The 55,257-nt window shown below is 73.2% G+C and carries 53 protein-coding genes and 1 tRNA gene; 27 read left to right on the forward strand and 27 right to left on the reverse strand.

Annotated elements, in window-relative coordinates:
* Nucleotides 1–125: 125 nt before the first annotated feature.
* Nucleotides 126–620, forward strand: a complete 495-nt coding sequence (locus ACWEEU_RS06165) for a phosphatase domain-containing protein (protein WP_451729081.1) — start codon at nt 126–128, stop codon at nt 618–620.
* A 41-nt stretch (nt 621–661) separates the two neighbouring features.
* Here the strand turns inward: ACWEEU_RS06165 and ACWEEU_RS06170 are convergent, their stop codons facing one another.
* From ACWEEU_RS06170 to egtA, 5 genes are all read right to left on the reverse strand, one after another.
* On the reverse strand, nt 662–877 hold the full coding sequence (locus ACWEEU_RS06170; protein WP_385740975.1) for a dodecin: 216 nt from the start codon (nt 875–877) through the stop codon (nt 662–664).
* Between the two features lie 149 nt (nt 878–1,026).
* Nucleotides 1,027–1,986 (reverse strand): L-histidine N(alpha)-methyltransferase, encoded by a 960-nt coding sequence (egtD, locus tag ACWEEU_RS06175; protein ID WP_385740978.1) that lies wholly within the window; start codon nt 1,984–1,986, stop codon nt 1,027–1,029.
* Nucleotides 1,983–2,771: an ergothioneine biosynthesis protein EgtC gene (gene egtC, locus ACWEEU_RS06180; protein ID WP_451729086.1), complete on the reverse strand. Its 789-nt coding sequence runs from the start codon at nt 2,769–2,771 to the stop codon at nt 1,983–1,985. Before egtC ends, egtD begins: the two co-directional genes overlap by 4 nt.
* Nucleotides 2,771–4,102: an ergothioneine biosynthesis protein EgtB gene (gene egtB / locus ACWEEU_RS06185; protein ID WP_385740984.1), complete on the reverse strand. Its 1,332-nt coding sequence runs from the start codon at nt 4,100–4,102 to the stop codon at nt 2,771–2,773. Before egtB ends, egtC begins: the two co-directional genes overlap by 1 nt.
* Nucleotides 4,099–5,412: an ergothioneine biosynthesis glutamate--cysteine ligase EgtA gene (gene egtA / locus ACWEEU_RS06190; RefSeq protein ID WP_451729090.1), complete on the reverse strand. Its 1,314-nt coding sequence runs from the start codon at nt 5,410–5,412 to the stop codon at nt 4,099–4,101. The genes egtB and egtA overlap by 4 nt, the downstream gene beginning before the upstream one ends.
* 290 nt (nt 5,413–5,702) lie before the next feature.
* Between egtA and ACWEEU_RS06195 the strand changes: the two genes are divergently transcribed.
* Entirely contained in the window at nt 5,703–6,569 is an 867-nt protein-coding gene (locus ACWEEU_RS06195; RefSeq protein ID WP_451729093.1) for a TIGR02452 family protein, read from the forward strand.
* Here ACWEEU_RS06195 and ACWEEU_RS06200 read toward each other — a convergent pair.
* The 5 genes from ACWEEU_RS06200 to ACWEEU_RS06220 form a co-directional block, all read right to left on the reverse strand.
* A complete protein-coding gene (locus ACWEEU_RS06200) occupies nt 6,554–7,000 on the reverse strand; it encodes a type II toxin-antitoxin system PemK/MazF family toxin (protein ID WP_385740993.1) in 447 nt (148 codons plus the stop codon). The two genes, ACWEEU_RS06195 and ACWEEU_RS06200, sit on opposite strands and share 16 nt — an antisense overlap.
* Nucleotides 7,001–7,083: 83 nt before the next feature.
* On the reverse strand, nt 7,084–8,565 hold the full coding sequence (locus ACWEEU_RS06205) for a flotillin family protein (protein WP_451729097.1): 1,482 nt from the start codon (nt 8,563–8,565) through the stop codon (nt 7,084–7,086).
* 140 nt (nt 8,566–8,705) lie between these two features.
* Entirely contained in the window at nt 8,706–8,924 is a 219-nt protein-coding gene (locus tag ACWEEU_RS06210; protein ID WP_018548531.1) for a hypothetical protein, read from the reverse strand.
* A 41-nt stretch (nt 8,925–8,965) separates the two neighbouring features.
* A complete protein-coding gene (locus ACWEEU_RS06215) occupies nt 8,966–9,937 on the reverse strand; it encodes an alpha/beta hydrolase (RefSeq protein WP_385741000.1) in 972 nt (323 codons plus the stop codon).
* 232 nt (nt 9,938–10,169) lie between these two features.
* Nucleotides 10,170–10,733, reverse strand: coding sequence for an NAD(P)H-dependent oxidoreductase (locus ACWEEU_RS06220; RefSeq protein ID WP_385741002.1), 564 nt, complete (start codon nt 10,731–10,733; stop codon nt 10,170–10,172).
* Nucleotides 10,734–10,838: 105 nt separating this feature from the next.
* Between ACWEEU_RS06220 and ACWEEU_RS06225 the strand changes: the two genes are divergently transcribed.
* Entirely contained in the window at nt 10,839–11,525 is a 687-nt protein-coding gene (locus tag ACWEEU_RS06225) for a TetR/AcrR family transcriptional regulator (RefSeq protein ID WP_385741005.1), read from the forward strand.
* 89 nt (nt 11,526–11,614) lie between these two features.
* Here ACWEEU_RS06225 and ACWEEU_RS06230 read toward each other — a convergent pair whose 3' ends face one another.
* Together ACWEEU_RS06230 and ACWEEU_RS06235 are read right to left on the reverse strand one after the other, a co-directional pair.
* Entirely contained in the window at nt 11,615–12,766 is a 1,152-nt protein-coding gene (locus ACWEEU_RS06230) for an FAD-dependent oxidoreductase (RefSeq protein WP_385741008.1), read from the reverse strand.
* 17 nt (nt 12,767–12,783) lie between these two features.
* The gene (locus ACWEEU_RS06235; RefSeq protein ID WP_451729103.1) at nt 12,784–13,461 is read right to left on the reverse strand and encodes a TetR/AcrR family transcriptional regulator; all 678 of its coding nucleotides are present in this window, start codon (nt 13,459–13,461) and stop codon (nt 12,784–12,786) included.
* Nucleotides 13,462–13,635: 174 nt separating this feature from the next.
* Here ACWEEU_RS06235 and ACWEEU_RS06240 point away from each other — a divergent pair, with 174 nt between their 5' ends.
* Nucleotides 13,636–14,631, forward strand: a complete 996-nt coding sequence (locus tag ACWEEU_RS06240; RefSeq protein ID WP_451729106.1) for a LacI family DNA-binding transcriptional regulator — start codon at nt 13,636–13,638, stop codon at nt 14,629–14,631.
* A gap of 55 nt (nt 14,632–14,686) precedes the next feature.
* Here the strand turns inward: ACWEEU_RS06240 and trxA are convergent, their stop codons facing one another.
* Nucleotides 14,687–15,067: a thioredoxin gene (trxA, locus tag ACWEEU_RS06245; RefSeq protein ID WP_385741017.1), complete on the reverse strand. Its 381-nt coding sequence runs from the start codon at nt 15,065–15,067 to the stop codon at nt 14,687–14,689.
* A 193-nt stretch (nt 15,068–15,260) separates the two neighbouring features.
* On the opposite strand from trxA, the gene ACWEEU_RS06250 reads away from it, so the two are divergent.
* Entirely contained in the window at nt 15,261–16,691 is a 1,431-nt protein-coding gene (locus ACWEEU_RS06250; protein WP_385741020.1) for a dihydrolipoyl dehydrogenase family protein, read from the forward strand.
* A gap of 9 nt (nt 16,692–16,700) precedes the next feature.
* On the opposite strand, the gene ACWEEU_RS06255 is transcribed toward ACWEEU_RS06250, so the two are convergent.
* The 7 genes from ACWEEU_RS06255 to ACWEEU_RS06285 form a co-directional block, all read right to left on the reverse strand.
* Entirely contained in the window at nt 16,701–17,345 is a 645-nt protein-coding gene (locus tag ACWEEU_RS06255; RefSeq protein WP_385741023.1) for a peptide deformylase, read from the reverse strand.
* A 111-nt stretch (nt 17,346–17,456) separates the two neighbouring features.
* Nucleotides 17,457–17,804 (reverse strand): tetratricopeptide repeat protein, encoded by a 348-nt coding sequence (locus tag ACWEEU_RS06260; RefSeq protein ID WP_385741026.1) that lies wholly within the window; start codon nt 17,802–17,804, stop codon nt 17,457–17,459.
* 80 nt (nt 17,805–17,884) lie between these two features.
* Complete coding sequence (locus tag ACWEEU_RS06265; RefSeq protein ID WP_385741029.1) at nt 17,885–18,904, reverse strand: CDP-alcohol phosphatidyltransferase family protein; 1,020 nt, start codon at nt 18,902–18,904, stop codon at nt 17,885–17,887.
* Between the two features lie 422 nt (nt 18,905–19,326).
* Nucleotides 19,327–20,724 carry an FAD-dependent oxidoreductase gene (locus ACWEEU_RS06270; protein ID WP_451729113.1) on the reverse strand — a complete coding sequence of 466 codons (1,398 nt, stop codon included), beginning with the start codon at nt 20,722–20,724 and terminating at the stop codon, nt 19,327–19,329.
* Nucleotides 20,717–21,973 (reverse strand): MAB_1171c family putative transporter, encoded by a 1,257-nt coding sequence (locus ACWEEU_RS06275; protein WP_451729115.1) that lies wholly within the window; start codon nt 21,971–21,973, stop codon nt 20,717–20,719. The genes ACWEEU_RS06270 and ACWEEU_RS06275 overlap by 8 nt, the downstream gene beginning before the upstream one ends.
* Nucleotides 21,970–22,560, reverse strand: coding sequence for a toxin (locus tag ACWEEU_RS06280; protein ID WP_451729119.1), 591 nt, complete (start codon nt 22,558–22,560; stop codon nt 21,970–21,972). Before ACWEEU_RS06280 ends, ACWEEU_RS06275 begins: the two co-directional genes overlap by 4 nt.
* A 216-nt stretch (nt 22,561–22,776) precedes the next feature.
* Nucleotides 22,777–23,388: a YqjF family protein gene (locus ACWEEU_RS06285; protein WP_451729749.1), complete on the reverse strand. Its 612-nt coding sequence runs from the start codon at nt 23,386–23,388 to the stop codon at nt 22,777–22,779.
* Nucleotides 23,389–23,487: 99 nt separating this feature from the next.
* On the opposite strand from ACWEEU_RS06285, the gene ACWEEU_RS06290 reads away from it, so the two are divergent.
* From ACWEEU_RS06290 to selB, 12 genes are all read left to right on the forward strand, one after another.
* Nucleotides 23,488–24,504: a permease gene (locus ACWEEU_RS06290; protein ID WP_385741043.1), complete on the forward strand. Its 1,017-nt coding sequence runs from the start codon at nt 23,488–23,490 to the stop codon at nt 24,502–24,504.
* Nucleotides 24,501–25,214 carry a TIGR03943 family putative permease subunit gene (locus tag ACWEEU_RS06295; protein ID WP_385741046.1) on the forward strand — a complete coding sequence of 238 codons (714 nt, stop codon included), beginning with the start codon at nt 24,501–24,503 and terminating at the stop codon, nt 25,212–25,214. The genes ACWEEU_RS06290 and ACWEEU_RS06295 overlap by 4 nt, the downstream gene beginning before the upstream one ends.
* 45 nt (nt 25,215–25,259) lie before the next feature.
* The gene (locus ACWEEU_RS06300) at nt 25,260–25,988 is read left to right on the forward strand and encodes a DUF6193 family natural product biosynthesis protein (protein WP_451729122.1); all 729 of its coding nucleotides are present in this window, start codon (nt 25,260–25,262) and stop codon (nt 25,986–25,988) included.
* Between the two features lie 146 nt (nt 25,989–26,134).
* The gene (locus ACWEEU_RS06305) at nt 26,135–27,283 is read left to right on the forward strand and encodes an acyl-CoA dehydrogenase family protein (protein ID WP_451729125.1); all 1,149 of its coding nucleotides are present in this window, start codon (nt 26,135–26,137) and stop codon (nt 27,281–27,283) included.
* Entirely contained in the window at nt 27,283–28,137 is an 855-nt protein-coding gene (locus ACWEEU_RS06310) for a phosphate/phosphite/phosphonate ABC transporter substrate-binding protein (RefSeq protein WP_451729128.1), read from the forward strand. Before ACWEEU_RS06305 ends, ACWEEU_RS06310 begins: the two co-directional genes overlap by 1 nt.
* A complete protein-coding gene (locus ACWEEU_RS06315; protein WP_451729131.1) occupies nt 28,134–29,339 on the forward strand; it encodes a ferritin-like domain-containing protein in 1,206 nt (401 codons plus the stop codon). The genes ACWEEU_RS06310 and ACWEEU_RS06315 overlap by 4 nt, the downstream gene beginning before the upstream one ends.
* A 10-nt stretch (nt 29,340–29,349) precedes the next feature.
* Nucleotides 29,350–30,552 (forward strand): cysteine desulfurase family protein, encoded by a 1,203-nt coding sequence (locus ACWEEU_RS06320; RefSeq protein WP_451729134.1) that lies wholly within the window; start codon nt 29,350–29,352, stop codon nt 30,550–30,552.
* 87 nt (nt 30,553–30,639) lie between these two features.
* Nucleotides 30,640–33,981, forward strand: coding sequence for a formate dehydrogenase (gene fdh, locus ACWEEU_RS06325; RefSeq protein WP_451729137.1), 3,342 nt, complete (start codon nt 30,640–30,642; stop codon nt 33,979–33,981).
* Nucleotides 33,978–35,063, forward strand: a complete 1,086-nt coding sequence (locus ACWEEU_RS06330) for a 4Fe-4S dicluster domain-containing protein (protein ID WP_451729140.1) — start codon at nt 33,978–33,980, stop codon at nt 35,061–35,063. Before fdh ends, ACWEEU_RS06330 begins: the two co-directional genes overlap by 4 nt.
* Nucleotides 35,060–36,157, forward strand: coding sequence for an NrfD/PsrC family molybdoenzyme membrane anchor subunit (gene nrfD, locus ACWEEU_RS06335; protein ID WP_385741069.1), 1,098 nt, complete (start codon nt 35,060–35,062; stop codon nt 36,155–36,157). Before ACWEEU_RS06330 ends, nrfD begins: the two co-directional genes overlap by 4 nt.
* A gap of 156 nt (nt 36,158–36,313) precedes the next feature.
* Nucleotides 36,314–37,678 carry an L-seryl-tRNA(Sec) selenium transferase gene (gene selA / locus ACWEEU_RS06340; RefSeq protein WP_451729144.1) on the forward strand — a complete coding sequence of 455 codons (1,365 nt, stop codon included), beginning with the start codon at nt 36,314–36,316 and terminating at the stop codon, nt 37,676–37,678.
* A gap of 2 nt (nt 37,679–37,680) precedes the next feature.
* A complete protein-coding gene (gene selB, locus ACWEEU_RS06345; RefSeq protein ID WP_451729147.1) occupies nt 37,681–39,450 on the forward strand; it encodes a selenocysteine-specific translation elongation factor in 1,770 nt (589 codons plus the stop codon).
* Nucleotides 39,451–39,513: 63 nt separating this feature from the next.
* On the opposite strand, the gene ACWEEU_RS06350 is transcribed toward selB, so the two are convergent.
* Nucleotides 39,514–39,609: transfer RNA gene (locus ACWEEU_RS06350), tRNA-Sec, on the reverse strand.
* 154 nt (nt 39,610–39,763) lie between these two features.
* Between ACWEEU_RS06350 and selD the strand changes: the two genes are divergently transcribed.
* The 3 genes from selD to ACWEEU_RS06365 all read left to right on the forward strand — a co-directional run bounded on the left by selD (nt 39,764) and on the right by ACWEEU_RS06365 (nt 42,952).
* Nucleotides 39,764–40,780, forward strand: a complete 1,017-nt coding sequence (selD, locus tag ACWEEU_RS06355; protein ID WP_385741078.1) for a selenide, water dikinase SelD — start codon at nt 39,764–39,766, stop codon at nt 40,778–40,780.
* A gap of 327 nt (nt 40,781–41,107) precedes the next feature.
* On the forward strand, nt 41,108–41,740 hold the full coding sequence (locus ACWEEU_RS06360; protein WP_451729151.1) for a molybdopterin-dependent oxidoreductase: 633 nt from the start codon (nt 41,108–41,110) through the stop codon (nt 41,738–41,740).
* A 144-nt stretch (nt 41,741–41,884) separates the two neighbouring features.
* The gene (locus ACWEEU_RS06365; RefSeq protein ID WP_451729154.1) at nt 41,885–42,952 is read left to right on the forward strand and encodes an enoyl-CoA hydratase/isomerase family protein; all 1,068 of its coding nucleotides are present in this window, start codon (nt 41,885–41,887) and stop codon (nt 42,950–42,952) included.
* A gap of 162 nt (nt 42,953–43,114) precedes the next feature.
* On the opposite strand, the gene ACWEEU_RS06370 is transcribed toward ACWEEU_RS06365, so the two are convergent.
* Entirely contained in the window at nt 43,115–43,384 is a 270-nt protein-coding gene (locus ACWEEU_RS06370) for a hypothetical protein (RefSeq protein ID WP_451729157.1), read from the reverse strand.
* A gap of 372 nt (nt 43,385–43,756) precedes the next feature.
* Here ACWEEU_RS06370 and ACWEEU_RS06375 point away from each other — a divergent pair, with 372 nt between their 5' ends.
* Nucleotides 43,757–44,518 (forward strand): YcnI family copper-binding membrane protein, encoded by a 762-nt coding sequence (locus ACWEEU_RS06375; RefSeq protein ID WP_451729160.1) that lies wholly within the window; start codon nt 43,757–43,759, stop codon nt 44,516–44,518.
* 243 nt (nt 44,519–44,761) lie between these two features.
* Here ACWEEU_RS06375 and ACWEEU_RS06380 read toward each other — a convergent pair whose 3' ends face one another.
* The gene (locus tag ACWEEU_RS06380; RefSeq protein ID WP_385741091.1) at nt 44,762–45,112 is read right to left on the reverse strand and encodes a DoxX family protein; all 351 of its coding nucleotides are present in this window, start codon (nt 45,110–45,112) and stop codon (nt 44,762–44,764) included.
* A gap of 93 nt (nt 45,113–45,205) precedes the next feature.
* Here ACWEEU_RS06380 and ACWEEU_RS06385 point away from each other — a divergent pair, with 93 nt between their 5' ends.
* Nucleotides 45,206–45,622: a winged helix-turn-helix transcriptional regulator gene (locus ACWEEU_RS06385; protein ID WP_451729164.1), complete on the forward strand. Its 417-nt coding sequence runs from the start codon at nt 45,206–45,208 to the stop codon at nt 45,620–45,622.
* A 236-nt stretch (nt 45,623–45,858) separates the two neighbouring features.
* On the opposite strand, the gene ACWEEU_RS06390 is transcribed toward ACWEEU_RS06385, so the two are convergent.
* Entirely contained in the window at nt 45,859–46,164 is a 306-nt protein-coding gene (locus tag ACWEEU_RS06390) for a putative quinol monooxygenase (RefSeq protein ID WP_385741097.1), read from the reverse strand.
* A 304-nt stretch (nt 46,165–46,468) separates the two neighbouring features.
* Between ACWEEU_RS06390 and ACWEEU_RS06395 the strand changes: the two genes are divergently transcribed.
* The 3 genes from ACWEEU_RS06395 (at nt 46,469) to ACWEEU_RS06405 (ending at nt 48,770) form a co-directional block, all read left to right on the forward strand.
* The gene (locus ACWEEU_RS06395; RefSeq protein ID WP_451729167.1) at nt 46,469–47,212 is read left to right on the forward strand and encodes a hypothetical protein; all 744 of its coding nucleotides are present in this window, start codon (nt 46,469–46,471) and stop codon (nt 47,210–47,212) included.
* Nucleotides 47,213–47,464: 252 nt separating this feature from the next.
* Nucleotides 47,465–48,067 carry a sigma-70 family RNA polymerase sigma factor gene (locus tag ACWEEU_RS06400; protein ID WP_451729752.1) on the forward strand — a complete coding sequence of 201 codons (603 nt, stop codon included), beginning with the start codon at nt 47,465–47,467 and terminating at the stop codon, nt 48,065–48,067.
* 133 nt (nt 48,068–48,200) lie between these two features.
* A complete protein-coding gene (locus ACWEEU_RS06405; RefSeq protein WP_385741258.1) occupies nt 48,201–48,770 on the forward strand; it encodes a universal stress protein in 570 nt (189 codons plus the stop codon).
* Nucleotides 48,771–48,784: 14 nt separating this feature from the next.
* Here ACWEEU_RS06405 and ACWEEU_RS06410 read toward each other — a convergent pair whose 3' ends face one another.
* Nucleotides 48,785–51,184 carry a glycoside hydrolase family 65 protein gene (locus tag ACWEEU_RS06410; protein WP_451729170.1) on the reverse strand — a complete coding sequence of 800 codons (2,400 nt, stop codon included), beginning with the start codon at nt 51,182–51,184 and terminating at the stop codon, nt 48,785–48,787.
* Nucleotides 51,185–51,348: 164 nt separating this feature from the next.
* Here ACWEEU_RS06410 and ACWEEU_RS06415 point away from each other — a divergent pair, with 164 nt between their 5' ends.
* Nucleotides 51,349–52,023 (forward strand): CBS domain-containing protein, encoded by a 675-nt coding sequence (locus ACWEEU_RS06415; protein ID WP_385741106.1) that lies wholly within the window; start codon nt 51,349–51,351, stop codon nt 52,021–52,023.
* A 124-nt stretch (nt 52,024–52,147) separates the two neighbouring features.
* Nucleotides 52,148–53,005 carry a universal stress protein gene (locus tag ACWEEU_RS06420; protein WP_451729756.1) on the forward strand — a complete coding sequence of 286 codons (858 nt, stop codon included), beginning with the start codon at nt 52,148–52,150 and terminating at the stop codon, nt 53,003–53,005.
* A gap of 60 nt (nt 53,006–53,065) precedes the next feature.
* On the opposite strand, the gene ACWEEU_RS06425 is transcribed toward ACWEEU_RS06420, so the two are convergent.
* Together ACWEEU_RS06425 and ACWEEU_RS06430 are read right to left on the reverse strand one after the other, a co-directional pair.
* Nucleotides 53,066–54,046, reverse strand: a complete 981-nt coding sequence (locus tag ACWEEU_RS06425; protein ID WP_451729173.1) for an Acg family FMN-binding oxidoreductase — start codon at nt 54,044–54,046, stop codon at nt 53,066–53,068.
* Between the two features lie 64 nt (nt 54,047–54,110).
* Nucleotides 54,111–54,992, reverse strand: coding sequence for a universal stress protein (locus ACWEEU_RS06430; protein WP_385741114.1), 882 nt, complete (start codon nt 54,990–54,992; stop codon nt 54,111–54,113).
* Between the last annotated feature and the right edge of the window lie 265 nt (nt 54,993–55,257).

Raw genomic sequence — 55,257 nt, forward strand, 5'->3', positions numbered from 1 at the left:
CGCGGTCCGCTCACCGACGTCATCGCCGCCGACCCCGAGGGCGAACTCGGCGCCTCGCGGCGAGAGTGCGTGCATGGCGTCGCGCGGCAGACGAGAATCGTCAGACAGGCCCTAGGGTTGACGGCGTGGCAGAGACCAGCAACAAGCGGCCCGTGGCCGTCTTCGATCTCGACAACACCCTCGCCGCGACGGCGCACCGCCAGCACTTCCTGGAGCGGCGCCCACGCGACTGGGACGGCTTCTTCGCCGCCGCTCCCGCCGACCCCCCGCTCGCCGAGGGCGTCGCGCTCGTGCACCGGTCGGCCCGCGACTGCGAGATCGTCTACCTGACCGGCCGGCCCGAGCGCTGCCGGGCCGACACGGCCGACTGGCTCGCCACGCACGGACTGCCCGAGGGCGCCGTGCACATGCGCCGCGACGGCGACCGCCGGCCCGCCCGGGTCGCCAAGCTGGAGATCCTGCGCCGTCTCGCCCGGAAGGGGACCGTACGCGTCCTCGTGGACGACGACGAACTCGTCTGCGACGACGCCGAGCGCGCCGGATTCACCGTCCTGCGGGCCCGCTGGGCCGAGCACTCGGCCGCCCTGGAGGCGGCACAGGAGCGCGAGGGACGTACCTGAGGGACGTGGCCCGATGCCGGCGGGACGGGCAGGGCGTCGGCTCAGCTCGTCTCCTCCAGGCGGAAGCCGACCTTCATGCACACCTGGTAGTCCTCGATCCGCCCGTTCTCCAGCCGGCCGCGTACCTGGGTGACCTCGAACCAGTCCAGGTTGCGCAGCGTCTGGTCGGCGCGGGCGACGCCGTTGCGGATGGCCTGGTCGACGCTCTCGTGGGAGGTGCCGACGATCTCGGTGACCCGGTAGGTGTGGTTCGACATGCGGGGGTGCTCCTCTCCGCCGTGAGGCCGTGGGGGCGTGCCTCACGTCCGGCGCGACCGGTCCGTCACGCCGTTTCCACCGTGCCGTATCCGTGCCCGGCGCGCGAGGCGTCGCCCGCCGGGCACGGGAGGGCGAGGGACCGGGCCCGTCAGCGGGCCACGCTGAGTGACAGTGCGAAGCGGTCCTTGGCGTCCGTCCACCAGTGGGTCAGCTCCAGCCCCGCGGCGGCCAGCTCCGCGGTGACGCCCTCGGGGCGGAACTTGGCCGACACCTCGGTGCGCAGGTCCTCACCGGCCGCGAAGTCCACGACCATGTTGACCCCGGGCAGCTTGACAGTCTGCGCGGTGCGCGAGCGCAGCCGCATCTCGATCCACTCGTGCTGCGCGTCCCACACGGCCACGTGGTCGAAGGCGTCGAGGTCGAAGTCGGCGCCCAGTTCACGGTCGAGCACGGCCAGCACGTTCTTGTTGAACGCAGCCGTGATCCCGGCGACGTCGTCGTAGGCGAGCCGCAGCACACGCTCGTCCTTGACCAGGTCGGTGCCGAGCAGCAGCGCGTCGCCGGGCGCGAGCAGCGCGCGCACGGCGGCCAGGAACTCGGCGCGTTCCTCGGGCAGCAGATTGCCGATGGTTCCGCCGAGGAAGGCGACCAGGCGCGGCCCGGGGGTGTCCGGCAGCTCCAGCGGGGCGGTGAAGTCCGCGATCAGCGCGTGGACCGCGAGATCCGGGCGCTCCGCGGTGAGCGCCTGCCCGGCCCCGAGGAGCGCGGACTCGCTCACGTCGACCGGCACGTACGCCTCCAGGGAGGTGAGCGCGTCGATCAGGTGCCGGGTCTTCTCCGAGGAGCCGGAGCCGAGTTCGACCAGGGTCCGCGCGGAACTCGCGGCAGCGATCTCCTCCGAGCGGTCGCGCAGGATCTCCCGCTCGGCCCGCGTCGGGTAGTACTCCGGCAAGTCGGTGATCAGCTCGAAGAGTTCGCTGCCGCGCGTGTCGTAGAACCACTTCGGCGGCAGCGACTTGGGGGTCCGGGTCAGGCCGTCCACGACGTCGGCGCGCAGCGCGGCGCCGGTGGCGTCCTCGGGGAGGGTGCGGGTGACGTGCAGGCTCACGTACAGGGCTCCTTCGGTGGAGTGGGGGAGGACATGGGGTTCCCGACCGGAGCGAGCTGCACTCCGGTGGCCCGGCTCGCGGTGAGCACGGTGCGGTCGGGGACCTCCCGCCAGTGGGGGTCGTCGTCGTACGGTTCGGAGGCGACGGTCACCGCGTCACCGGGACCGGTGCGGTACCAGAGGCTGTCGCCCCACGCGGTGGCCGCGATCGTGGAGCCGTCGGTCAGCAGCAGGTTCAGCCGGGAGGCGGGGGCGGCCTCCGCGACCTGGCGAACCGTTGCGCCGAGGGCGGCTCCCGGTTCGGCGCCGCCGCGCAACCGGTGCAGCACCAGCGCCCAGACGAACGCCGAGTCGGTGCGCGCCTCCATCGCCAGCAGGTCCACCGGAGGCAGCGTCGGCACCAGCGGGGCGGCCGAGTCCGGCCAGCCGGCCACCGCGCCGTTGTGGCTGAAAAGCCACCGCCCGGCCGCGAACGGCGCCGCCGCGGCCTCGCCGTCCGCGCCCGCCAGCGTCGCGTCCCGCACGGCCGCCAGCACCGCCCCCGCGCGGATCACCCGCGCGAGGTCGGCGAAGGACGGGTCGGCCCAGATGGGCCCGGCCCGGCGATAGCGGGCCGGCACCGGATCGTCCGCCGGGTACCAGCCCACCCCGAAACCGTCGGCGTTCACCGTCCCGTTGCGCTGCCGCCGCGGAGCCCACGCCTGCCGGTACAGGCCGTGCGCGGGCTCCACCAGCAGCGCGTCGAGCGGCAACTCGGTCCCTAGATAAGCGAGATGACGGCACATCAGGCCGACTCCGAGCGGGCGGTGCGGAACCCGGAGAAGATCTGCCGGCGGATCGGGTAGTCCCAGTTGCGGAACGTGCCCCGGCAGGCCACCTGCCCCACCGCGAACGAGCCGCCGCGCAGCACCTTGTACTCCGGGCCGAAGAACACCTCCGAGTACTCCTTGTACGGGAACACCGTGAAGCCCGGGTACGGCAGGAAGTCGCTCGACGTCCACTCCCACACGTCACCTATCAACTGCCTTACGCCGTAAGGTGATTCACCGGCCGGATAGCTTCCGGCGGGTGCGGGCCGCAGATGGCGCTGGCCCAGGTTGGCGTGCCCGGCCGTCGGGTCGGCGTCGCCCCAGGGGAAGCGCCGGGAGCGGTCGGTGGCCGGGTCGTGCCGGGCCGCCTTCTCCCACTCGGCCTCGGTGGGCAGCCGCCGCCCGGCCCAGCGGGCGTACGCGTCCGCCTCGTACCAGGACACGTGCAGCACCGGCTCGTCCGGCGGCACCGGCTCGGTGACGCCGAAGCGGCGCCTGAGCCACTGCCCGGCGTCCCGGTGCCAGTACAGCGGGGCTTCGATCGAGTGCTGCCGGATGTGCGCCCAGCCCTGCGGGCTCCACCAGCGCTCGGTGTCGTAGCCGCCGTCCTCGACGAACGCCCGGTACGCCCCGTTGGTCACCGGAGTGGTGTCGATCCAGAAGGGGTCCACCTCGCGGGTGTGCGCCGGGCGTTCGTTGTCCAGCGCCCAGGGCTCGGTGGAGGTGCCCATGGTGAACGGGCCGCCGGGGACGAGGACTTCGGCCGGACCCCCGAAGGGCGGCACCGGGTCCGGGTCGGGGGCGGTCAGCGACGGGGGCCCCGTGCGGAGCTGATGGGTGATCAGCATGGTTTCGTCGTGCTGCTGTTCGTGCTGCGCGATCATGCCGAAGGCGAAGCCCGACTCGGTCAGCCGGTCGCCCTCGAAGTCCGCGCCCTCCAGCAGGTCGAGGACCCGGCCGCGTACTTCGGCCGCGTACGCGCGCGCCTCCTCGGGTGCCAGCAGCGGCAGCGAGGGACGCTCCGAGCGCGGATGCTCGAAGGCGTCGTACAGGCCGTCGATCTCCGGCCGCATCGCCTCCCGGCCGCCGACCGCCCGCAGCAGCCACAGCTCCTCCTGGTTGCCGATGTGGGCGAGGTCCCACACCAGCGGGGACATCAGCGGCGAGACCTGGGCGGTCAGGTCGGGGTCCTCGACACAGGTGGTCAGCAGCGTGGTGCGGGCGCGGGCGGTGACCAGCGAGGCGAGCGCGCGGGCGCGCAGCGTCTCCGGCCCCGCCTCGGACGTACCGGCTTCCTGGGCGGTCATGAGCGCGTGTCCTTCCTCCCGTGGGCCGGACGGTCCGGTCCGCCCGAGCCGTCCAGCAGGTCGTCGGCCGGGCAGCGGCCCCGGGCGACGTAGCGGTCCAGATACCCGGCGACGGCGGCCACGACCTCCGGCTCGGCGCCGAGCCGGGGCAGGGCCCGCAGCGCCGCCGTGAAGCAGGCGACGGCCGCCTCGCGCAGCCCCGGATCGGCGAGGCCGAGCCGGGCCGCGTCCGCCCACAGCGGGTTGTGCGGCGCGGGCAGGTCGAGGGCGCGTTCGGTCAGCGGCTTCACCGCCCGGTGCGCCGCCTCGGCGGCCTCCGGGTCGTCGAAGAGCGCCGCCGTCACCGCGAGCGGCACGATCCAGCCGTCGTCCCCCGGCTGCGCGTCGATCATGCGCAGCTCCAGATGACCGCGTGGCCTGACCGGCGGGAACAGGGTGGTCAGGTGGTAGTCGAGGTCCGCCCGGGTGGGCGGACGCGGGGCCCGCGAGCGGGTCCACTCGCGGAAGGTCAGGTTCTCGGGCACCTCCCAGGGGCCGTCGTCCCGGCGGACGCACATGACGGGGGAGTCCAGCACGTGCCGGGCCCAGTCGGCGCGCGGTTCCCCGTCGGTCGAGGGGGCACCGGCGCGGCCGGGTCCGATGCCCGCCCAGTACGACTGGCGCACGGACCGGTGGCCGCTCGGACGCCCGTCCACCAACGGGGAGTTGGCGAACGCGGCGACCAGGACCGGTCCGAGCCGGTGCGCCAGCCACCAGCGCTGCTCGTGGCCCAGCGGCCCCGGCTCCTCGTACCCGGCGTCCACGCAGACCTGCACGGACGCCGAGGCACGCATCATGTGCCGCCCGGCGGGGCCGGTGCGGTCCAGACATGCCTCCATGGCGTCGTAGCGCGCCTCGCGCAGAAAGCGGGAGGGGGTGTGCCAGGGGTGATGGCCCAGGCCGACCAGGGCGAGACCGTCGTCGGCGAGGACCGCGCGGACGGTGTCGAGATCGGCGGACACGGTGCCGACGCACTCCATGAGCGAGCCGGCGGGCGGTGAACTCAGCTCCAGCTGGCCACCGGGCTCGACGGTGAGCGCCGAGCGCAGGGGGACGGGACGAAGGGTGGCGTAGAGGGATTCGAGGCGTTCGGACGGGACCGGGTGGCGGGGACGGCTCGGGTCCATGACCAGCCACTCCACCTCCACCCCGAGGGTGCGGGGCGGACCGGTCTTGAAGCAGATGCCCTTGATCAGGGCGTCGACCTCGGCTTCGGTGATCGCGGTGCGGTGATCCGTACAGTCACCGCAGTCGCTCAGCGAGTCAGACATGTCGGGATTCTCCTGTTGGGATTCCACCATGCCGCCTGCCCGGCCTCCGGTGTGCCGGACGGGCCTCGTCCCACCCAAGACCCTCGAACCGAATCGCACAAGGGTGCCCTGCGGGACGTTCGGGATCGGTCATCTCCGCTTCCTCGCGCGTTTCCTCCCGTCCGGTTCTCGGGCCGCGGTGCCCCGGAAACTCCGTTGCACCGCGGGAACAGCATCGCTCAGGATGACCGTATGAGCACGACGGGGGAGGCCGCGCGGGCGGCGGTCACGGCGCGTACGGGGGTGGCGCCGTGAGCGCCCGCCTGCGCGGTGTGGCGACGGAGACCGAGCGGATCGTCACCGAGGGGGAGTACACGCTGCCGGACGGCCGGACGGTGCCGCTCGCGGACCTGATCGAGACGGCCCGCGCCGGTACGCGGCTGTATGGCCCCCAGCCGGTCGAGGTGCCGTCACGGGCGGCGCGGAGCGACACGTTCTTCGAGGTCACGGGCGAGAGCAGCCTGGAGGCGGCCCGGCGGCTGACCGGTGCGGGAGCGTCGGTGGCCGTCCTCAACTTCGCCTCCGCCCGCAATCCCGGCGGCGGCTATCTCAACGGCGCCCAGGCGCAGGAGGAGGCACTGTGCCGCGCCTCCGCGCTGTACACCTGTCTGCTCCGGGCGCGGGAGTACTACGAGCACCACCGGGCGGACCGTGACCCCTTCTACTCCGACCGGGTGATCCACAGCCCGGCGGTGCCGGTCTTCCGCGACGACCGGGGGCGCCTGCTGGCCGAGCCGTACGCGGCCGGTTTCCTCACCTCGCCCGCCCCGAACGCGGGCGTGATCCGGCGCCGGGCCCCCGAGCGGACCGGCGAGATCCCGGCCGCCCTCGCGGTGCGGGCCGAACGGGTCCTGGAGACCGCCGCCGCCCACGGCTACCGGCACCTGGTGCTCGGCGCATGGGGCTGCGGGGTCTTCCAGAACGACCCGGAGCAGGTGGCCCGCGCCTTCCGCTCCCTGCTCGTGACCGGCGGCCGGTTCGCCGGGACCTTCGACCACGTGGTGTTCGGCGTCCTGGACCGCACCGCCGGGGCCACGGTACGGAGCGCCTTCGCGCGGGTCTTCGCCGCCGAGACGCGCCCCGGACCGTCACCCGCGGTGGCTCAGGTCCAGCCGTAGCGCTCGTACAGCCGCCGGCGGACCAGGTTGAACCGCATCCGGTCCAGAGCGCACGCCTCGCGGCGCATCCCGTCCTCGTGCAGCCGCAGCACCCGGTCGACGGCCACCCAGGAGTCGCGGTCCGTGCGGTCCCAGGGGCCCTGGCCTATCGCCACCCAGTCGCGGTGGTTGTCGTGCCGCTTGCTGGAGAGCTGTACGGCGAGGAAGGTGCCGGCCGCCTCCCGCGCGACGACCAGCACGGGGCGGTCCTTGCCCCGGCCGTCGTTCTCCTCGAACGGCACCCAGGTCCAGACGATCTCACCGGGATCGGGGTCGCCGTCGTGGGCGGGGGAGTACTCGGTGCGCACCTGGCCGATCTCGCGCGGGTCGGCCTCGGTGGTGGCGTGGGGGCCGTGACGGCCGGGAACGTTGTCATCGATGAACGTGCTCACGCCACGCACCCTAGCCGAACTGCAACAACGCGAAAGGCGGCGGCCGTTCACGCCCATGGAGGGCTACGGCCGCCGCCTGTCGGTCAGTTGTCCCCCTTGTCCGTCTCCACCGGAATCCGTGTCGCGCTCACCCCGTTGACCGAGGGTGAACCGGCTCCCGGCTCCTGGTTCTTGTGGTCCATCGCGGAGAGGAGTTGACGGGCGAGACCCAGGCCCGTGCCGCCCATGGTGAGCGCCTTGGCGAACAACTCACCCATGCCGTCGGCGCCGTTGAGCAGCACCATGTTGTCGACGTTGCCGAACGCGTCCGCGCCCGCCCGCACGATCTCCGGCCACTTCTCGGCCAGTTGCTGGGCGACGACCGCCTCCTGGTTCTCCGCCAGGGCCGCGGCCCGCGCCTTGATGGCCTCCGCCTCGGCGAGACCCTTGGCCCGGGCGGCCTCGGCCTCCGCGAGACCCTTCGCCTGCGCCGCGGCGGCCTCGGCCTCACCGGTCGCGCGGGTGGCCGACGCGGTGGCGGCACCCCGGCTCTTGGTGGCCTCGGCCTCGGCTCCGGCGGCGGTCTTGACCCGGGTCGCCTCGGCGGCGGCGGCCAGCTCCGTCTCCTTCGCCTTGGCCTGGGCGGCCGAGATCCGCGCGTCGCGCTCGGCCTCGGCCAGCGTCCGCTTCTCGTACGCCTTGGCGTCCGCGGGCTTGCGGACGTCCGCCTGGAGCTGCTGCTCGCGGCGGTTGGCCTCCAGCTCCGCGACCCGGGTCTCCTGGACCACGACCTCCTGGCGCGCGGCCGCGTCCGCGAGCGGCCCGGCCTGCCGGGCCTTCGCAGCCGCCTTGTCCCGCTCGGCCTGGTAGCCGGCCTGCAGGATCTCGCTGTCCCGGGTGGCCTCGGCCATCCGGGCGTACGACTGCTGCTCGGCCTCGGTGGCCAGCCGGTTGGCCTCCGCCTGTGCGATGCGCGCGTCCCGCTGCACGGCGGCGGCGTGCGGCATCGCCAGGTTCTGGATGTACCCGGTCGGGTCCTCGATCTCGTGGATCTGGAGCGAGTCCACGATCAGACCCAGCTTCTCCATCTCCGTCCCGCAGGCGGCCCGCGTCTGACCGGTCAGCTTCTCCCGGTCACGGATCATGTCCTCGACCGTCAACCCGCCCACGATGGAGCGGAGATGACCGGCGAAGACGTTGTGCACCCGCTCCGACATCAGCTTCTGCTGATCCAGGAAACGCCGGGCCGCGTTGGCGACCGACACGTAGTCGTCGCCCACCTTGAAGATGACCACGCCCCGCACCTTCAGCGGGATGCCCTGCTGGGTCACGCAGTCCACGTGCAACTCGGTCTCGTTCAGATCCAGCGAGAGCTTGCGCACCGCCTGGACACCGGGCAGCACGAGCGTGCCGCGCCCCGTGACGATGCGGAAGCCCATGCCCTCCCCGACACCCTCGGTGCGGTGCCTGGACCCCGAGATGATGAGGGCCTCGTTGGGTTCCGCGACCCGCCACATCATCTTGAACAGACCGATGAGTACGAGGACGGCGGCAACCGCCACCCCCGCAACGACGCCGACGATCATCGGCAAACGCCCCCTTGACTTGGTGCCCTCGACGGCACCGGACGAAGGGAGTGTGCACCTGCGCGGGTGCGGGGAGAAGACCCCGGCCAAGCCTTGTCGCAATCTTGACGAACAAGGCTCTCACCTGGGACGGGGCGCGCTCAACCGTCGTACGCGGGCGTGACGTAGACCGTGCGTGGCGGCAAATGTTCCACCACCATGACGACCGTGCCGGGCTCGATCCGGACGCCGTTGTCGGCCGCGTACGCGAGGAAGTGCTCGGCGCCGCCGCGCACCCGGACGATCACCTCGCCCACCAGCCCCGGGCCCACCGTCCCGGTCACCCGCCCCATCAGCCCGACCATCGACGCATCGCCCATGCGCACAGGGTAAGCGCGGAGAGCCTGGCTCCGGCCCGGGCCTACCGGCCCAACAGGCGCCGCAGCCAGTCGAATCGGGCCGCGCGGGCCGCGCAGGACAGCGCGGTGCGCGGCGCGAGACCGTCGAAGCCGTGGAAACCGCCCGGCCAGACGTGCAGTTCGGCCACGCCCCCGCAGCTCCAGATGCGCGAGGCGTAGGTCACGACCTCGTCCCGGAAGGTCTCCGCCGAGCCCACGTCGAGGAAGGCCGGGGGCAGTCCGGTGAGGTCGCTCGCGCGGGCCGGGGCGGCGTACGGGGGGACGTCCGGGCCGCCCCGGCGCTCGCCGAGCAGCGCCGACCAGCCGGTCTCGTTGGCGGAGCGGTCCCACACGTCGACCCCGGCCATCTGGTGGCTGGAGCCCGTGTCGTTGCGGTCGTCCAGCATCGGGTACATCAGCAACTGACCGAGGACCCGCGGGCCTTGGAGATCGCGCAGCAGCAGCGCGAGCGCCGCCGTGAGACCGCCGCCCGCGCTGGCGCCCGCGAGGACGATCCGGTCCGGGTCGCCGCCGAGGGCCTGGGCGTGCCGCGCGGTCCACAGGAACCCGGCGTACACGTCCTCCACCGGTGCCGGGTAGGGGTGTTCGGGCGCGAGCCGGTACTCCACGGAGACCACCACCGCGCCGCCGAGATCGCGGGCCCAGTGCAGCGGGGCGTCCACCCCGGCCCGGTTGTTGCCCAGGATCATGCCGCCGCCGTGGACGTGGTAGATCACCGGCAGCCGGGTGCCGGGAGCGGCGTCGGCGGGGCGGCAGATCAGCAGGGAGACGTCCGGCGCCCCCTCCGGCCCCGGCACCGCGCGGTCCTCCGCCGTGAAGACGCCGCCCAGCGTGACGTCCATGAGTTCGGGAGGCAGCGCGTCGACCGTCTCCCGCGCGGCGGCGATCCCGTCCGGGGTCAGGGGCGGGGCGTCCTTGAACGGTTCGAGCGCGGGGGCGAGTTCCGGGTCGAACGGGGGCGGCTCCGGACGCATGGCATCTCCTCAGGCTCGCGCGACGGGATGTGGCTCCGTCTGCCCATGGTCCGCCGTTTCGCGCCTGCCGGACGAGCCGGGGGCGGCACGGACCTCTGAGGCGGCCCGGGGTGCGGCTCGGGTACGGCGCCGGAACAGCGCGTACGGTCCCGGGACAGCGTGGACGGCTTCGAGTGGCACGAAAGGGGGCCGGAGCCTGCACGGCTCCGGCCCCCTGCGGGACTGCTGTGGCTCAGGCGGCCAGGATCTCGCCCGCGCTGCCGTGCAGGCGCGTGACGACCTCGGTGAGCTGCGCGGCGACCTCGGCGTCGTCGACCGGGTGGGTCTCGGCGAAGCGGGTCACGGAGCCGGGGATCGAGAGCTTGATGTCCTCGATGACCTTGCCGCCGGCGATGCCCACGGCCTTGCGGGCGTCGTCCTGGGCCCACACGCCGCCGTACTGGCCGAAGGCGGTGCCGATGACGGCGACGGGCTTGCCGGTGAAGGCGCCGGCGCCGTACGGGCGGGACAGCCAGTCGATGGCGTTCTTCAGGACGGCGGGGATGGTGCCGTTGTACTCGGGGGCGAAGAGCAGGAACGCGTCGGCGTTCTGGGCGGCCTCGCGCAGCTTGGCGGCGGCGGCCGGCACCTGGCCCTCGACGTCCAGGTCCTCGTTGTAGAACGGGACGTCGGCGAGGCCCTCGAAGATCTCGACCTCGGCGCCCTCGGGGGCGAGCTTGGCGGCCGCCTCGGCGAGCTGGCGGTTGTGCGAACCGGCGCGGAGGCTGCCGACGAGCGCGAGGATGCGTACGGACATGGGAGTACTCCAAGGGGGTGGCTGAAACACGCTTGAAACGATCCGGACCGGGGTCCGTTTAAGTTTCTACCACCATAACCGGACCGGGGTCCAGTTTTGTTCCCCATGCTTTACGCTGTCTTCATGTCCAGCGCTCTGCCGCCTTGTCCCCAGCCCGAGGAGCCCGTCGACGCACCCCAGTTGCTGGAGGTGGGCCCCGCCCCGGCCGGCGACGAGCCGTGCCTGCGCGCCGACGCGGCCCGCAACCGGGCACGCCTGCTGGAGGCGGCCTCCCGGCTGATCGCGGAGCACGGAGCGGCCGGAGTGACCATGGAGGCCGTGGCGGCGGCGGCCCAGGTCGGCAAGGGCACCGTGTTCCGCCGCTTCGGCGACCGCACCGGACTGCTGACCGCGCTGCTCGACCACTCCGCGCGCACGCTCCAGGAGGACTTCCTCGCCGGACCGCCCCCGCTCGGCCCGGGCGCTCCGCCCCTGGAGCGGCTGCGCGCCTTCGGCGTGGCGGTCCTCTACCGCTCGGCCGAGCAGCTCGACCTGCAACTGGCGGCCCAGCCGGACCCCGGCCGCCGCTACAAGCACCCCTCGGCGCAGGCGCTGCGCGCCCACGTCACGATGCTGCTGCGCAGGCTCGTCCCCGACGCCGACTGCGAACTGCTCGCCCAGCCGCTCCTCGCCTACCTCGACCCCGCCCTCATCCACCATCTGACCCGCCAGTGCGGGATGCCGATGGAACGGCTGGAGAAGGGCTGGCTGGACCTGGTGGACCGGCTGACGGGTGCCTCCGGCGGACTCTGAGCGGTCCCGAACGACGCCGGCGCCGACGCCGCCGACGGCGCACCCGGGCCACCGTGCCCCCCGGTCACGGAGACCCGGCGGAGACCCGCCTACTCCTCCGCCCCCGTGAACATCGCCGTCAGCACCTGAGCGGAGTCCTCGCGGAACAGGAGCCGTCCCTGCTGTGCGGAGTCGGCCGCGGAGGCTTCCGCCCGCCGGAACATCTCCGTCTCGTAGGCGGCGAGCGCGGCTTCCGTGTCGCCGGGGTGGGCGGCGAGCGCGAGGCCCAGTTCGGCGCCGTCCAGGAGGGCGAGGTTGGCGCCCTCGCCGGCGAACGGCGACATCAGATGGGCGGCGTCGCCGAGCAGGGTGATCCCGGGGACGCGTTCCCAGCGCAGGCCGACGGGCAGCGCGTGGATGCGGCGCGGCACCAGCGCGCCCTCCGCGTCCGCGACCAGCGCCTTGAGGGTGTCGTCCCAGCCGTCGAACTCCTTCAGCACCGCTGCCTTGGCGGCCTCGGTGTCCGTGAAGTCGATGCCGTCGAGCCAGTCCTCGGGCGCCTCGACCGCCGCGTAGACGTGCAGACCGCCGTCCGTCTCGCGGTGCGCGAGGAACGCGCGCCCCGCGCCCAGCGCGAACAGCATCCCGCCGCCGACCACCCCGGCGCTCACCGGGTGCCGTTCGTCCGCCGAGGGCAGGTCCGCCTCGACGAAGGACATCCCGGTGTAGGCGGGCGCCGCGTCCGAGACCAGCGGGCGTATCCGGGACCAGGCGCCGTCCGCGCCGACCAGCAGGTCGGTGGTGAACGCGCCGCCGTCAGCGAGCGTGACCTCGTGCCGCCCGTCGCCGAGCGGCCGCGCGCCGGTCACCTTCGCGCCCCAGCGGACCGTGTCCCGGGGCAGCGAGCCGAGCAGCAGGTCGCGCAGGTCGCCCCGGTCGATCTCGGGGCGGCCGCCCTCGCCGTCGTCCGGTGCGTCGTGGTGCACACGGGCGAGCCGGTCCAGGACGCGGGTCGCCTCGCCGCCCCGGTGGACGCGGGCGAGGAACGCGTCGTGCAGACCGGCCGCGCGCAGTGCCTTCTGGCCGGAGTCGTCGTGGATGTCGAGCATCCCGCCCTGTGTGCGGGCCTCGGGCGAGGCGTCGAGGTCGAACAGGGCGGCCTCGACGCCGCGGGTGTGCAGCACCCGGGCGAGCGTGAGCCCGCCGAGCCCGGCGCCGACGACGGCGATCGGGTGGTGGGGTACGGGAGCGGATGCGGTCATGGCGGCCTCCTGGGGGCTCACTCGGGTACGGCGGTGCGCTCGATGCCGTTGATCAGGGTCTGGAAGGCCCACGACAGGCGGTGCTCGGGCGTGCCGGAGAGCAGGACGTGGGCGGCCGCCGCGATGTGCGGCCGGGTGGGGTCGTCGGCCGCCCGGCGCAGGACGCCGATCAGCTCCTCCCACTCCGCGGGGTCGTCGCCCCCGGCGTGTTCGGCGGCGGTCGCGACGGCGTGCTGGAGCAGCAGATCGACACCCCAGGCGGCCTGTGCGCGCGGCACCCCGCCCTCGTCGAGCAGGGCGAGCAGGGTCTCGATCAGATTCAGGTAGTGCGGGCCGCGCGGCCGGGCGGTGATCGCCGCGCGGGCCAGCTCCGGGTGGGCGAGGAGCATCCCGGTGCAGGCGACGAGCACATGCTCGAGACGCTCCCGCCAGGTGCCCTCGGCCGGTGCCGGGGGGACGGTGCCGAGCAGTTCGTCCAGGACGGCGGCGTGCAGCTCGTCGGTGTTGCGCACGTAGACGTACAGCGAGGCGGGGCCCGTGTCCAGCTCCCGCGCCAGCCGCCGCATGGTCACCTTGCGCAGCCCTTCGGCACGCATCACGGCCACGGCGGTCGCGACGATGACCTCACGGCTGAGCGCGGGCTTCGCGGGGCGCTCACGGCGGGAACGGGGGTAGTCCTGGGGAGAAGCGGGCATGGACCGCAGCGTAACGAACATGTTCGTCACGAACAAGTTCGTAGCGAACGTGTTCGTGGAACGGCGAAGGAATTCGCGTACATCCCGTCCTGGCGCCTCGCTTCTCGTCCGGTTCTGTACGACCTCGCCCCGCCCGGAGCGGCTCCCGGCGGCTCTGCCAGGATGCGTTGCGTCATGGTGCAGATACCGAACACGCCCACGAGCGCCGACGTCGCCCGCCTGGCCGGGGTCTCCCGCGCGACCGTGTCCTACGTCCTCAACGACACCGGCGCCGTCCGTATCAGCGAGCCGACGCGCCGCCGGGTGCACGAGGCCGCCCGCGAACTCGGCTACGTCCCGCACGCGGCCGCCCGCACGCTGCGCGCCGGGCACAGCCGCATGGTCGTGATGCCCGCCCCCGCCGTCCCGGTCGGCCCGCTCCACAGCCGCCACCTCGGCGAACTCCAGTCCGCCCTCGGCCGCCTCGACTACACCGTCGTCCAGTACGGCGCCCTCGGCCGCCACGGCGACGAAGCCGCCCGCGCCTGGGCCGAGTTACGCCCCGTCGCCGTCCTGATCCCCGGCCCCGGACCCGGCCCGCAGGGCGTCGCGCTCCTCAAGCGCGCCGGTGCCCGCGCCGTGGTGACCCTCGGCCCCGGCCGCGTCCAGGGAGCGCACACCCTGCTCATGGACCACGCGGTGGTCGGCCGGCGTGCGGGCGCGCATCTGTACGAGCGAGGAAGGCGGCGTGTCGGGGTGGTCGTCCCGGAGGAGCGCGGCCTGGACGCGTTCTCCCACCCGCGCCTGGCGGGCGTACGCGAGGCGCTGCGCGGCACGGACGCCACCGTCACCGAACTCCCGCTGGCCTACACCGAGGCGGCCGCGGCCCGGGTCGCGGCCGGATGGCCCGGGCTGGACGCGGTGTTCGCCTACGACGACGAGTACGCGATGCTCCTGATGCGGGCGCTTCAGGACGCGGGACTGCGCGTCCCCGGCGACGTGGCCGTCGTCGGCGCGGGGGACCTCATGCTCGGCCGGCTGCTGCGCCCCCGGCTCAGCACCGTCCGCCTGGACGTGCCCTCGGGGCGCGAGCTGGCCGCGTTCGTGGACGGCGTCGTACGCGACCCCGGGCGGGAACCCGGGGTCCGCGCGGTCCTGGACGCCTCACTCATCCACCGCGACTCGAGCTGACCCGCACCAGGCGGGGCCGGCCGACTCCCTTCGCGGTGACCGGTGCTGACAGGGCCTACTGCTGGTCCTGCCCCTCCTGCTCGGCGATGTTCTTGCGCACCTCGTCCATGTCCAGCTTGCGGGCCTGGTCGATGACGTCGGTGAGGGCCGGCTCGGGCAGCGCGCCCGGCTGGGCGTAGATCGCCACCTGGTCCCGGACGATCATCAGCGTCGGGATCGACTGGATGCCGAACGCCTGCGCCAGCTCCGGCTGGGCCTCGGTGTCCACCTTGGCGAACACCAGGTCGGGGTTCTCCTGCGCGGCCTTGTCGTAGACGGGCGCGAACTGCTTGCAGGGGCCGCACCAGTCCGCCCAGAAGTCGATGAGGACGAACTCGTTGTCCTGCACCGTCTGGTCGAAGTTCTCCTTGGTCAGCTCCACGGTGTTGCCGCTCATGGCATCGTCCCTCTTCCTGGTGTGGGGGTGCTGCCCTCGGCACAAACACGCCCTCCGGTCCGGCTATTCCGGCGCACATCTCACCCGTACCCCCAGAAACCGCACCCGTACCGGCCCGATCCCCGCCCGCACGCCTCCGACTCGCGCGCCTACCGTGTGGCCCCCGCGCCCGCCACCCACCACACTGGGGCCCATGACGGAAACGGAAGCCATCGCGTACGACGTCGTGGTGCTCGGGGCCGGACCCGTGGGGGAGAACGTTGCCGACCGGACCCGCGTGGCCGGTCTGTCCACCGCCGTGGTGGAGAGCGAACTCGTCGGCGGCGAATGCTCGTACTGGGCCTGTATGCCGAGCAAGGCGCTGCTCAGGCCGGTCATCGCCCAGGCCGACGCCCGACGCCTGCCCGGTCTGGCCGAGTCGGTGAGAGGGCCACTGGACGCGCCCGCCGTGCTCGCCCGCCGGGACGGATTCGCCTCGCACTGGAAGGACGACGGCCAGGTGAGCTGGCTGGAGGGCGCCGGGGTCGACCTCTACCGGGGCCAGGGCCGCCTCGCCGGGCCACGCAAGGTCACCGTGACCGCCGCGGACGGTACGGTCACCACGCTCACCGCCCGCCACGCGGTCGTCGTGGCCACCGGCACCCGCGCCAAGCTCCCGGGACTGCCCGGGCTGGACGAGGTCCGGCCGTGGACCAGCCGCGAGGCCACCAGCGCCCAGCAGGCGCCCGGCCGGCTGATCGTCGTCGGCGGGGGAGTCGTCGCCACCGAGATGGCCACCGCCTGGCAGGCCCTCGGCTCCCGGGTCACGCTGCTGGTCCGGGGCGAGGGACTCCTCGGACGCATGGAGCCCTTCGCCGGGGAACTGGTCGCCAAGGCCCTCACCGAGGCGGGCGTCGACCTTCGCACCGGCACGTCCGTCGCGTCCGTCACGCGGGAGAACGGCAAGGTCGTGGCCGTCACCGACGGCGGCGAGCGCATCGAGGCCGACGAGATCCTCTTCGCCACCGGCCGCGCCCCGCAGACCGACGACATCGGGCTCGACACCGTGGACCTGGAACCCGGCACCTGGCTGGAGGTGGACGACACCCTGCGCCTGCCGGACTCCGAGTGGCTGTACGCGGCCGGCGACGTCAACGCGCGTGCCCTCCTCACCCACCAGGGGAAGTACCAGGCCCGGATCGCGGGCGCCGCCATCGCGGCCCGCGCGGCGGGCGTCCCGCTCCAGGACGAGCCCTGGGGCGCGCACGCGGCCACCGCCGACCACTACGCCGTGCCCCAGGTCGTCTTCACCGACCCCGAGGTCGCCTCCGTCGGCCTCTCCCTCGCCGAGGCGGAGGAGGCGGGTCACCGCGTCCGCGCGGTCGACGTCGACTTCGGCTCCGTCGCGGGCGCCTCGCTCTTCGGCGACGACTACACCGGCCGTGCCCGCATGGTGGTCGACCTGGAGGAGGACATCCTGCGGGGCGTCACCTTCGTCGGCCCCGGCGCGGGCGAGCTGGTGCACTCCGGGACGATGGCCGTCGCCGGCCGTATCCCGGTCGGCCGGCTCTGGCACGTCGTCCCGGCGTTCCCGACGCTCGGCGAGGTGTGGCTGCGGCTGCTGGAGGCGTACCGCGACAACTGACCTCGCCGGTCAGGGGAGTTCGAAGCCGAGCACCTTCGCCGCGGTCCCGGGCGACGGCTCGGCCCACAGGACCGCTGCCGCCTCGTTGGTGGACAGTGAGCGCAGCTCGGCGCGGTCCAGATAGAGGGTGCCGTTCAGGTGGTCCGTCTCGTGCTGCACGATCCGGGCGGGCCATCCGGACAGCTCCTCGTCCAGCGCCCGGCCCTGCTCGTCCTGCCCGCGCAGCCGTACCCGCGCGTGCCGGGCCACGACCGCCTGATAGCCGGGCACGCTGAGGCAGCCCTCGTAGAACGCGGCGAGGTCGAAACCGGCGGCCTCGTACGACGGATTGACCAGCACCCGGAACGGCAGCGGCGTCCGGCCCCGGGCCGCCGCGACCTCCTCGGGCACCGTCGCCGGGTCCTCGGCCACCGCGATCCGCAGGGGGACGCCCACCTGGGGCGCGGCGAGGCCGACGCCGGGAGCGGCGTGCATGGTGACGCGCAGCGCGGCGACGAAGCGCTCCAGGAGGGCGGGGCCGAGCTGTCCCTCGTACGGCTCGGCGGGGCGGCGCAGGACCGGGTGACCGGCCGTGACGATGGGCAACGGGCCGTCGGCGGCGAGGAGTTCCTCGACCCGCTCGGCCAACGGCGGGTGATCGCTGGGGAGTGACATCGGGTCAGGATGCCACGGCGGCGCACACGTCGGCCCGGCGTGGGCGACAACACCCCCGCCGGGCCTGGAAAAACGTGCTGTTCCGCTGTCACGCGGGGCTTCGCCCGCGGCTCACTCCTGCGGGAACTCGCCCGCCAGCGCGGACGCGATCCGCAGGTGGGGCTCCGCCTCCGCGTTCCGCGACTGGCGCTCGAGCGTGCGGCCCAGCATCAGACGGGCGTAGTGCTCCACCGGGTCGCGCTCCACGATGGTCCGCAGCTCCGCCTCCGCTCGGCCGAGCTGCGCGGAGTGGTAGTAGGCGCGGGCCAGCAGCAGCCGGGGCGCGGTCTGCTCCGGCACCTCCTCGACCAGGCCGGTGAGGACCTGCGCGGCGCGCGCGTAGTCCTTGGCGTCGAAGAACATTCCCGCCCGCTCCCAGCGCTCGGCGAGGGTGCCGTGGTCGTAGTACGTGGTGTCCACTGGTGACCTCCTTCGCCGGGTAGAACCCACCGGGGTTGTTGAATATTCCACTACATTGGCCGTGGGGCCGGGTGCCTCGTTCAGGAGGCGGTGGTCAGCTCCTCGCGCTGGAAGGAGTCGATGGTGCGGGTGAAGTCGCGCGTCGACAGCAGCAGCTTGTAGACGATGGCCAGCTCGAAGATCATCAGCAGCGCGCCCGCGGCGATGGTCACCTCGGCGGTCGCGTCGAGGAGCGGGCCGACGATGAAGACGCCCATCTGGAACTCGATACCGCTGATCACGTGGGTGCGGATGCGGTGACGCAGCAGGAAGGAGCGGACCCGCAGGTAGACGGGGAAGCGGTGACGGAACTCCTGGTGCAGGTCGATGACCGGCCGGGGAGCCTTCGGCGCGGCGGTCTCGCCGTCGGCTCCCTCGATGCCCTCCGCGTTCGCGAGGACCTCGTCCGCGCCGGAGACCTCACCGGCGGCCGCGGCCTTGCCGAGGTCCTGCTCGATGTCCGCCTCGGGGTTCTCGCGGAGCAGGTCCTCCATGAACGCCACGCGCGCGGCGTTCTCCGCGCGGCGCGCCGCCTTCAGGCGCGTCTTGATCTGCTTGCGCATGGTGTAGCGGGTCTTGAAGATCTCCAGCGAGTTGATGTACCGGAGACCGTCGAGAAAGACCACGACGACGGCGAGCCAGATGTAGAGGATCTCGCCCGTGCGCTGATACTGGCCTGCCATCAGCGCGACCGCGCAGGCCATTACCCGTATGCGGTCGAATATGTAGTCCAGCCACGCGCCGAAGACGGAACCCTGACCCGTGAGGCGGGCCACCTTTCCGTCCATGCAGTCGAGGATGAAACTCAGGTGATAGACGAGCGCTCCCGCGATGAGCCAGTGCCACGAGCCCTGGGCGAAACAGGCCGCCGCCCCGAGGCCGAGCAGGAGCGCGCCCCAGGTGATCTGGTTCGGCGTGATCCTGGTACGCATCGCGGTGAACCGCACCAGAGGCGTCGCGACCGGGTCGACGAGCAGCACCGTCCACCAGGCGTCGCGCTTCTTCTGGGTGATGCGTCGCACCTCGGCGAGGGGCGGAATGTCACGGTGCGGGGATCGCATGGTGAAGCTTCCTTAGGTTCGTATGAAGATCACCTCAAGCTAAGAGTCCGTTCATCCAAGGAACAAGTTCCGATGCGTGCAACCTTGTGAGGACGGTAAGAGTCGTACTCATCGCGCTTGTCTGTGGATTTCTTCTACGACGCTGCCGTTATCCAAGCGTTATTGAATGGAATGCAACCGTCGCGGGGCGCACAAAACATTTTCCGGGTCCCGTACAACCCTGACGCTGAGGTGCGCGGCGGTGTGCGGAGGGTAGCGATCCACCCCGCCCGACCGGCCCGCCGGGCGTGCGTTTCGGCCGTCGGCGCGAAATCGGGCCAGGTCGCCGTGACGCGTTTCAGGGCGGTGGCGCCCGCGTGCGGGCGCCCGCGCGGTACCCGCGGAGCCGAAAAACAGCTACGTGACGATGCTCACACAAGGCTTCAGCCGGTGGCGGACTTGCGCTCCTCCTCGGTCAGCGGAGCCTCCGTGAGGAACGGCCGCCGGGGTCCGAACAGCATCGGTACCAGCATGTCGAGGGAGAAGAGACGGGTCGCGGGCTTCTCCAGGCTCATCACGTCGAGGAGCGCCCCGAGGGCGCGCGGATTGCGGGCGCCGGTGGCGACGGCACGGTCCACGAAGGCCGCCAGGGCGCGCTCGGCGCGGTTCGGCGGGCGGTCGCTCGCGCCCGGGTAGAACACGTCCTGCCCGATCGCCAGCTCCCACGCGGCGGCGACCGGGCGGGACACCGTCCGCTGGAGCCGCCGTCCGGTGCCGGGGCGGGCGAGACCGTGGGCGCCGATCAGCGCGCCGAGCGCGAGGGCGCTCTGGGCGGCCACCGTGATGCCGTGCCCGTAGACGGGGTTGTAGCCCGCCACGGCGTCCCCGGTCACCGTGAAACCGTCGGGCCACTCGCGCAGCTTCTCGAAGTAGCGGCGCCGGTTGGCCGTGCTGCGCGTGGTGACGATCTCCCCGAGCGGCTCGGCGTCGCGGATCAGCTCCCCGATGACCGGGTCACCCAGCCGCAAGGCGAACTCCGCGAACTCGTCCGGATCGGCGGTGGGTTCACCGCCTCGGGTGCCGGAGAGCGTGACGATCCAGCGGCCGTCCTCGACGGGCAGGATGATGCCGCCGCGCCCGGGGGACTTGGCCGGGTTGGCCTGGACGTTGACGAGCGGGAAGGGGATGTCCAGTGTCGCGGCGGGGGCGCGGTACAGCCGCGTGGCGTAGGCGACCCCGGCGTTCACCTCGCGCTCCGCGACCTCGGGGAGCCCCAACTCCCTCAGCCAGTGCGGAGCCCGGGAGCCCCGGCCCGAGGCGTCGACCACCAGATCGGCGGCCAGCGTCTCCTCGCCGTCCTGCCCCTCCGTGCGCACGCGGACGCCGTTGACACGTGCCGCCTCTCCCACGAGACCGAGGACCGAGGTGCCTTGACGCAACGTCAGACGCGGGTCGGCGAGGACGCGATCACGCAGTGCGGCGTCCAACAGGTCCCGCGAACACACCAGGTTGCGGTGATGGGTGGCCGTGAAGCGGCGGAACCAGACCTCGTTGGGGGCGCGGGAGACCATCTCGCCCATGATGGGCACCAGTCGCGCCCCCCGCTCGACCAGATCCTCCACGAACCCCGGCAGCAGCTCCCGGAACGCCAGCACCCCGCCCGACCAGACCAGATGCGCGTGGCGCGCCTGGGGAACGCCCCGGCGCGGCGCGGGCCCCGCGGGCAGGATGTCCCGCTCGACGACGGTCACGTCGGTGTGCTCGGCGAGTGCCGCCGCCGTGAGAAGGCCGCTGATACCGGCGCCGATGACGACAGCGGTGGGCCGGGGAACGTCAGACATGGGTGCTCATGCTTTCTTCGGGAATCACCCGTCGGCGGACGGGGTCGATGATCCGTGCGCGGTGGAACACACGGGAGATGGCCTCGATCTCGTCCTCGTCGCCACCGATCCGCACGGGGTCCGTGGGGCGCGCGGGGTCGGTGGGGCGCTTGGGGTCGGTGGGGCGCGCGGATTCGGCTCCCCGGCCCTCCGGGGCGCGCGAGGCCGGGGTGCGCGCCGCCGCGAGCGCCGCCCGCACCGTGACCGCACCGGCGACGCCCAGTGCCGTCCGCTCGTCGTGCCCGGCGCCGCGCGCCGCGTCGTACGACCGGTGCCACACGTCCTCGTCGAGGAGGGGCGCGAGGCGGAGCAGTCCGTCGTGGATGCGCTGGCGGCGCTGGAGCAGTCTGAGGTCGAGGGGCGCGAGGCGTCCGACGCGGGCCGGGGCGGTGGACGGTCCGACCGTGCGCAGGGCGGACTCCAGCGCGCGCAGCCGGTGGAAGCTGATCCGGTCGCGGGTCCACTTCTCCAGGAACGGTCCGGCCTGCGGCACGATGAACCCGATCCCGACCAGGGTGGCGTCCAGGATCGCGAAGGGCGGTGCCAGCCGGGTCGACAGCCAGTCCCAGTCGGTGCCGGTCCAGCGCGCCCCCACGGCGGCGAACTTCGCGATGTCGAAGACCAGCCCGAAGGCGTAGCCGGCCTGGAGGAACACCAGTCCGGCCTTGAGCCAGGTGTCGCGCACCCGGGAGAGCCAGGTCCGGATCAGGTAGGCGGCGACGAGCGCGGACACCATGTGCGCGAGGAGATAGAGCAGGATGTGCCAGCGCATCCAGGGTTCGCAGGCGTAGTAGGTGTCCAGGTCGTGGACGCGTTCGGACGGCACGTCCGCGAGCAGGAAGGTGATCCACAGCGCGACGACGGTCCCGGTGTAGATCAGCCAGATGCGTCGGATGGCACGGCTGCGGCGCGGGGACGGTTCGTCCCGCCAGGTGACGACCATCGCCAGGCAGGAGCCGCAGAACGCGGTCAGCAGCGAATACACCCAGGGCGCCGCGATGTTGGGCACGCCGGTCGCGGTGTTGATCCCGTGGATGCCGGCCGGGGAGACCGAGACGAACACGGCGACACCCTGCAGCAGGAGCAGCGTCGTCGCGCGGACGTCCGGGTCCTTCCAGGCGCGGACGAACGTCGGGGTCTTCAGCGCCAGCGCCAGCGCCAGGAGCACGGCGGGCAGGGCGTAAGGGAGATGGGGGACCGTCGGGGTCATCTCGGCAACTGTCCGCCCCGGTTGAGGAGGGACAGCCTGATCCGGCCCTCCAGGGTCGCGGAGTTGACCGGGCCCCGGGCGTAGCGGCCGGGTATCCAGGTCCGTAACTCCCGTCCGAAGAGCAGCCCGAACGTCTCCGCGTCCCGCTCGTGCCGGTCGGCCGATCCGGCGCGGGCGGCGACGGCGGGCAGCGTCTCGCGGGGGACCTCGCGCGCGGCGAGGATCCGCGCGGCCGTCCGTCGTACGGCCTCGGCTGCCCGCGCGGGATCGAGGGAACCGGCGGCGCGGTGCCCGTGCTCGCCCTGTTCCTCGTGCCACAACTCATGTCCGAGGATGACGAGTTGGGACTCCGGCGGGGTGCGTTCCTCCACCACGACGATGGACCGGTCGCCGCAGTCGAGCCGCAGCCCGGACGCCGGGACGTCCTCGGGGAAGGACCGGAAGACGAGGTCGATCGGACGCCCGCGACGCTTGCTCATGGCCGCGCAGAACGCGCCCATGACCACGCGCGGCTCGGCCGGCGGGGTGAGCGTCCTGGACGCCTCGGCCACCAGCCCGGCCAGCAGTGACTTCATCGCCCTGGTCATCGTCGGTTGTCTCCCTCGTCGGACCCGACCATCCGGACCACAGGTGTCGGCGGGGGCGCGCCGCCTCGCGACGGCGGGTGAGGTGCGGTGCGCGCGTGTGGTGCGCATGACAGCCTATGCGGGGGCGGTGCACCGATCAACGACGGCCTGTTCCCCGGCTCCCCACGGCACGCCTCGGCGCCGGACCCGCCGGCATCCGCCGTCGCCACGGCCTGGTCAGCGACCGCCGCCCCACACCGGCCGTGCCGCGCCCAGCCGTACGTCCCGCACCGGCCGTGAGTAGTGCACGACGGGCTCGCCGAGCGGCGCGGGCAGGCCCGCCGCGGCCGTCAGGTTCTCCTCCAGCGCCTCGACGCGCGCGGAGTTCAACGGCCACGGCTCGTGCTCCACCGGGCTGGCCCACACCAGGCCCGCGCGGCGCGTGTACGCCCGCCAGCGCGAGACCAGCCAGTGGTCGCGCTCCGTCGGCTCGACGGGATCGCCGGGCCGGACGACCAGCCGATAGAAGACGCCGCCGGTCCGGCGCGAGCCGGCGTAGACGACGGTGTCCCCGTGCCTGCGCAGCTCCACGCTCCCCGGGTGGTACGGCGCCCCGATGGCGCGCGCCGCACACAGCGCCGGGCAGCCGACCTCGACGGAGAACAGCCACAGCCCGTCCCGGCCGCCGCGGTGCCGGACGTAGGTGCGCAGATTGGTCTGCGGGAAGTCCGGGAGCGCGGGCAGAGCCGAGGGCATCCCCAGCAGGCGCACCTCCGTCATGAGGAGCGGGGTGAGCGACACCCAGGCCGTCCCCTCGTAGCAGTCGACGGTCAACTCCTCGGGCAGCAGGGCCCGGCGGGAGCCGGGGAAACCGGCGCGTGAGACGTCTTACCTTCGGTCGCTATGTTGAGCCGATCGTATGAGGAATGGCTGACGGGTCGGGGCGGGATGCAGCAGACGCAGGAACGGGTCCAGGAGACAGCCGCGCCGCCGGAACCCGCCGCACCGGGCCCGCTGCGCAACAAACCCCTCCTCTTCCTGGGCGCGGCCGTGCTGCCCGGCACGCTGGTCTTCCTCGTCGGGCGGTGGGGTGACGCGCCGGCCGTCCAGGCGTGGCGGACCGTCGCGCTCGCCGTGGTCCTCCAGGCGACGCCGTTCATGCTGCTCGGCACCGCGCTTTCGGGGGCCATCAACGCGTTCGTCCCGGCCTCCGTCTTCACCCGGCTGCTGCCGAGACGAGCCGCCCTCGCGGTGCCGGTCGCCGGGATCGCGGGCGTGGCGCTGCCCGGCTGCGAGTGCGCGTCGGTGCCGGTCGCCAACAGCCTGATCGGGCGCGGGGTCGAGCCCGCCGCCGCGTTCGCCTTCCTGCTCTCCGCGCCCGCCGTCAACCCGGTCGTGCTGACCGCCACCGCCGTGGCCTTCCCCGGGCAGCCGGTGATGGTGGCGGCGCGCCTGGTGACCTCGCTCCTCGTCTCCGCCCTGATGGGCTGGCTGTGGCTGTGGCGGGGCAAGTCGGAGTGGCTGCGCCCCACTTCCCGGCACACCGGACACCATCACGGGCACAGCCGCTGGGCGGAGTTCCGCGCGGGCGTCCAGCACGACTTCCTGCACGCGGGCGGCTTCCTGGTCGTCGGCGCGCTCGCGGCGGCCACCTTCAACGTCGCCGTACCGCCCTCCCTGCTCGACGCGTTCACCGGCTCCGCGTGGCTGGCGGTGCCGTTCCTCGCCGGACTGGCCGTGCTGCTCGCGGTCTGCTCCGAGGCCGACGCCTTCGTGGCCGCGTCGCTGACCGGCTTCTCACCGGTCGCCCGGCTGACCTTCATGGTGGTCGGGCCCATGGTCGACCTGAAGCTGATCGCCCTCCAGGCGGGCACGTTCGGGCGCGCCTTCGCGCTCCGCTTCTCCACGGCCACGGTGATCGTGGCCGTCCTGTGCAGCGCGCTGATCGGAGGAGTACTGCTGTGAAACGGCCCGTCCAGGCGGCCCTGCTCCTTCTTAGCGGCCTCGGCCTGCTCCAGGCCGCCCTCTTCTCCGACCTGTATCTGCGGTACGTCAAGGCGGGGATGCGGCCCCTCCTGATCGCCTCCGGCGTCATCCTGCTGATCCTCGGGGCGACCCAGGCGTGGACGGCGTTCCGCAGCGCCCCGCACGCGGGCGAACACCCGCCGCCGCGCGTCGCCTGGCTCCTCTTCCTGCCCGCCCTGAGCCTCCTCCTCTACGCCCCGCCCTCCCTCGGCGCCTACACCGCCGCCCGCGAGACACCCCGCGCGACCGCCGCCGACACCTCCGACGCGGCGTTCGACCCGCTCCCCGCGACCTCCCCGCTGCCCCTCACCCTCGGCGACTTCACCCACCGGGTGCGGCAGGACCGCACCAAGGCGATCGGGAAGCGCACCGTCCTGATGACCGGCTTCGCCACCCCCGCCGCCAAGGGCGACGGCTGGGACCTGACCCGGCTCATCATCAACTGCTGCGCAGCGGACGCCCAGTCGGTCAAGGTCCGTATGTACGGCCACCCTTCGCCGAAGCCCGACACCTGGGTCACCGTCACCGGCAGCTGGCACCCGCACGGCCACCTCGGCACCGCCTCCGCCGAAGTCGCCCTGGACGTACGCACCTTGAAGAAGGTCCGGCGCCCGACCAACAGCTACATGGACGCCCTGCTGCCCGGCTGACCCGGTCGTACGGCTCTGGTCGTACGACCGGGTCATACTGCGGGGATGAATCCCGACCCGTATCCCGAACCGGCCGCCGAGGGCGGCCTCGTGGCGGCGCTGGAGCAGGAGGCGGTCCGGCTCGGACTCGATCTCACGGTGCTGCCTCACGGCGGCGCGCCGCGCACCTCGGCGCTCATACCCTCCGCCGTCCCCGAGCGCGATCCACTCGGTGTGCACATCATGGGGTCCCAGAACGGTCTCATCCACGTCGCGGGAGGGAGCCAGGGCATCTCGCTCGTCAGCGGCTGGGCAGCAGACCTGTCGGACGTGGTCCGGGCCGGTGCCGCCTGGAACCGGGGTGCGAGCCTGCGCGAGATCCGCGCCGAAGCGCCCTTCCTGAGCTACGACGAACACGCCGAGGCCCATGAACGCGGGCCCGCCGCCCTGGTCGCACACCAGTGGCGGGAAATGCGCCGCAAGGCCGCCGGGGCGCCGGACTTCACCGCCTTCGCCGCCCTCGTGGAGGCGGCCCACGCCGAACCCCGGCTGCGGCAGCTCTACGTCTTCTCCAGCCACTGGACGCTCGGGTTCAGCTCCTGCACCGGATTCCCCTTCCGGGTCGAGATCGCGATAGACCCGCCGGTCAAGGGCGAGCCGTACCGCGTGATGAGGCGTCCGCTCAGAGCCGCCCTCGGCGAGGCCGCCACGGCCGAGGAGGCCGTCGCCCTCGCGGTGTCCCACCTTCGCGCCGACATCGGCCCGGCCGTCTCGGGCACCGCCCGGCAGGACTGAAGCAGGGGGCTCAACCGGCCGATATCGAACGCGATTTCACGCCTTCACCCCCGCCGGTGAAGCCGTTTCCGGTTGCGCGGGGGCTGCTGCTTGACTGCCCGGTGACAGGGAGTATTCGGGCGCTAACCCCCCAAGGTGCGGCAATCATGCAGACGACGCAATCCCCGTACATCCGAACCGAGGACTTCGAGGCCGTGCTCCGCGACGTCGTCGCGCCTCTGGCCGACGAGGTGGACCGCGCGGGGCGCTTCCCGGGCGAGGGCATCCGGGCGCTCGGTGAGGCCGGGCTGCTCGGGCTGCTCAGCTCGCGGGAGAGCGGAGGGGCGGGCGCGGGGCTGCGCGAGGCGGCGCAGGTGATCGAGCGGCTCGCGGGCGCCTGCGGTTCCACCGCGATGGTGCTGCTCATGCACTACGCGGCCGTCACCGTCCTCGACCGGTACGCCCCCGAGGACGTCCGCCGCGAGATCGCCTCCGGCGGTCACCTGAGCAGCCTCGCCTTCTCCGAGCGCGGCTCGCGCAGCCACTTCTGGGCCCCCGTCGGCACCGCCACCCCCGACGGCGCCGACACCGTGCTCCTGGACGCGCGGAAGTCCTGGATCACCTCGGCCGGAGAGGCCGACAGCTACGTCTGGTCCAGCAAGCCGCTGGAGGCCGAGGGCGTGATGTCGCTGTGGCTCGTCCCCAGCGACAGCACGGGACTCGACGTGCGCGGCCCCTACGACGGGTTCGGGCTGCGCGGCAACGCCTCAAGCCCCGTCTCCGCGAAGTCCGTCGCCGTCCCCCGCGCCGCGCTGCTCGGCACCGACGGCGAGGGACTGGGCACCGCCCTCGAAGTGGTGCTGCCCTGCTTCCTGGTGCTCAGCGCCGCCTTCTCGCTCGGTGTGACCGAGGCCCTGCTGAACCTCACCGCCACCCACCTGCGCGAGACCCGCCTCGTCCACCTCGACCAGACGCTGGCCGAACAGCCGATCGCCCGCAACCAGTACGCCGCGCTGCGGCTGCGCGCCGACGCGCTGCGCGCGATGCTGGAAGCGACACTGACCGCCGTGGAGAACGGAAGCCCGGAGGCCACCCTGCGAGTCCTCCAGATCAAGGCCCTCGCCGCCGAGACCGCCGCCGAGGTGGCCGACGGCACCATGCGCCTGTGCGGAGGCGCCGCCTTCCGCCGCGAGACCGGTGTCGAACGACGCTTCCGCGACGCCCTCGCCGCCCGCGTGATGGCCCCGACCACCGAGGCGCTGCACGACTTCTGCGGACGCGCCGAGCTGGGCCTGCCGCTCTTCGGGGAGGCGTGATGACCGAGCTGCTCCTCGGCGCCGTCGCCTACGACCCCAAGGTCGTCACCATCTGGTCCGGCTTCCGGGACTGGCTGCGAGAGCAGGGCCTGCCCTTCGACTTCGTGCTCTACGCCCACTACGAACGTCAGGCGCAGGACCTGGTCGACGGCCGCGTCGACGCCGCCTGGCACTCCCCGCTGGCGTGGCTGCGCACCCGCCGTCTGGCCGACGCGCAGGACACCCACGTGCGCGCGCTTCTCATGCGCGACACCGACCGCGATCTGACCTCCGTCGTGGTGGTCCGCGCCGACGGCGCCGTCCGCGAGCCCGCCGACCTCAAGGACAGGACCGTCGCCGTCGGCGCCGTCGACTCCCCGCAGTCCACCCTCATCCCGCTGCACCACCTCGCCGGTCTCGGCCTGGAGCCGGGCACCGACTTCGAGGTGCGCCGCCACGACACCGGCGTCGGCCTGCACGGCGACCACATCGGCGGCGAACGGGACGCGGCCCGCGCCCTGATGGCCGGGGAGGTGGACGCCGCCTGCATGATCGACGCCAACCATCTGCTGTTCGGCCAGGAGGGCACCCTGCCGCCCGGCGGCACCCGGCTGCTCACCCAGACCGCGCCCTACGACCACTGCGTCCTGGCCGCCGGACCCTCCCTCGACCCGGAACTGGCCGACCGGTTCACGCAGTTGCTGCTCTCCATGTCGTACAGCGACCCCGAGGTGCGCCGCCTGCTCGACCTGGAGGGGCTCACCCGGTGGGTGGCCGCCCGCGAGACCGGGTTCGGGCAGCTCACCGCCGCCGTCGACGCGAGCGGCTTCTACGACCCGGGCGGCCGGATCACCGCCGCCGACTACCGGCCATGACCACCGGCACGGCCCCGGCCGACCTCGGCGCCCTCGGCTTCGAGCAGGGCGCGCGGCTGCTGCTGACCCGCGTCCTGCGCCGGGTGCCGCCCGGTACCACCGTCGAGATCACCGGGACCGACCCGGCACTCCTGCCCCACCTCACGGCCTGGTGCCGTCACGAGGGGCACGAGCTTGAGCGGGCCGACCCGCGCGAGGCCCCGGTCGTCGCGCGGGTCCGCCCGGGGCCCGCCGCGAGCGCCCGCCTCCACGGCGCGGAACGCGCGGGCGGCCCCGCAGGCACCGAGATCGCCGAGCGGGCACCACTGCACTGGGGCCTCGCCGCGCGCGGCGCCCTGGTGGAGGCGGGCGGCCCCGAGATCCCCTTCGCGGTGGCCGACCGCGACGTGGCCTGGACCGAGCTGGCCCCCCGGCTCTACCGCCAGGCCACCGCCTCCCAGTGGAACCCCGAGGCGGCCGTCGACTGGGACGCCGAGTTCACCCTGCCCGACGAGATCGAGGGCGCCGTCGTCCAGGTCATGACGTATCTCGTGGAGAACGAGCAGGCCGCCCTGGTCATCCCCGGCCGACTCCTCGTCCAGGTCCACCCGCACTTCCGCGAGGTGCTGCAACTGCTCGCCGTACAGGCCGCCGACGAGGCCCGGCACGTGGAGGTCTTCACCCGGCGGGCCCTGCTCAAGGGCGGCGAGATGGGCACCTCCTCGGTCGGCGGCCGCGCCTCGCTGGCCACCCTGCTCACCGAGCCCGACTTCTCCATCGCCTCCTTCCTCCTCTCCGTCCTCGGCGAGGGCAGCTTCCTCAACCTCCTGTCCTTCCTGGAACACCACGCCCCCGACCCCGTCACCCGCCGCATCAGCCACCTGGTGCGCACCGACGAGGCCCGACACGTCGCCTTCGGCGTCGGTCACCTCGAACACCGGGCCGGAGTCGACCCGCTGCTGCACGGCCGGCTGCGCGCCGCCGTCGAGCGACGGCACGACGCGCTGATCGGCACCGCCGGGCTCAACCAGGACGTCTTCGACTCCCTGGTCCTGCTCGCCGCCGGATCCTGGGAGCCCGAGGACATCGCCCGGGGCTGGCAGGCAGTGGGGGAACTCCAGAAGGACATGGACGAGGGCCGCCGCCACCGGCTCGCCCGGCTCGGCTTCCCCGACGACGAGGCCGCCGCCCTGTCCGCACTGCACACCCGCAACTTCATGTGAGGCCCCCGCCGTGAACGGACCGTACGTCGCCCCGCCCGATCCGACCCGCGACGGCGCACGTGTCGTCTACCTCGACCACAACGCCACCACCCCCGTCGACCCCCGCGTGGTCGACGCGATGCTGCCGTTCCTCGCCGGCGGCTTCGGCAACCCCTCCAGCGGGCACGCCTACGCCGCCGCACCCCGCCACGCGCTGGCCCGCGCCCGCCGCCAGGTCGCCGCGCTCGTGGGCGCCGACCCGGCGGAGATCGTCTTCACCGGCTCCGGGTCCGAGGCCAACAACCTCGCTCTGCGCGGCGCCGTGCTCGCCGCTCCCGAGGGCCGGCGGCGGGTGATCACCCAGGTCACCGAGCATCCCTCCGTCCTGGAGACCTGCCAGGCCCTGCACCGCCTCGACGGCGTCGAGGTGACGTGCCTGCCGGTCGACGCGCGCGGCCTGGTCGACCCCGCCGACCTCGCCGCCGCGCTGGACGACCGCACCGCCGTCGTCTCCGTCATGGCCGCCAACAACGAGACCGGCACCCTCCAGCCCGTCGCCGACCTCGCCCGCCTCGCCCACGACCACGGCGCCCTCTTCCACTGCGACGCCGCCCAGGCCGCGGGCAAGGTGCCGCTCGACATCGGAGCCCTCGGCGCCGACCTCCTCACCGTCGTCGGCCACAAGATGTACGCCCCGAAGGGCGTCGCCGCCCTCCGCGTGCGCACCGGCATCCGTCTGGAGCCCGTGGTGTACGGCGGCGGCCAGGAGCGCGGGCTGCGCGCGGGCACCGAGAACGTCGCCCTCGCCGTCGCCCTCGGCACCGCCGCCGACCTCGCCGCCTCGGAGCTGGCCGCGGGCGAGGCACGGCTCCTCGCGGACCTGCGCGACCGCTTGCACCGGGCGCTGGAGCTGGCCCTGCCCGGCCGGGTCCGCCTCAACGGCTGCGAGCGGCGGCTGCCCGGCACCCTCAACATCGGCGTCGAGGGCACCACGGGACACGAGCTGCTCGCCGCCGCGCCCGGTCTCGCCGCCTCCACCGGGTCCGCCTGCCACAGCGGCGCCCACACCCCCTCGCCCGTGCTGAGCGCCATGGGCTTCGACGACACCCGCGCCCTGGGCGCCGTACGCCTCTCGCTCGGCCGCTGGACGAGTGCCGAGGACGTCGACCGGGCGGCCGCGATCCTGGCCGACGCCGCCCGCGCACTCACCACCGCCCGGTCCGTCGCCCTCTGACCTGCGCGTTCCCCAGAACTTGCGACCCGGTCCCCAGCCGGTAGCGTCGACATGAGGCGATGCCCCTTTGCGCGAAGGAGTGGGCGGATGGTCGTCAAACGGTTGCTGGACATGTGGCCGGTGTACCGGCAGATCACCGGAGCCGACTGGCTGGGGCGAGGCAGGGCCGTCCAGTCGAAGCGGTCCCGCACGCTCAAGCCGCGCGTCGAGGAGGCGGACCGGGTCGTGCACTCGGTCTGCCCCTACTGCGCGGTGGGCTGCTCGCAGAACGTCTTCGTGAAGGACGAGAAGGTCATCCAGATCGAGGGCAACCCGGACAGCCCGGTCAACCGGGGACGCCTGTGCCCCAAGGGCTCGTGCAGCAAGCAGCTCGTCACCGGGCCGCAGCGTGAGAACCACGTGCTCTACCGGCCGCCGTACGGCACCGAGTGGGAGCGCATGGACCTGGACACGGCCATGGACATGGTGGCCGACCGGGTCCTGGACGCGCGGCGCAGGGGCTGGCAGGACACCGACGACCAGGGCAGGGTGCTCCGCCGCACCCTGGGCTTCGCGGGTCTGGGCGGCGCGGCGCTGGACAACGAGGAGAACTACCTGATCAAGAAGTTGTTCACCGCCCTCGGAGCCATCCAGATCGAGAACCAGGCCCGTATTTGACACTCCGCCACGGTTCCCGGTCTGGGAACCTCGATCGGACGCGGCGGTGCCACCAACTACCCTGAGGACCTGGTCAATTCGGACTGCATCATCCTGATGGGCTCCAACATGGCCGAAGCCCATCCGGTGGCCTTCCAGTGGGTCACCGAGGCCAAGGTGCGCGGCACGAGGATCATCCACATCGACCCCCGCTTCACCCGCACCAGCGCTCACGCCAACCAGCACGTGCGGATCAGGGTGGGCAGCGACATCGCCTTCCTCGGCGGAGTGGTCAACTACATCCTCTCCAACGACCTGCACTTCAAGGAGTACGTGCAGGCGTACACCAACGCCCCGTTCCTCGTGAACGAGAACTTCCAGGACACCGAGGACCTGGACGGCCTCTTCAGCGGCTACGACCCCGAGACCGGCAGCTACGACAGCTCCAGCTGGGCGTACGAGACCCTCGAGGAGGGTACCGACGGACGCCAGGGCAGCACGCTCATCTCCGCCACCCCCGCACAGGCGAAGGGCGGTCACGAGCCGCCCCCGCGTCCGCCCGGCACGATCGCGACCGACCCCACCATGACGCACCCGCGCTGCGTGCTCCAGATCCTCAAGCGGCACTACGCCCGGTACACACCGGAGATGGTCGAGCGGGTCTGCGGCATCACCCGGCAGCAGTTCCTGGACGTCTGCCGCGCCTGGACCGAGAACTCGGGCCGCGAGAAGACCACCGCGCTCATCTACAGCGTCGGCTGGACCCAGCACACCGTCGGCGCCCAGTACATCCGGGCCGGTTCCATCGTCCAGATGCTGCTCGGCAACCTCGGGCGGCCCGGCAGCGGCATCCTCGCCCTGCGCGGTCACGCCAGCATCCAGGGCTCCACGGACATCCCGACCCTGTACAACCTGCTGCCCGGCTACATGCCGATGCCCAACGTCACCCACCACACGCTGGACAGGTTCGTGGAGGACGTGCGGCACGTCTACCGCAAGGGCTACTGGTGGAACGCCGACGCCTACATGGTCTCCCTGCTGAAGGAGTACTGGGGCGACGCGGCCACCCCGGAGAACGACTTCTGCTACGACTACCTGCCCCGCATCGACGGCGACCACGGCACGTACCAGACGACCATGGACATGATCGCCGGCAAGGTCTACGGCTACTTCCTGATGGGGCAGAACCCCGCCGTCGGCTCGGCGAACGGGCAGCTCCAGCGCCTTGGCCTGGCCAATCTGGAGTGGCTGGTCGTCCGCGACCTCGCGATGATCGAGAGCGCGACCGTCTGGCGGGACGCCCCGGAGATCGAGCGCGGCGAGATCTCCACCGAGAAGTGCCCCACCGAGGTCTTCTTCTTCCCCGCCGCGTCGCACGTGGAGAAGTGCGGCACCTTCACCCAGACCCAGCGCATGGTCCAGTGGCGTGACGTGGCCGTCGAACCCGTCGACGACCGTCGCTCCGACCTGTGGTTCTTCTACCACCTCGGCCGGATCGTCCGGGAGAAGCTCCGGCACTCCGAGGACGAGCGCGACCGTCCGGTCCTGGACATGGCCTGGGACTACGAGATGGAGGAGGGCGACGAGCCCTCGGCCGCGGACGTCCTGCGCCACATCAACGGCATCGACCTGAAGACCGGTCGTACGCTGAGCAGTTACGAGTACCTCAAGAACGACGGCTCCACGGCCTGTGGCTGCTGGATCTACACCGGCGTCTACGCGGACGAGACCAACCTGGCACGCCGGCGCAACTCCCGCTTCGAGCACCCGATCTCGGAGGGCGAATGGGCCTTCGTCTGGCCGCTGAACCGGCGGATCCTCTACAACCGGGCGTCCGCCGACCCCGAGGGCCGTCCGTGGAGCGCCCGCAAGGCCCTGGTCTGGTGGGACGAGGACAAGCAGGAGTGGATCGGCGGCGACAAGCCCGACTTCCAGCGGCACAAGCCACCGGGCTTCCGGCCCGGGCCGGACGCGCACGGTCCGGAGGCACTCTCCGGCGACGACGCCTTCATCATGATGGGCGACGGCAAGGCGGCGCTGTACACGCCGACCGGCCTGGTGGACGGGCCGCTGCCCACCCACTACGAGCCGGAGGAGTCGCCCGTCCGCAACCCCCTGTACGGGCAGCAGTCCAACCCGACGCGGACGATCTACAAGAAGACCTTCAACCCCTACAACCCCTCGCCGCCCCAGCCGCACGAGGAGGTGTTCCCGTACGTGTTCACCGCCTCGCGGTACACCGAACACCACACGGCCGGCGCGATGAGCCGCACGCTGCCCTACCTCTCGGAGCTGCAACCCGGCCTCACCGTCGAGGTGTCGCCGGAGCTGGCCGCCGAGCGGGGACTGCACCACATGGGCTGGGCCCACGTGATCACCAGCCGCACCGCCGTGGAGGCCAGGGTGGTCGTCACCGACCGGCTGGCGCCGCTGAAGCTCGACGGCCGCACGGTGCACCAGATGTGGATGCCCATCCACTGGGGCAACCTCGGCATCACCACCGGTGACGTGACCAACGACCTGATCGGCGTCGTGCTCGACTCCAACGTGCTGATCCAGGAGAGCAAGGTCATGACCTGCGACATCCAGCCCGGCAGGCGCCCCCGCGGCCGCGAACTCCTCGCTTACGTCGAGGAGTACCGGCGCCGCGCCGGGGTCACCCTGGACACCGGCACCCACGAGCTGACGGTCGACTACCCCGAGTCCGGCATGTCGTCGCACGCACCGGACGGACAGCAGCCGGGCCAGGGCGGCACCGCCGCGCCGGGCTACGGACCGGAGGCACCCTCATGAGCACGGACATGGACCACACGGCCAAGGACCAGGCCGGAGGCACCGCCGGGCAGCCGGAGGAGGGCTGGGACAACAGCTTCTTCGGCCCGCTGGCCGACCCCGCCAAAGACGCCGGCTACCCCGACGACCACCCGCCGCGGATGGGGTTCTTCACCGACACCTCCATCTGCATCGGCTGCAAGGCCTGCGAGGTGGCCTGCAAGGAGTGGAACGCCGTCCCGGCCGACGGCTTCGAGCTGACCGGCATGTCCTACGACAACACCGGCTCGCTCGGCGCCAGCAGTTGGCGGCACGTCGCCTTCATCGAGCAGGACCTCCGACTCGGCGACCAGGACTCCGGTCTGGTCGGGCTGCCCACCGGCCCCTCCGGCACCGAGACGGCCGCCGAGACCGTCGCGGGCGCGCTGCGCAAGGGACACCGCGCGGGCGGCGAACTCGGCACCGAACCCGTCGACCTGGGCTTCCCCAGCTTCGACCTGCCCGGCGCCGGGAGCGGCGAGGAGACCCGGCAGGACTTCCGCTGGCTGATGTCCTCCGACGTGTGCAAACACTGCACCCACGCCGGCTGCCTCGACGTCTGCCCGACCGGCGCGCTCTTCCGCACCGAGTTCGGCACCGTCGTCGTCCAGCCCGACATCTGCAACGGCTGCGCGTACTGCGTCTCGGCCTGCCCCTACGGCGTCATCGACCGGCGCCCCGACGACGGCCGCGCCTGGAAGTGCACCCTGTGCTACGACCGGCTCAAGGGCGGCCTCGAACCCGCCTGCGCCAAGGCGTGCCCCACCGACTCCATCCAGTTCGGCGAGCTGGACGAGCTGCGCGAGCGCGCCGACCACCGCCTGGCCCAGCTCCAGGACGCGGGCGTGAAGTCCGCCCAGCTCTACGGCCGCGACCCCGAGGACGGAGTCGGCGGCGACGGCGCCTTCTTCCTGCTCCTCGACGAGCCCGAGGTCTACGGACTGCCGCCGGACCCGGTCGTCACCACGCGGGACGTGGGATCCATGTGGAAGCACGCCGGAGTGGCAGGCGCGCTCATGGTGGCCGCGACCGCCGCCGTGTTCTTCAAGGGAGGACGTCGATGACCGCGCACGTGTCCGGCGACGGCGGCAGGCACGCGGCCGGCAACGGCGGCCGGAAACGGAAGAAGAGGCACGGCGGCGAGGAGTCGATGGTCCCCGACGCCGACTTCAAGTCGTACTACGGCCGCCCCGTGCTCAAACCCCCGGTGTGGGAGTGGATGGTCCCCGCCTACCTCCTCACCGGCGGACTCTCGGCGGGCGCCACCCTGCTCTCCGTGGGCGCCGACCTGACCAACCGGCCCGCGCTGTGCCGCTCCTGCCGCATCGGCGGCTTCGGTGCCCTGCTCGCCTCCAGCTACCTCCTCATCGGCGACCTCGGCCGCCCCCTGCGCTTCCACCACATGATGCGCGTGGCCAAGCCGACCTCCCCGATGTCCATGGGCACCTGGATCCTCATGTCCTACGGCCCGGGCAGTTCCCTGGCCGGCATGGTCGAGTGCCTGCCGAGGTCCTGGCGCACCCACAGCCGCTACGGCCCCCTGCTGAAGTGGGCCGCCCGGCTGAGCGGCATGTCCGCCGCCGTGGTCGCGCCCGCGCTCGCGTCCTACACGGCCGTCCTCCTCGCCGACACCGCCGTACCCGCCTGGCACGAGGCGTACCGGGAGATGCCGTTCGTCTTCACCGGCTCCGCCGCCGCCAGCGCCGCGGGGCTCGCGCTCGCCACGACACCGCTCCAGGAGGCGGGACCCGCCCGCAAACTGGCCGTCCTCGGCGCGGCGATCGAGATCACCGCCGCCCGCCTCATCGACCGCAAGCCCGACTTCGAGACCTCCACGTTCACCCACGGCGAGGCGCACCACCTGCGCCAGACGTCGGAGCGCCTCACCCTCGCCGGCACGCTCCTCGCCGTCACCCTCGCCCGGCGCAGCCGCGTCGCCGCGGTGCTCGGCGGACTCGCCCTCGTCGCGGGCAGCGGCTTCCAGCGCTTCGGCACCTTCGAGGCGGGCGTGGAGTCCACCAAGGACCCGATCTACGTGGTGAAGCCGCAGCGCGAACGCCTCGACGCCCGCCGCGCGGAACAGGAGAGGCAGCGGCGGGAGGAAGAGGAGCGGGCCCGGACGCAGGAGCACCAGGGGGAGCAGCGGGGCGGGCAGTGATCGGCGCGTGTCACACCGGCCGGTGACCAGTACCGGCCGGTGTGGCGCGGGTGCTCCCGGACGCCGGCCGCCACGGTGTGGCGCGGGTGCCCGCGTACGCCGGCCGTCGTAGCCTGGCAGGTGCCTCAGCCGACCAGGCCGGAACGAGGATGCCCGATGGACCGCCGTCCCGCCTCCGCCACGGACGCCGCCCCGCCCGTCGACGAACGACGGCGGCTGCCCCGCACCGACGTGCTGCTGGCCGACCCCCGGCTGGAGGCGGCCGCAGCGCGCCTGGGACGCGACGTCGTCAAGGAGGTCGTCACCCGCGTCCAGGACCGGGCCCGCTCCGGCGAGGTGCCCGTCTCCGAGATCGCCGACCGCGCGGTGGCCGCCCTGCCCGCCACCGCCTCCGCGCTGCGCCCCGTCCTCAACGCCACCGGCGTCCTGCTCCACACCAACCTCGGCCGCGCCCCGCTCTCCGAAGCCGCCCGCGACGCCGTCCTGGCCGCCTCCGGCACCACCGACGTCGAACTCGACCTCGCCACCGGCTCCCGCTCCCGCCGCGGCCGCACCGCGCTCGACGCCCTGCGGCGCGCGGTACCGGACGCCGGGGACGCCCACGTCGTCAACAACGGCGCCGCCGCGCTCGTCCTGGCCGCGACCGCGCTGGCCCAGGGCCGCGAGATCGTCGTCAGCCGGGGCGAGATGGTCGAGATCGGGGACGGCTTCCGCCTGCCCGACCTGCTCGTCTCCACCGGCGCCCGGCTGCGCGAGGTCGGCACCACCAACCGCACCACCCGCGCCGACTACGCCGCCGCCGTCGGTCCCGACACCGGCTTCATCCTCAAGATCCACCCCTCCAACTTCCGCGTCACCGGCTTCACCAGCGAAGCCACCGTGACCGAACTCGCCCGACTCGGCGTCCCCGTGATCGCGGACATCGGCTCCGGGCTCCTCACCCCCGAACCCGCCCTGCCCGACGAACCCGACGCCACCACCTGGCTGCGCGCAGGCGCCTCCCTGGTCACCGCCAGCGGCGACAAACTCCTCGGCGGCCCCCAGTGCGGACTCCTCCTCGGCGACGCCGACCTCGTACGACGCCTCGCCCGGCACCCCCTCGCCCGCGCCCTGCGTGTCGACAAACTCACCCTCGCCGCCCTGGAAGCGACCGTACGCGGCCCCCTGACCCCGACCCTCGCCGCGCTGCGCGCCGACCCCGGGGAACTGCGCGAGCGCGCCCGGCGGCTCGCCGCGATGCTCCGTGCCGACGGCATCGACAGCCGGGGCGCCGACAGCGAGGCCGTGGTCGGCGGCGGCGGCGCCCCCGGCGTCTCCCTGCCCAGCGCCGCCGTCTCCCTGCCCGCCGAGTACGCCGCCCGGTTGCGCCAGGCCGACCCCGCCGTGATGACCCGCGTCGAGAACGGCCGCTGTCTGCTCGACCTGCGGGCCGTACCCGAGGACGCCGATGCCCGACTGGCCGAAGCGGTAAGGCAGTCCGGGCCGGCCGAGGACACCGTCACCACCGGAACGGGGAGTTGACCGTGCACGTCGTCGCCACCGCCGGACACGTCGACCACGGCAAGTCCGCCCTGCTGCGCGCCCTCACCGGCATGGAACCCGACCGCTGGGCCGAGGAACGCCGCCGGGGCATGACCCTCGACCTCGGCTTCGTCTGGACCCGGCTGCCCGGCGCGGGCGACCTCGCCTTCGTGGACGTACCCGGCCACGAACGCCTCGTCGGCAACATGCTCGCCGGAGTCGGCCCCGTCCCCGCCGTCCTCTTCGTCGTCGCCGCCGACCAGGGCTGGCAGCCCCAGTCCGAGGAACACCTCGCCGTCCTCGACGCGCTCGGCGTCCGGCACGGCCTGCTCGCCGTCTCCCGCAGCGACCTCGCCGACCCCGAGGCCACCCGCCAACAGGCACTCGCCCGCATCGCGGAATCCTCCCTCGGCAAGATCCCGAGCGTGGCCGTCAGCCCGGTCACCGGCCAGGGTCTCGACGACCTGCGCGCCGCCCTGGCCCGGCTGACCGGCGAACTGCCCGCCCCGGACCGGGGCGGCGACGTACGGCTGTGGGTGGACCGCGCCTTCACCGTGCGCGGCCACGGCACCGTCGTCACCGGCACCCTCGGCGCCGGCACCCTGCGCGTGGGCGACCGGCTCCAACTGGCCCGCGACGGCACGCTGTTGCGGGTGCGCGGCCTGGAGAGCCTGAAGGAGACCCACCAGGAGACCGGCGCGGTCGCCCGGGTCGCCGTCAACGTCACCGGACCAGGCGCGGGATCGCTGCGCCGGGGCGACGCGCTCCTCACCCCGGACCGCTGGCTCACCAGCGACACGATCGACGTACGGCTGCGCGGCGACGCCGCCCGCGACCTGCCCCGCGCACTCACCTTCCACGCGGGCTCGGCGGCCGTCCCCGTCACGGTCCGTCCCCTCGGCGAGGACACCGCACGGCTGCGCCTGGCCGCACCGCTCCCGCTGCGCGTCGGCGACTGCGCGCTGCTGCGCGATCCCGGCCGCCACCGCGTCCCGGCCGGGATCACCGTCCTCGACGTCCGCCCGCCCCGGCTCACCCGGCGCGGCGCGGCCGCCGCCCGCACCCTCGAACTGAGCACCGCACCCGGCCACGCCGACGGCGCCGCCGAACTGCGCCGTCGCGGCCTCGTCCGCCGCTCCGACCTGCTCGCCATGGGCGTACCGCCCCCCGCCGAGCCCGTCGCCGGCGAATGGCTCGCGGACCCGGACCACTGGGCGGCCCTGAAGACCCGCCTCGCCGAAGCGGTCGAGCAGCACGCCGCCCGCCACCCCCTGGAACCCGGGCTGCCCCCCGAGGAGGCCCGGCACGCGCTCGGGCTCCCGGACCGCGCCCTGATCGACGCCCTCCTCGCCCAGTCGCCCGGCCTGCGCCGCAGCGAGGGCCGGATCTACGGCGCCGAGGAACGCCCGAGTCTTCCGCCGGAGGCGGAGCGGGCCGTCGCACGCGTACGCGAGGACCTCACCCGCGAGCCGTTCCACGCCCCGGACGCCGACACGCTGCGCGAACTCGGCCTCACTCCGAAGCTGTTGGCGGCGGCCGAGGCGGCGGGCGCGCTGCTGCGGATCGACAAGCAACTCGTGCTGCTGCCGGGCGCCGACGCCCAGGCCGCCGCCGTGCTGGCCCGCCTGGAGCAGCCGTTCACCGCGAGCCAGGCGTGCCGGGCGCTCAACACCACCCGCCGTGTCGGCATCCCCCTGCTGGAGTACCTGGACCGGCACGGCCACACCGTGCGCGTGGAGGGCGCCCTGCGCCGCTGCCGGAGCGCGCGATGAGGGGGAGCGGGACGCAGAGTCCGCTCCGACCGCTCCGACCGCTCCGGCCGGGAGAGCGGCAATTGGCGGAGACGAACGGGAATCGAACCCGCCTGCCCGAGTTGCTCGGACACCTCGGTTTTGAAGACCGGGAGGGCCACCAGGCACCCTTGCGTCTCCCCGCGGGCCTGTCACAGGGCGGATGCCCCGGCCACCCGCACATCGAACCCCCGCCCCCGCCCCGAGTCAACACGCCACACGGCGTCCCCCGGGACGTGGCCCGAACGCACCCCGGGCGCCCCACCCGCAGATGTGAGCGAGGACTGAGACAGCCATGACGGACATCCGCACCACTTCCGAGCGCGACACCGTGCGCCTCACCCAGTACGCGCACGGCGGCGGCTGCGCCTGCAAGATCCCGCCGGGAGAACTGGAGGACATCGTCGGCGGCCTCACGCCCCCGGGCTCGGCCACCGACGACCTGCTCGTGGGCCTCGAACACGGCGACGACGCGGCGGTGGTCCGGCTTTCCGGCGGTCTCGCCGCCGTCGCCACCGCCGACTTCTTCACCCCCGTCGTGGACGACCCCTACGACTGGGGCCGCATCGCCGCCGCCAACGCCCTCTCCGACGTCTACGCCATGGGCGGCACCCCGCTCGTCGCCGTCAACCTGCTGGGCTGGCCCCGTGACGTGCTCCCCTTCGACCTGGCGCGCGAGGTGCTGCGCGGCGGTATGGACGTCGCCACGGAGGCGGGCTGCGCGGTCGGCGGCGGCCACAGCGTGGACGACCCGGAACCCAAGTACGGCATGGCGGTGACCGGCGTGGTCGACCCGGACCGCCTGCTGCGCAACGACGCCGGACGCGCCGGGGTGCCGCTGTCGCTGACCAAGCCGCTCGGCCTGGGCGTCCTCAACAACCGGCACAAGTCGACCGGCGAGGTCTTCCCGCAGGCCGTGGAGACGATGGTCGCGCTCAACCGCGACGCGGCACGGGCCGCCCTGGACGCGGGCGCCGTCTGCGCCACCGACGTGACCGGCTTCGGCCTTCTCGGCCACCTCTTCAAGATGGCCCGCGCCTCCGGGGTGAGCGCCGTCATCGACTCCGCCGCCGTCCCGTACCTCGCCGGCGCCGTGGACGCCGCCCGCGAGGGATACGTCAGCGGGGGCACCCGCCGCAACCTCGACTGGGTCACGCCGTACACCGACTTCGGCGACGCCGACGAGCTGACCCGGCTGCTCCTGGCCGACGCCCAGACCTCCGGCGGACTGCTCGTCGCGGGGGAGGTGCCGGGCGCGCCGGTGATCGGGGAACTGGTGCCGGAGGGGGCGTACCGGGTGGTGGTGCGCTGACGGGAGCGGCGGGTCCCGGCGGGACGGGCGGCGGGGCCAGGCAGCGGCACGGTCGGCGGGGCGGCGGTGGTCTTCTCGGCGGTCCCCTCCGTCAGGCGTTCGCCAGGGACACCCCGGGGGTCCGCCGTGCGGGCCATGAGGGAAGTCCGCCGAGGTCGCGCCGACCGGCTGTGACGCCCGGCCGCGCGTGACACCGGACCACCCGGGACACCGGCCGCGTGTGAGGGGTGCCCTTCCGCCCCACCCCGTGCCCCGCTGCACGGAAGCACCTACGCTGCACTGGTAGGCGGCAATGCCCTGGGGCACGGGCGGAAAGGGGACAACCACGTGGCCGGCAACGGACAGGACGCCCCCGCCGACGTGCCCGAACGGATACCGCCCGGCCAGCACCTCGTCCACGGCTGGCCCGTCTCGCACTACGGTTCCGTACCCCGCTTCCGCCCCCAGCGCTGGAACCTGCGCGTCTTCGGCGCCACCGCCTCCGGCGACGAGCGGCAGTGGCTGTTCGACGACCTGGCCGCGCTCCCGCACACCACCGTCGTGGCCGACCTGCACTGGGCCACGGGTTCCACCTCCACCGGCCACGAGTGGTACGGCATTCCCGCGCGCGCCCTCCTCGACCTGGTCCCGCCCGCTCCCGGGGTCAGCCATGTCATGGCCTGGGCGGAGTACGGCTACTCGGCCAACCTCCGACTCTCCGACTTCGACGCCCCCGCGACCGTCCTCGCCACCCACCACAACGGCGAACCCCTCACCGCCGAGCACGGCTTCCCCCTCCGCCTGGTCGTCCCCCACCTCTACGGCTACAAGAGCCCCAAGTGGCTCCGCGCCATCGAGTACCTCACCGAGGACCGCCGGGGCTTCTGGGAGGAACGCGGCTACCACAACATCGGCGACCCCTGGCGGGAGCAGCGGTACTCGTACCAGGAGACCCCGGGGGAGGGGCCGGGCCGCGGCTGACCGGCACGGGTGACCCCGGGCGACCCCCTTCCCGCGCGCGGGCGGCACTGACAAGATCGTCGGTGACCGCGCGTAAGCCGACCGGGAAGGAACCGACGAGAACATGCGAGGCACACCGGCCCGTGGCCTGACGGAGACGTGCGGATGAGCGCCGAGGACGAGTCCGTACTCGCGCGCACCGACGGACACGCCGCGCACATCGTGCTCAACCGGCCCCGGGCGCTCAACGCGCTCAACCACGCCATGGTCCGGCGCGTCGACGAAGCGCTCACCGCGTGGGCGGACGATCCGGCCGTCGGGACCGTCGTCGTCACCGGCGCCGGGGAGCGCGGGCTGTGCGCGGGCGGCGACATCCGGGCCGTGCACGACGACGCCCGCGACGGCGACGGCACCGCCTCGGCCGCGTTCTGGCGCGACGAGTACCGGCTCAACGCCCGGATCGCCCGCTACCCGAAGCCGTACGTCGCCGTCATGGACGGCATCGTGATGGGCGGGGGCGTCGGGATCTCCGCACACGGCAGCGTCCGGATCGTCACCGAGCGGTCCCGGGTCGCGATGCCCGAGACCGGCATCGGATTCGTCCCGGACGTCGGCGGCACCTGGCTGCTCGGGCGGGCGCCCGGGGAACTGGGGACGTACCTCGCGCTGACGGGCGTCGCCGTCGGCGCGGGGGACGCGCTGCTGTGCGGGCTGGCCGATCACTACGTGCCCTCCGGCGCGATCCCGGAGCTGCTTCAGGATCTCGCCCTCCTCCCGGCACGCGAGGCCGTGGCCCGGCACGTCCAGCCTTCGCCGGAAGGGGAGTTGGCGGGGCACCGCGAATGGATCGACGCGTGCTTCGCCGCCGACACGGTCGAGGAGATCCTGCGCCGCCTGCTCGCCCACGGCGACCCCGCGGCCAAGGAGGCGGCGCAGACTCTGCTCACCCGGTCCCCGTCCGCGCTCAAGACGACACTGGCCGCGGTGCGCCGCGCCCGGCGGCTCGACACCCTGGAGGCGGTTCTCGACCAGGAGTTCCGTGTCTCCTGCGCCTTCCTCGCCAATCCCGATCTGGTGGAGGGCGTCCGCGCCCAGATCATCGACAAGGACCGGGACCCGCACTGGTCCCCGGCGACCCTGGACGAGGTCACGGACGCGGACGTGGAGCGCTTCTTCGCGCCGCTGGGTGAGCGGGAACTGGGGCTGAACGTCCGTGCGCCCGGAGGGGGTTGAGCCGTCGCACGCACAAAGGCGGTTCGCGGCCACGACCGGGCGGACTCCTCCCGCGCCGTCCGGTCCGCGAGGCCCGGGTTCTCCGGGGAGGCGGGAAGACCCGCGGCCAAGCCCGTGCCCGGGACGCGCCCGGCCGACTGGCCAAGGATCGGAGGAGTGCCGTCAGCGCCTCGGCGGCGGGCAGGCGTACAGCCCGAGGATCTCCGGCAGAGGCGCGACACCCGGGCCTCCGGCGCGCACCCACTCGACGATGTCCTCGGTCGCGGCGGGGTCGTTCACCAGCCCCAGCCAGACCGGCCGTCCCCCGGCCGCCCGCCCGGCGCCGGACGGCTGGACGACGACGACATTGGCCCGCTCGCACGCGTCGAGGCACTCCGAGACCCGCACCGGCACCTCGGCACGCAGCCGCGCGGTCTGCGCCGCGTGATCCATCCCCGGCACCTTGGCGGTCCCGCAGCAGCAGTCCCGGCACACGACGACCCGGCACGGCACGGGCTGCCCCGGCGCGCTCCCCGCTTGGGCCGGTGCCTCGGACACGCTGGACCACCCCTCTCCCCGGTTGCTCCGACCATGATCGCAGAACCGAAGTCACCCGTATGCGCTACGAGCGGGTGTGGACGGATGGAACCGTACGGCCAACTCACCGCTCAAGCAGCCGAATTGCGTACAACCCGGGTGCGTGATCACCGGTCCGCGTGAGGCTGCGGTCGGCCGCAGAACTCCGAACACGGCGGGAACCGGACGGCATCCGCGTCCGACTCCTGTGGGGAAGGCGTCCCCACCAGTACGGAGATCCGCACCCCCATGTCCACCACACCCACGGCCCTGCGCCGCGCCGCCGCCGTCACCGCCCTGACCGCCGCCGGGCTGTTCGCCGCGGCGGGCGTCGCCTCGGCACACGTCACCGTCCACCCCGAGAGCTACGCCGAGGGAGCCACCGACGGCCTGCTCACCTTCCGCGTCCCGAACGAGGAGGACGGCGCCGCGACCACGAAGGTCCAGGTGTTCCTGCCCACCGACCACCCCGTGCTCGGGGTCCTCGTGTCCCCGAGGGACGGCTGGACCGCGAAGGTCACCACGACCAAGCTGAAGAAGCCGGTCAAGACGGACGACGGCGCCATCACCGACGCGGTCTCCCAGATCACTTGGACCGGCGGGAAGATAACAGCCGGTCACTTCCAGGACTTCGACGTCGCCTTCGGTCAACTCCCCGACGACACCGACAGGCTGACCTTCAAGACGCTCCAGACGTACTCCGACGGCAAGACGGTCCGCTGGATCGAGGAGCCCGCCCCGGGCGACGACGAACCGGAGAACCCGGCACCCACCCTCAAGCTGACGGCGAAGGCGGCGGCGGACGGCGGGGGAGCAGCGGGTGCCGGTGCCGGTCCCGCCGAGGGGGAGCCCGGCTCGAAGGGCACCGCCGGTGCGACGGTCAAGGCGTCGGGCAGCGACTCGACCGCCCGGGGGCTCGGCATCGCGGGGCTCGTCGTCGGCGTACTCGGGCTGGGCGCGGCCGCGTTCATCCTGCTGCGGGGCCGCAGCGCCAACTCGTCGGCTGTATAGGAGGCGTCTCGGGGGCGTCTCGGGGTCTCTCCGGTCTTCGCGGGCACGAAGACCGGGGAGACGCCCCCTGGTGCGCCGGCCGTAGATCGTGATCTTCATGGTTGTCGGGCGGCTTGTCGCCGGTAGGGGCTGGTGCGAGCGTGTCTGGTGGGGGCGGCGCCATACAGGCCGGCGCGGGCGGTGAGCGAGGAAGAGGCGGATCTCGGTCCGCACGATCAAGGGTGTCGGATCGGCGGTCCGCTGTCAGAGGGTGGCAGCGCACAGCACGATCAGGGCGACGGAGGCCATGGTGAGGATCCCCGCCGGAGCCGCGCCCTTGCGGTCGCCGACGCGCAGGTGGAAGGCGACCGCCCCGGCGAAGTAGAGCGTCAGGCCGATCGCGGCGGCGATCCCGACGGGTCCCCACCAGAGTCCGGCGATCGCACCGGCCGCGCCCGCGATCTGAGCACCCATCAGGAACGCCATCATGCCCTCCGGCACTCCGAGGGTGGACATCTGCTCGGTGATGTGCCGCGTCCGCAGCGACTTGGCCCCGGCCGATGCCAGGAGAACCGCCGACATGAACACGGTGAGGACGGCGAGGGAGACGAACATGGCTGAACCTCAATCATGGAGATGCGAGTGAGAGGCGTGCGCACCTCGACGACGATAGGCAGCTGTTAGGTACCTCCAGGTAACCTTCGGAGCATGAGCTTGCGACCTGGAATCGCCTTCCTCGCCGACTGTCCGGCTCTCCTGGCCATGGAGATCATCGCCAGCAAGTGGTCCATGGTCACGCTCTTCGCGCTGACCGATGGCCCTTTGCGCCACGGCGAGTTGGTCGAGCTGAGCGGTGGCATCTCGCGCAAGGTACTGACCCAGACGCTGCGCCGGCTCCAAGCCAACGGGCTCGTCGAGCGGCACGCCTACGCCGAGGCGCCGCCGCGCGTGGAGTACAGCCTGACCGATCTCGGGCGAACCCTGGAGGAGCCCATCAGGATGCTCACCGCATGGGCGCGGGAGAACGGTGAGGCGGTCGTCACCTTCCGGGAGGCGGCCGAGGCGACCCAGAACCATCCAGGCGGACCGGGCGCCCCCCCGGGTGAAGACCCCTCCTGTCGATGAGAACCTGACCCGTCTCTGATCGATGGAAGAGGCTGAAGTCGGGCCTTATACGCATGACTTCGGAGGGACCGCGGCGCTTGCGGACGGACACGACGAGGGTGAAGGACCCGCCCGCGTGAAGCGTGCGCCGGATTCACCCTGTCCGTCCACGCCTGGCGGCAGGTGCCGCGGGTGCTCAGAGTGCGAGCACCGGAGGCGGAGGCGGCCGCGCCGGGCCGACCAGCCGCATCCGGTCTTCAGGGAAGTTTGTGGGCGAGAACGTCGAGTCGCTCGATGGAAGGCGGCTGGGAGAACAGCTCCCCGGCTCGTTCCATCAGGGCGCTGCCCAGCCGGCCGTTGAGGTGGGTCTGGCGTGCGGAGTCGGTGGGGAAGACGTCGAAGATCGCGAAGGCGGTCGCGTTCAGGCGCACGGCGAACCAGGCGACGGTGTCGGGCTCCTCCCGCACGAGGTCAAGGCCGCTGCGGAGAAAGTCGGCGACCTCTTCCTCCTTGCCGGGCTTGGCCTCGACGTACACGTACAGCCCGACCTTGACGTCTGCCATGAGGGACTCCTTTCGGTGCTCGGCCGCCCGTGAGCGCCCTGGCACTGCCGTGATCGGTTGGCATGGAACGCCCCATTATGGTCGGACTGTTGCGCCTATGTGTACATTCGCCTCCCCGCTGGCAGGTCGCATCACCCTCACCGCGCCGCAGCACCCGCGACATGCGGTGCGGACGTACGGCTCAGGCGGCAGTCCTTGTCGTCGACGCGGGAGCTACGGCCCTCGCCACTGCCTCCACCGGTGCGACCACGGCGTTTCCGTATCCACGCACGGCCTCCCGGACCCCGATGCGAGGATGAGCCCCATGACCGCAGGGTGGTGCTTCCGTACGGTACGGGCCGCGGTGTTCGCGGCCGTGTGCGTGCTGTTCGCCGCCCTCGGGCACGTCCTCGTCTCCGGCACCGGTGTGGCGGCCCGGGCGCTCGTGCTCGGCGCGGTGGCGACCGGAGTCGTCGGGTGGTGTCTGGCCGGGCGTGAGCGGGGACTGCCGCTGATCGTGACGCTGGTGATGGCCGCGCAGACGGGGCTGCACACGGCGTTCTCCTACGCGCCGTCGGCGCCTGGAGGAGCGGCTTCCCTGGGCGGGCATCACATGGGGGCCAGCCACATGAGGTCCATGCACATGAGGTCCATGCATATGGGTGGGGCCATGGACATGGAGTCGGCGTCCATGGGGTCATGGCCGATGGGCTCCCCGCACATGAACCACATGGCCGCCGACCACATGGCCCTGGAGCACATGGGCCTGGGGCACACCATCGCCATCGGCGCCCTGTCCGCTCTCGCCATGTCCGCCGCCCACCTCCTCGCCGCGTTCCTCACCGGTCTCTGGCTGGCGTACGGCGAGAAGGCCGCATTCCGTCTCCTGCGTGCCGTCGCCGGGTGGCTGGCGAATCCGCTGCGGCTGCTGCTCTGCCTCGTGGTCACCTCGGACCACCACCCCGAGACCCGCCGACCGCACCGCTCACGCTCCGACCGGGCGCCGCGCCTCTTCCTCGTGCATGCGATCACCACTCGGGGACCGCCACCGGGGACCGCTGTCATCTGAGGACAGCCGGCATCCCGCGCCCGCCTTGGGCGGCCCGGGCCCCAGGCCGTACTCCCGCCCCCCGTCGCCACGCGTGACCACGCGACCGCGCCCGGGCGCCGTACGGCCGCTTCCCCTCACCGGACCGTCGCCCCCACGCGCATATGCACAGCCGAGGCGCCCCCGGACACGGATCTCCGACAAGGACACCAGGTGATCACTCCCACTCTGCCTGTCTCCCCCTCCCCGCGACTCCCGCACGATCCGCAGCCCATACAGCTCCCGCACCCACCGACCGATCCGGCGGCCTCGGACGACGACGCGACCATCGCCTGGGCCCTGGCCGCCCGGGGCGGTGACGCCTATGCCGTCGAGCAGTTCGCGCGCCGTCTCCACCGCGATGTGCGGCGGTACGTCGCCCACCTGTGCGGCGACCCGCAGGCGGTGGACGATCTGGCACAGGACACCTTCGTCCGGGCGTTCGGCAGCCTGCACCGGTTCGAGGGCCGTTCGTCGGCGCGTGTGTGGCTGCTGTCCATCGCGCGCCGCGCGGTCATCGACAGTCACCGGTACGCCGCCGCGCGGCCACGTCTGTCCGACGCCCCCGACTGGCAAGGGGCCGTCGAACGGGCGCAGCCGCGCGACCTGCCCGGTTTCGACGACGGCATCGCGCTGCACGACCTGCTGGCCACCCTGCCGGACGAGCGGCGCGAGGCGTTCGTGCTCACCCAGGTCGTCGGTCTGCCCTACGCCGAGGCGGCCCGGCTCGGCGGCTGCCCGGTGGGCACGGTCCGCTCCCGGGTGGCCCGCGCCCGGGCGGCCCTGATGGACCTGCTGGAGGACGCGGAACAGCGGGCCGCGGTGGCGGCGGCCTGACCCGACGCCGTACGAGGGTGCCGGACCCACCGCCGAACGACCCCGGCATCCTCGGCCCCCACATGTGCTCGCCGCACACATGTGGCCCCCACACCCCCGGGTCGCCGGGCGCGAACCACGGCCGCGCGTGACCATGGTCTGGACGGCGGCGGGGCGTGACGCCGCGCCGGGCAGTGGAGTACCCGAGGACTCGGAGGACGCCGTGGCCGCTCATCCCGACCAGAAGCCTCGCATCGTCGTGGGCGTGGACGGCTCGGAGTCGTCCAAGCGGGCGCTGCGCTGGGCCCTCCGGCAGGCGGAGACGACCGGCAGCACGCTGGAGGCGGTGACGGCCTGGGAGTTTCCGCAGATGTACGGCTCGCTCGGCTGGATGCCGCCCACGGGTGGGGAAGCAGACTTCGAGCGGGTGGCGGGGGAGATCGTCGCCGAGGCGGTGGAGGAGGTGGCCGGGCCCGAGCCCGAGGTGGAGATCGTGGCGAAGGTCGCCTACGGCACCCCGGCCGGGGTCCTGCTGGAAGCGGCCGACGGCGCCGCCCTCCTCGTCGTGGGCAACCGCGGCCACGGCGGATTCGCCGGCGCCCTCCTCGGCTCGGTCGGCCAGCACTGCACCCAGCACGCCACCTGCCCGGTGGTCATCGTCCGGCCCACCACACGGGTGCCCGGCGCGTCGGACGAGTCCGACGCTGCCGCGGGGCGGAGCTGACCGGGCGCCCCTCCTCAGCCCTCCTCCACCACCAGCACACACGTCTCGCCTGGGGCGATCGTCGCCTCCTGGTCGCCCAGTGCCACGCGGATCGGGGACTGCTCCGACCTCGGCACGGTGATCTCCACTCGGCCGGGGCGGCGCTGGAGGGTGATGCCCCAGTGGCCGCGGTAGTGGAGGGAGAAGCCGTAGGAGGAGAGGGCGGGGAGGGGCACGGGGTCGAGCCGGAGGGTGTCCTCGCGGGCTTCGAGTCCGGTGAGGCCGCGTTGGACCAGCGCGAGGGTACCGGCCATGGCGCCGAGGTGGATGCCTTCGCCGGTGGTGCCGCCCTGGATGTCGGCGATGTCGGCCTCCAGGGCGTCGCGGACGTACCGCCAGGCGTCGGCGCGGCGGGCGCGGGCCAGGACGAGGCCGTGGACGAGCTCGCTGAGGGTGGAGCCGTGGCTGGTGCGGGCCAGGTAGTAGTCGACGGTGCGCTGCCAGAGGTCGTCGTCGAGGTCGTGGCCCAGGCGCCGGAAGAGGGAGCGCAGTTCGGCAGGGGAGAAGAGGTGGCCGAGCATGAGGACGTCGGCCTGCTTGGACGCCTTGTAGCGGTTGACGGTGTCCCCCTCGGCCTCCAGGACGCGGTCGAGCCGGCGGATGCTGTCGTAGCGCTCGCGGTAGCCGTCCCAGTCGAGTTCGGCGAGGCCGCCGTAGCCCGCGAACTGGCTGATCACGCCCGCGTGGAACGGGATGTGCAGGCGCCGGGAGATCTCGTCCCACCCGGGCAGCTTGCCGGGGTCCAGGCGGACCCGTTCGAAGAGTTCGTCGCGGCGCCACGCCGGAAGGCGACCGAGCAGGTCGAGGGTGCGGGCGAGGACCCAGGCGGCGGTCACGTTGGTGTAGGTGTTGTCGTCGAGCCCGGGCCGGTCCGCGTCCGGGTAGGCGTCGTGGTACTCGTCCGGACCCATGACCCCGCGCAGGCGGTACGCGCCCACCTCCGCGTCGTACACCGCCCGGTCCGCCCAGAAGCGGGCGATCTGGAGGAGCATCTCGGCGCCCTTGGTGTGCAGGTACTCCGTGTCACCGGTGGCCTCGCAGTAGTTGACCACGTTGTACGCGATGGCCGAGCCCACGTGGTGCTGAAGGCGTGAGTGGTCCGGGAGCCAGCGTCCCGAGCGGGGGTTGAGATGCCGGCGCTGGGTCTCCTCGCGGCCGTCACTGCCGCTCTGCCAGGGATACATCGCCCCCGAGTGACCCTCGGCGGCGGCCTCCCGGCAGGCCCGGGGCAGGCGCCGGTGGCGGTAGTTGAGAAGGGCCCGGGAGACGTCGGGGAAGTGCAGGGTCAGATAGGGCAGGACGAAGAGTTCGTCCCAGAAGACGTGCCCGCGGTACGCCTCCCCGTGCAGGCCCCGGGCGGGCACGCCCACGTCCAGGTCCGCGGTGTGCGGGGACAGGGTCTGGAGCACGTGGAAGAGGTGCAGGCGGAGGATCCGGCCCGCCTCGCCGGGCACCTGGATGTCCGCGCGCCGCCACAGCCGCTCCCACGCGGTGGTGTGGGACTCCAGGAGGTCGGGGTACGGCGCGGCCGTGGTCGCCCGGTCCAGCGCCGCGCCGAGGGGATCGCTGATGGCGGCGTCCCGGGAGGTGTGGAGGGCGACCGTCTTGTCCACGGTGACGGGCCGCCCCGACGTGACCGGGACGACCAGGCGGTGGACGGTACGGCGGCGGCCCGGACGCAGCTCCGACGACACCGGGGCGCGCGCGGCGTCGACGCTGGTGCGGGCGGCCAGGGCGACGGCGATGTCGGACGTGTTCGTCCGGCAGTGCAGCCAAACCGTGTCCGGCTCACGCGCGCCCGTGCGGAGGTGGGCCACATGGTGGCGGTCGAGAGTGCCGTAGCGGTGTACGTTGCCGTTGACCACCTCGCCGTCCAGACAGCTCTCGATCTCGATCTCGCCGGACCAGCCCTTCGCCGTGAACACCGTGCGCAGCGCGGCTGTATGCGGGTCCTCCATATGGACCAGACGGGTCTGTTCGACGTCCACCACATGGGTTGCGTCCATGTGGTGGGAGAACGTCCGGATGAGCGTGGCCTGCCGCAGGTCCAGGACATGCCGGTGGTCCACCATGTGCGCGCCGGGAGCGAACCACGGCCCCCACGCCCCCTCCGCCCGGCGCAGCCGGAATCTCAGGAGCAGCCAGTTCGGCAGATTGACCATGTCCTCGTTGACCACATGGCGCCCGGCCACAGTCGATTCAAGACGGTTGTAGCAGCCGGCCACATAGGTCCCGGGGTAGTGCACACCGTCGGACCGGCACTCGGGCAGCGCTCCCCGCGTCGCGAAGTATCCGTTGCCCAGCGTGCACAGGGACTCGCGCAGTTGCTCGGCGGTGGGGTCGTATCCGGTCCACTCCCACGTCCAGTCCGACATCCGGCGGCACCTTCCCTGGCGCTCGGTCCCCGAGGTGTGGGTTCGCCTGATCGCCGCCCTCTCCGCAGAATGGTGCCTGTATCCAACCTGCCACGCGGGGCACACCGTCGCACGGGCGGAGGACCCGCCTCCGCGAGGTGAGCGCACCCGATCCGGGAGGCACCATGCACCACAGAACGGTCGAGGAGCTCATGAGCCGGGACGTCGTCAGGGCCGGCCGCGACACGCCGTTCAAGGAACTCGTGCGGCTCCTGACGGAGAACGACGTCACCGCCGTGCCCGTGGTCGACGAGCTGGACCGGCCCCTCGGGGTGGTGTCCGAGGCCGACCTGCTGCGCAAGAGCGCGGACCGGGCCGACCCGTCCGGCCGGACTCCCCTGCCGCACCTGGAGGCGTGGGAGCGGGCCAAGGCCGAGGGCGCCCTCGCCGAGGAGCTGATGTCGGCCCCCGCCGTCTGCGCGCGCCCCGAGTGGAACGTGGTCGAGGCCGCCCGTCTCATGGAGGCGCAGAACGTCAAACGGCTGCCCGTGGTGGACGAGGCCGAGCGGCTCGTGGGCATCGTCAGCCGCGCCGACCTGCTGCGGGTGTTCCTGCGCCGCGACGAGGCCATCCGCGAGGAGATCACCCGCGACGTACTCGGGCGCACCCTGGGCTTCGACCCCAGGGACGTGACGGCCGAGGTCCACGAGGGCCGCGTCGTCCTCCTCGGCACCGTGGCGGACGCGAGCCTGATCCCCGTGGTCGAACAGCTCTGCCGCGGGGTCGACGGCGTCGTGGCGGTCGACTCCCGGCTCACCGGCGACGCGGGCGGCGCCCGGCGCTCACCCGAGGCGTACTGAGACGTACCCACACCCGCACGACCCCGGCCGAACGTCCCAGCCGGCCGAGCCGAAGCGCCCTCGCGGCCCGGCGGACGCCCGTGCCACCGTGGAAATGGCGTCCGTACACCCCGCACGAAAGGCGGTGGCCACGATGACCCTCCCCCTCGTCGTGGGAGTCGACGGCTCGGACGCGTCCCTGCGCGCCGTCGACTGGGCCGTGGACGAGGCCGCGCGCCACGGTCTCCCGCTGAAACTGCTCTACGGCTCCCTCTGGGAGCGCTACGAGGGAGGAATGCCCTCGCCGAGCGGGGACCGCCACTCCGAACAGGTGCCGGCCGAGCACGTCGTCGGCTCGGCCGCCGAGCGCGCCGAACACCACGACCCCGACGTGAAGGTCACCACCGAGATCCTGCCGCAGGAGGGCGCGGACGCCCTGGTGCGGGCGGCCGGCTACGCCTTCGCGGTGGTGACGGGGGCGCGCGGCCGGAGCCCGTTCACGGCCATGCTCCTCGGTTCCGTCGGCCTCGCCGTCGCGGCCCGGGCGTCCTGCCCCGTGATCGTGGTCCGGGGCGACCGCGCGGGCCTCGCGGGCGAGCACGAGCGGATCCTGTTCGGCCTCGGCGAGGACGGCACCGCTACCCGGGCTCTGGAGTTCGCCTACCGGGAAGCCGACACACGCGGCTGCGGCCTGGACGTCGTACGGGCGTGGCGGCGGCCCGTCCACGACAGGTCGGGCGCCGGTTACGAGGAACGGGCCGCCGGGCTGCTCGCCGCCTCCGTCGAGGCGCCCTCCGCCGAGTTCCCGCGCGTCCGCACCTACCCCGCCGTCGTCGAGGGACCCGCCGCGAAGGTGCTGGTGTACCGCTCGGCCGCCGCCGACCTCGTGATCGTCGGGGCCCGGCACCGCACGGAACGCTTCGGACTCCAGCTCGGCCGGGTCGGCCACGCCCTGCTGCACCACGCCGAGTGCCCGGTGGCGGTCGTACCGGAGCGGTCGTAGGCACCGAGTCCGTGAGCCCGGGCCCACGGCCACCCCGCGTCCGCGCCCCCTCGCCCCGCCTCACACGATGTCGAGCACATCCGCCACCGGACGCCGCGGACTCGCCGCCCCCTGCGGCCCGTAGCCGATGCGCAGGACCATCTGGACCTGGGGCATGGCGGAGAGCGGGTCGCGGGTCGCCCAGCGCAGTTCCGGCCACTCCAGGGGCTGGGAGGTGACCGAGGCGACGAGGCCGTCGGCGGTGGCGCGCAGCAGGACCCGTTCCAGGGCCTGCCCTGCGCGCAGCCAGTCGGCGGGGTCGTCGTGGGCGGTCCCCAGCAACGCGATGTTCGGGCGCTCCTCGAACGACGCCCATGGGCGGTCCGGCATCGGGCGGCCCACGGCGAAGTCGCGGACGGAGGAGGTGGCGCGGCGCGGGCGCGGGCCGAACGCCTCGGCGGGGATGCCGTCCGGCGCGTCCCCCGGGTCCGTGTGCGCCCACCGTGCCATCTCCTCCCGCGCCCCCGCGTCCATCAACTCCCGTTCCTCCGCGTCCCGTACGAGATCCAGGACCGAGCGCACGTGCCAGGTGCCCGGGAACAGCAGCTGCGCCCCCTCCGCGCGGGCCGCCGCGTACAGGCCCTCCCGTACACCGGCCGGGATCTCCTGGTCGCGGTAGGGCAGGCGGCTGGAGTGCCGGCGGCGCACCGCGGGGTGCAGTTCGGCGAGCTGCGGGTCGGGTGTCCCGGTGCCGCGCAGGCGCACCTCGGCGAGGAGGTCGGCGTCGGACGGGTCCGGGAGCAGCCGCACGTCCGGCGCGAGCCCGGCAGCGGCGGCGGACACACGGAGGTTGAACAGGGCGGCGCCACAGCCCAGGTGCAGTCCCCGGTTCTGCGGATCGCCGTGCGGCAGGACGCGCTCGGGGTCGGCGTACAACCGCAGCACGCCGGGGCCGCGCAGATGACGGAACCGCCAGGGCTGCGCGTTGTGCAGCGACGGGGCAGCCGTGGCGTCCGCCACGAGGGCGGTGACGGTCCGCTCGTCGACGGTTTCCTCGGACACGGTGGACCTCCCTTCCCGGCCGTCGGCGCCGGTCCGGTGCTCGCGCCGGCGCCCGGTGCGTGTGTCATGCCGCCGCGGCCGGTACGGCGATCACCGGGCACTGCGCGCGGCGCAGCACACCCTGACTGACCGAGCCCAGCAGCGCGCCCGCGACGCTGCCGTGCCCCCGGGTGCCCACGACCAGGGCCAGCGCGTGTGCGGCGGCCTCGGTGAGCACCTTGACGGGTTCCCCGACGACCAGTTCGTGGCGCAGTACCACGTCGGGGTACCGGGCGCCGCGTCCGGCCACGATCTCGGAGAGCATACGGCGGCACTCCTGCCGCGAGCCGTGCTCGTCGAAGACGCGGAGCGGGGTGGGCTGCCAGACGAACAGGACGTGCAGCTCGGCGCCGCGCAGGGCCGCCTCCTCGAACGCCACGTCGACCGCGGCGGCGGAGTGTTCGCTGCCGTCGATCCCCACGACGAGGTACGCCGGGACCTGCGTGACGTGCTCCGGCTCGGGCACGACCACCACGGGGCAGTGCGCCTGCGCCATGAGCGGCACGGCGACCGACTCGTTGCCGAACACCTCCTGGGCCCGGCTCAGATGGTGCGAGCCCAGCACGACGGCCGTGGCGTCGCGGCTCTGCTCGCCGAGCACCCACACGGGCTCGCCCTCCGCGAGCAGCGCGTCCACCTCCAGCCGGGGGTGGTGGGCCGTCGCGAACCCGGCGGCGTCCTGGAGGACCCGTTCGCCCTCCTCGTGCAGCGGGTCGTTCCACCCCTCCCAGGACGGCGGGACCTTCCGCTCCCGGTCGCCCCGGGTCGGCACGCCCTCGGCGAGGACCGGCCGCAACGGCACATGGCGCCGGTCCGCCTCGTCCGCCGCCCAGGCCAGCGCCATGCGGTGATCGGGGGAGGGATCGACCCCGACCACGACCGGCCGCGGGTCACCTGGCCGCGCCACGACCGGCTCCGAAGGCTGCGGGTACCCCCCGCTTCCGGCCCGCGTCCTCGGGCATCGCGTGAACCGACATCGCCCTCGCCTCCTCCTGCGGGGTGGCGCGCAGGGCCACCGCGCGTGTCGACAGCCGCCGACGCCATCGTCCCTTTCTTCAGTCTGCCGGGCCACACGGAGAAGGAAAGGGCCCTGAGGGACCCCCGGCAGGGGCTGTTCGGCCCCAGCGACGCAAGACGGCGCACGATGGACTGAAGGGACGGCCGGAGACCCC

It is taken from the genome of Streptomyces sp. NPDC005004 (assembly GCF_053600675.1).

What these genes read in the sequence shown, in the direction of transcription:
- ACWEEU_RS06265 (WP_385741029.1), bottom strand. Translation starts at nt 18,904, where the DNA reads ATGCGATCCCCGCACCGTGACATTCCGCCCCTCGCCGAGGTGCGACGC.
- ACWEEU_RS06315 (WP_451729131.1), top strand. Translation starts at nt 28,134, where the DNA reads ATGACCACCGGCACGGCCCCGGCCGACCTCGGCGCCCTCGGCTTCGAG.
- ACWEEU_RS06395 (WP_451729167.1), top strand. Translation starts at nt 46,469, where the DNA reads ATGACCGCAGGGTGGTGCTTCCGTACGGTACGGGCCGCGGTGTTCGCG.
- ACWEEU_RS06290 (WP_385741043.1), top strand. Translation starts at nt 23,488, where the DNA reads ATGCAGCAGACGCAGGAACGGGTCCAGGAGACAGCCGCGCCGCCGGAA.
- ACWEEU_RS06370 (WP_451729157.1), bottom strand. Translation starts at nt 43,384, where the DNA reads ATGGATCACGCGGCGCAGACCGCGCGGCTGCGTGCCGAGGTGCCGGTG.
- ACWEEU_RS06385 (WP_451729164.1), top strand. Translation starts at nt 45,206, where the DNA reads ATGAGCTTGCGACCTGGAATCGCCTTCCTCGCCGACTGTCCGGCTCTC.
- egtB (WP_385740984.1), bottom strand. Translation starts at nt 4,102, where the DNA reads ATGACCGCCCAGGAAGCCGGTACGTCCGAGGCGGGGCCGGAGACGCTG.
- ACWEEU_RS06220 (WP_385741002.1), bottom strand. Translation starts at nt 10,733, where the DNA reads ATGTCCGTACGCATCCTCGCGCTCGTCGGCAGCCTCCGCGCCGGTTCG.
- ACWEEU_RS06240 (WP_451729106.1), top strand. Translation starts at nt 13,636, where the DNA reads ATGGTGCAGATACCGAACACGCCCACGAGCGCCGACGTCGCCCGCCTG.
- ACWEEU_RS06215 (WP_385741000.1), bottom strand. Translation starts at nt 9,937, where the DNA reads ATGCGTCCGGAGCCGCCCCCGTTCGACCCGGAACTCGCCCCCGCGCTC.
- ACWEEU_RS06235 (WP_451729103.1), bottom strand. Translation starts at nt 13,461, where the DNA reads ATGCCCGCTTCTCCCCAGGACTACCCCCGTTCCCGCCGTGAGCGCCCC.
- ACWEEU_RS06225 (WP_385741005.1), top strand. Translation starts at nt 10,839, where the DNA reads ATGCTTTACGCTGTCTTCATGTCCAGCGCTCTGCCGCCTTGTCCCCAG.
- nrfD (WP_385741069.1), top strand. Translation starts at nt 35,060, where the DNA reads ATGACCGCGCACGTGTCCGGCGACGGCGGCAGGCACGCGGCCGGCAAC.
- ACWEEU_RS06230 (WP_385741008.1), bottom strand. Translation starts at nt 12,766, where the DNA reads ATGACCGCATCCGCTCCCGTACCCCACCACCCGATCGCCGTCGTCGGC.
- ACWEEU_RS06415 (WP_385741106.1), top strand. Translation starts at nt 51,349, where the DNA reads ATGCACCACAGAACGGTCGAGGAGCTCATGAGCCGGGACGTCGTCAGG.
- ACWEEU_RS06375 (WP_451729160.1), top strand. Translation starts at nt 43,757, where the DNA reads ATGTCCACCACACCCACGGCCCTGCGCCGCGCCGCCGCCGTCACCGCC.
- ACWEEU_RS06380 (WP_385741091.1), bottom strand. Translation starts at nt 45,112, where the DNA reads ATGTTCGTCTCCCTCGCCGTCCTCACCGTGTTCATGTCGGCGGTTCTC.
- ACWEEU_RS06205 (WP_451729097.1), bottom strand. Translation starts at nt 8,565, where the DNA reads ATGATCGTCGGCGTCGTTGCGGGGGTGGCGGTTGCCGCCGTCCTCGTA.
- ACWEEU_RS06365 (WP_451729154.1), top strand. Translation starts at nt 41,885, where the DNA reads ATGAGCGCCGAGGACGAGTCCGTACTCGCGCGCACCGACGGACACGCC.
- egtA (WP_451729090.1), bottom strand. Translation starts at nt 5,412, where the DNA reads ATGTCTGACTCGCTGAGCGACTGCGGTGACTGTACGGATCACCGCACC.
- ACWEEU_RS06280 (WP_451729119.1), bottom strand. Translation starts at nt 22,560, where the DNA reads ATGACCAGGGCGATGAAGTCACTGCTGGCCGGGCTGGTGGCCGAGGCG.
- ACWEEU_RS06270 (WP_451729113.1), bottom strand. Translation starts at nt 20,724, where the DNA reads ATGTCTGACGTTCCCCGGCCCACCGCTGTCGTCATCGGCGCCGGTATC.
- ACWEEU_RS06275 (WP_451729115.1), bottom strand. Translation starts at nt 21,973, where the DNA reads ATGACCCCGACGGTCCCCCATCTCCCTTACGCCCTGCCCGCCGTGCTC.
- ACWEEU_RS06250 (WP_385741020.1), top strand. Translation starts at nt 15,261, where the DNA reads ATGACGGAAACGGAAGCCATCGCGTACGACGTCGTGGTGCTCGGGGCC.
- selA (WP_451729144.1), top strand. Translation starts at nt 36,314, where the DNA reads ATGGACCGCCGTCCCGCCTCCGCCACGGACGCCGCCCCGCCCGTCGAC.
- ACWEEU_RS06310 (WP_451729128.1), top strand. Translation starts at nt 27,283, where the DNA reads ATGACCGAGCTGCTCCTCGGCGCCGTCGCCTACGACCCCAAGGTCGTC.
- ACWEEU_RS06390 (WP_385741097.1), bottom strand. Translation starts at nt 46,164, where the DNA reads ATGGCAGACGTCAAGGTCGGGCTGTACGTGTACGTCGAGGCCAAGCCC.
- selD (WP_385741078.1), top strand. Translation starts at nt 39,764, where the DNA reads ATGACGGACATCCGCACCACTTCCGAGCGCGACACCGTGCGCCTCACC.
- ACWEEU_RS06255 (WP_385741023.1), bottom strand. Translation starts at nt 17,345, where the DNA reads ATGTCACTCCCCAGCGATCACCCGCCGTTGGCCGAGCGGGTCGAGGAA.
- ACWEEU_RS06300 (WP_451729122.1), top strand. Translation starts at nt 25,260, where the DNA reads ATGAATCCCGACCCGTATCCCGAACCGGCCGCCGAGGGCGGCCTCGTG.
- ACWEEU_RS06410 (WP_451729170.1), bottom strand. Translation starts at nt 51,184, where the DNA reads ATGTCGGACTGGACGTGGGAGTGGACCGGATACGACCCCACCGCCGAG.
- ACWEEU_RS06170 (WP_385740975.1), bottom strand. Translation starts at nt 877, where the DNA reads ATGTCGAACCACACCTACCGGGTCACCGAGATCGTCGGCACCTCCCAC.
- trxA (WP_385741017.1), bottom strand. Translation starts at nt 15,067, where the DNA reads ATGAGCGGCAACACCGTGGAGCTGACCAAGGAGAACTTCGACCAGACG.
- ACWEEU_RS06305 (WP_451729125.1), top strand. Translation starts at nt 26,135, where the DNA reads ATGCAGACGACGCAATCCCCGTACATCCGAACCGAGGACTTCGAGGCC.
- ACWEEU_RS06210 (WP_018548531.1), bottom strand. Translation starts at nt 8,924, where the DNA reads ATGGGCGATGCGTCGATGGTCGGGCTGATGGGGCGGGTGACCGGGACG.
- egtC (WP_451729086.1), bottom strand. Translation starts at nt 2,771, where the DNA reads ATGTGCCGTCATCTCGCTTATCTAGGGACCGAGTTGCCGCTCGACGCG.
- ACWEEU_RS06330 (WP_451729140.1), top strand. Translation starts at nt 33,978, where the DNA reads ATGAGCACGGACATGGACCACACGGCCAAGGACCAGGCCGGAGGCACC.
- ACWEEU_RS06405 (WP_385741258.1), top strand. Translation starts at nt 48,201, where the DNA reads ATGGTCTGGACGGCGGCGGGGCGTGACGCCGCGCCGGGCAGTGGAGTA.